Origin of the sequence: Pseudomonas sp. 10B238, assembly GCF_000970615.1 — a bacterium.
In the GTDB taxonomy this organism is placed as follows: domain Bacteria; phylum Pseudomonadota; class Gammaproteobacteria; order Pseudomonadales; family Pseudomonadaceae; genus Stutzerimonas.
Genome location: NZ_KQ033928.1, coordinates 227,260 through 284,930, shown reverse-complemented (window position 1 = coordinate 284,930; position 57,671 = coordinate 227,260). Strand labels below are relative to the sequence as shown.

Here is a 57,671-nt window from a genome sequence, read left to right as displayed (position 1 = left end):
CCAAGGCCAATGGAGTCATGCGTGAAGACGTAGAGTACACGCTGCTTCATCAGCGCCGACATGCGCACTGCGTTGCGCGCGTACTCCATGAACATCAGGAAGGTCGCGCCGTAGGGAATCAGGCCGCCGTGAAGGGCGACGCCGTTCATGATGGCGCTCATGCCGAACTCGCGCACGCCGTAGTACATGTAGTTGCCCGAGGCATCCTCGGCGACCACCGGCTTGCAGCCCTTCCACAGCGTCAGGTTGGAGCCGGCCAGATCCGCCGAGCCACCAAGCAGTTCCGGCAGCAGCGGGCCGAAAGCGTTCAGGCAGTTCTGGCTGGCCTTGCGGCTGGCAATGGTTTCGCCCTTGGTGGCAACTTCGCGAATGAACGCCGAAGCTTTCTCAGCGAAGTCTTCCGGCAGCTCGCCGGCCATGCGGCGCTTGAACTCGGCGGCCAGGGCCGGGAATTCGGTTTCATAGACAGCGAAGCGCTTGTTCCATTCGTTCTCGGCGTCCGCGCCCTTCTGCTTGGCATCCCACTCGGCGTAGATGTCAGCGGGGATTTCGAACGGGCCGTGCTTCCAGCCCAACGCCTCGCGGGTCAGGGCAATCTCGGCGTCGCCAAGCGCGGCGCCATGGGATTCTTCTTTGCCCTGCTTGTTCGGCGAGCCGAAGCCGATGATGGTCTTGCAGCAGATCAACGTCGGGCGGTCGCTCTTGCGCGCGGTTTCGAGGGCGATCTGGATTTCGTCGGCGTCATGGCCATTGACGTTACGAATGACCTGCCAGCCGTAGGACTCGAAGCGGCGCGGCGTGTCATCAGTGAACCAGCCATGGACTTCGCCATCAATGGAGATGCCGTTGTCATCGTAGAAGGCGATCAGCTTGTTCAGCGCCAGGGTGCCGGCCAGGGAGCAGACTTCGTGGGAAATCCCTTCCATCAGACAGCCATCGCCCATGAACACATAGGTGTGGTGATCGACGATGTCGTGGCCAGGACGATTGAACTGTGCGGCCATAACCTTCTCCGCCAAGGCGAAGCCCACGGCGTTGGCCAGGCCCTGACCCAGCGGACCGGTGGTGGTCTCGACGCCGGCGGTGTAGCCGAACTCGGGATGGCCCGGGGTTTTGCTGTGCAATTGCCGGAAGTTCTTCAGGTCGTCGATGGACAGGTCGTAACCGGTCAGGTGCAGCAACGAGTAGATCAGCATCGAGCCGTGGCCGTTGGACAACACGAAACGGTCGCGGTCCGCCCATAGAGGGTTGGTCGGGCTGTGCTTCATATGATCGCGCCAGAGAACCTCGGCGATGTCCGCCATGCCCATGGGGGCACCCGGGTGGCCGCTGTTGGCTTTCTGCACGGCATCCATGCTGAGGGCGCGGATGGCATTGGCTCGCTCACGACGGCTGGGCATCGCTGAATCTCCTGCGGGGTAGCTTCTGAAACGAAGGGGGCGGAAAAAGGCGGCCATTTTCCCCTACCGCGGGTGGCGGGGCAATGACTGAATAAGCGCCGCGGGGCCGCCAATGCCCTCTAATTAGTCGAGCAGCCTGACGCCACAGCTGCCGATGTCCGGCAAATGTTGCAGCAAATACTCCTTCATGCGCGTCAGCGTCAGGGGCGGCTCTCCCGCCGCCGGCCAGACCAGGTAATAGCTGTCGCCGGAGCGCACTGCCTGGTCGAACGGCAGCATCAGCGAGCCTTTGCGCAACTCGGCGTCGACCAGGGCCAGATCGCCAATCGAGATGCCATGCCCCTGTGCTGCTGCGGAAATCCCCAGCTCCAGCGTGTCGAACAGCTTGCCCTGCTGCCAGGCGACAGCCTCGACCCAACCGACACGTTGCAGCCAGCGGCGCCAGTCTCGGCAGTCGCGCGACGGGTGAATCAGCTCTGCATCAGCGAGGCGTGCAGCCGTCCAGGGTGATCCCCCCTGATAGTCCGGCGAACACACCGGCACCAGCCATTCATCGAACAACTTGATCCGGTTCCAGTCTGCCGGAAACCCGCCATGCCCCAGCAGGATGGCGCAATCGAAGGGTTCGTTGTGGAAGTCCACCGAATCGAGATCCATCCAGGCACTGGTCAGTTGCACGCGATCCTGCGGATGGGTGAGTTGGAAATTCTCCAGCGCACCGAGCAGCCAGCGCATGGTCAGGGTGGAAGGGGCTTTCAGCCGGAGCGCGTCCTGCTGGCGGTTAATGGCGATGCAGGCGTTTTCGATGGTACGAAAGCCGACCTTGAGTTCCTGTGCGAGCAGCCGTCCGGTGTCGGTCAGCGCCAATCGCGAACCGCGCCGCTCGAAAAGCGAGCAGCCGAGGCTTTCTTCCAGCGTCTTCACGTGCCGACTAACAGCACTCTGGGTGATGCACAGGCTTTCAGCGGCCTGTGTAAATGACCCGAAGCGTGCCGCGACCTCAAAGGCACGCAACGCGTAAAGCGGCGGCATGCGCAACGTCATGCCACCAGCCTCCGGCATGAGTAAAACTCATCGGAGATGGCCGTTTTTTCCATTTTGCAACCCTCCAGGGCCCACCAATACTCGCCGGCAATCGGGCCAGCCGTGCGCTGGCACCGACTCAATAAGAGGCCTCTGCCTTGTATAACGCTAGGGAAGGATGACATGCCCACTCGCGAGTTCGATCAACTTTTGTCTGCCAGTATTCGTCACGGGGGGCTCAGTCAGGCGCAGATAGCGGACATCCTTGATTTCAAGCTGTTCGGCAACGCCAAGGGTTTTGTTCTGTTGGAAGACACGGAAATCGGCCAAATCCCGCCGACGCCCGCCTCACGCACCGACCTTAACAAGATCGACGACCGCAGCGAGCGCCTGCTCTTGCAGGCCACGGCGCTGCTGGGAGAGCCGATCGGCTACGTGCAGGAATCGGGCGGTTGCATCGTCAACAACTTCTTCCCGCAGCAGACGCAGTCACGTGCCGCGACCTCTGACAGCTTCGACACCGAACTCGACCTTCACACCGAAAATGCCTTCCACGCCATCCAGCCGGACTACCTGCTGCTGCTCTGCCTGCGTCAGGATCCGGCTGCCGAGGCCGTCACCTACATCGCGTCGGCCGAGCGCATCCTCGAGCGACTTTCCTACGAAGACCAGGTGTTCTTTCTCAACGAGCCCTACAACTTTCTGTCCGACTACGGCCACAGCGAAAAGAACCAACGCATCGATATCAACAAGCATCAGACCGTGCTGTACGGCGACCCTGACGCCCCCTTTCTGCGCTTCGATCCGCAATTCATGGTCGCCTACAGCGATCGGGCTCAGCGCGCGCTGGACCGACTGCGCGCCGTTGCATGGGAAGTGGTCGAGCCAGTGCGCCTCACGCGCGGCGATCTGCTGATTATCGACAACCGTCGCACGGCACACGCACGCAGCCCCTTCACTGCCCGTTTCGATGGCAGCGATCGCTGGATGCAGCGCACCTTCGCCAGCTGCAACCTGCGCTTCTATACCGAAAAGCTGGGCAAGCAATCGCGCATCTTCGAACTGGTAACCGAGCTATGAACGCCACCTATCTCGCCTTTGCAGCCGCGGTCGCCTTGCTGATCGCCTCCCCTGGCCCGGTCGTCGCGCTGGTTATCGCCGACGCCCGACGCAGCTGGCCGGCCTGGACCATTCTCGGCGGTGTGCTTTCGGCGCAAATGCTGTTGATCGCTGCGCTGATGGTGATCTACCTGGCCCTGGACCTGAAACCGGTGATTCTCGAATGGGGCCAGGTGCTCGGCGGGCTCTACCTGATCTGGCTCGGTGCCGACGGCCTTTGCGGCGGCGGTGGAGAAGCTAAGGAGCTGCCGCGCCCGCAATCGCACTACTTCTGGCGGGCCATGGCGGTCGGACTGTCCAACCCCAAGGACATCCTATTCTTTCTCGCCTTTCTGCCAGGCTTCATTCTGCCGGCGCAACCCTTCGCGCCGCAGGCGCTGGCGCTGATCGCCATTTGGGCACTAGTCGATGTTTCGATTTTGATCACCTACAGCCTGGTGTCACGCCAGTTGTCGAGCAATGACCGCCTGCAGGGGCTACTCGATCTGCTGCCCAATTTCTTTCTACTGGCGCTGGGTCTGGTGTCCTGCGGCATGGGCGTCAACAGCCTGATCAGCTAAGGCGTCGCTTGTCCAATATCAAAACTTTTTGATATTGGCATTGCTGGACGAAAATCGACCGACTAGACTGCGCTGCCTATGAGCCTGCGCATTCCCCAGATATCTTTCGACGACAGCGATCAGCTCGCCGCCCTGTGCAAAGCCGGCGGCGATTCGCTGCGGCTGAACGTACTGCGCGCACTGGCCAGCGACTCGTTCGGCGTGCTCGAGCTGGCGCAGATTTTTGCCACCGGACAATCCGGCATCAGCCATCACCTCAAGGTACTGACCCAGGCCGGCCTGCTGGCGACGCGCCGAGAAGGCAATGCGATCTTCTATCGCCGCGCCCTGCCCCAGAGCGACAACCTTGGCGGCAGGCTGCATGCAGCCCTGCTCGAAGAGGTGGATCAGCTGAGCCTGCCGCTCGATGTGCAGGCGCGCATTGCCGCGGTGCATGCCCAGCGCAGTGCCGCCAGTGAAGACTTCTTCGCAAGGATGGCCGGTAGCTTCCAGGCGCGGCAGGACATGATCGCCGGCTTCCCGCAGTACCGCGACAGCGTGGTCGCATTGCTCGATGCGCTGAATCTTCCAGCCCAGGCAACAGCACTTGAAGTAGGCCCCGGCGACGGTAGCTTTCTGCCCGAACTGGCACATCGGTTCGCTCGAGTGCTCGCGGTGGACAACAGTGCGGCGATGCTCGAGCTGGCTCGCTCACGTTGCGAGCGGGATGCGCTGGAAAATGTCGAGTTGAAACTTGCCGACGCGTTGCAGGACGAATGTCCGTCAGCCGACTGCGTTGTGCTGAACATGGTTTTGCATCATCTGGCCGCGCCGGGTGAAGCACTCAAGCAACTTGCACGGCTGGTGAACATGGGCGGTAGCCTGCTGATCACCGAGCTGTGCAGCCACAACCAGAGTTGGGCCAGGGAGGCCTGCGGCGACCTCTGGTTGGGCTTCGAACAGGATGATCTGGCCCGTTGGGCCGATGCCGCGGGGCTCACGCCCGGCGAGAGCCTCTACATTGGCTTGAAGAACGGTTTTCAGATCCAGACCCGGTACTTTTCCCGGCTCGCCCCTGACAGCCGACTCACCCACCGGTAATTAGGAACCGATAGATGAGCGAATATTCGATTTTCACCTCCGAGTCCGTGTCCGAAGGGCACCCGGACAAGATTGCCGACCAGATTTCCGATGCGGTGCTGGACGCCATCATCGCCGAGGACAAGCATGCCCGCGTGGCCTGTGAGACGCTGGTCAAGACCGGCGTTGCGATCGTCGCTGGCGAAGTCACCACCAGCGCCTGGGTCGACCTTGAGCAGCTGGTACGCGACGTCATCATCGACATCGGCTACAACAGCTCGGAAGTCGGCTTCGATGGTGCCACCTGCGGCATCATCAACATCATCGGCAAGCAGTCGGTGGACATCGCCCAAGGCGTCGACCGCAGCAAGCCGGAAGACCAGGGCGCCGGCGATCAGGGCCTGATGTTCGGCTACGCCAGCAACGAAACCGACGTGCTGATGCCGGCTCCGATCCGCTTCTCCCACGCACTGGTCGAGCGCCAGGCTGAAGCGCGCAAGAACGGCCTGCTGCCGTGGCTGCGTCCGGACGCCAAGAGCCAGGTCACCTGCCGCTACGAAGGCGGCAAGGTGGTCGGCATCGACGCCATCGTGCTCTCCACCCAGCACAACCCGGAGGTCAAGCATTCGGACCTCAAGGAAGCGGTGATGGAGCTGATCGTCAAGCACGTGATCCCGGCCGAGCTGTTGCACAAGGACACCCAGTTCCATATCAACCCGACCGGCCAGTTCATCATCGGCGGCCCGGTGGGCGACTGCGGCCTGACTGGACGCAAGATCATCGTCGACACCTACGGCGGCATGGCCCGTCATGGCGGCGGCGCCTTCTCCGGCAAGGACCCGTCCAAGGTCGACCGTTCGGCTGCTTACGCTGGCCGCTACGTGGCGAAGAACATTGTCGCCGCCGGCTTGGCCGAGCGCTGTGAAATCCAGGTTTCCTACGCCATCGGCGTGGCCCAACCAACGTCGATCTCCATCAATACCTTCGGCACCAGCAAACTCAGCGACGAGAAGATCGTCGCTCTGGTCCGCGAGCATTTCGATCTGCGTCCGTACGCAATCACCACCATGCTCGACCTGCTGCACCCGATGTACAAAGCCACAGCAGCCTATGGTCACTTCGGCCGTACTCCAGTGGAAATGACGGTCGGTAACGACACCTTCACCGCCTTCACCTGGGAAAAGACCGACAAAGCCGACGCCCTGCGCGCCGCTGCCGGGCTCTGACCCGCCTCCAATCCGTAGGGTGGGCTTTAGCCCACCCCCGCGGAGCTGTCACCAACTCGGTGGGCTGAAGCGGAACGCCGCCCGGCCCACCCTACGAGACGGCCAAGCGCATGAAAAAGCCCCGCCAGCGAAAGCCGGACGGGGCTTTTTTACAGGTGCGACGGTTCTCTGCCACCCCGACAAGGCCGACGCCCCGCAGCACCGCTTCGGCTTCGGCCTCGACCCGCCCCAAACCGTAGGGTGGGCATCAGCCCACCAACACCGACCTGCCCCCAACACGGTGGGCTGAAGCCCACCCTACAAAACGGCCAGCGCACGGAGAAACCCGGCTAATTCTTCAGGCGATAACCCGTCTTGAAGATCCACCAGATCAGCACCAGACACAGCGCCAGGAAGCCCAGCGTCATGGCCAGGCTGATACCGACGTTAACGTCGGAAACCCCGTAGAAACTCCAGCGGAAGCCACTGATCAGGTAGACCACCGGGTTGAACAGCGTGACCTTCTGCCAGAGCGGCGGCAGCATTTCGATGGAATAGAAGCTGCCACCGAGAAAGGCCAAGGGCATGACGATCAGTGACGGCACGATCTGCAGCTTTTCCCAACCATCTGCCCAGATGCCGATGATGAAACCGAACAGGCAGAAGGTCACCGCGGTGAGCACCAGGAACAGCGCCATCACCCACGGATGCGCGATCTCGTAATCGACGAACAGCCGAGCGGTCAGCAGAATCACCAGGCCGAGAATGATGGACTTGGTCGCCGCGGCGCCGACATAGCCGATGACAATCTCCAGGTACGACACCGGCGCCGACAGCACCTCGTAGATGGTCCCTGAATAGCGCGGCATGTAGATGCCGAATGACGCATTGGAAATGCTCTCGGTAAGCAACGCCATCATGATCAGGCCGGGGATGATGAAGGCACCGTAAGGGATGCCGTGCATCGCCTCCATCCGCGAGCCGATGGCCGAACCGAACACCACGAAGTACAGCGACGTGGATATGACTGGCGTGGCGATACTCTGCAGCAGCGTGCGCCAGGTGCGCGCCAGCTCGAACAGGTAGATGGCACGGATTGCATGGAAATTCATGTGCGGCTGCCCTTTACCAAGCTGACGAAAATTTCTTCCAGCGAACTCTGGCTCGACTGCAGGTCCTTGAAGTCGATGCCGTGCTCGGCGAGCCGTCTGAGTAGCTCGGCGATGCCGGTGTCCTCGTGCTGGGCATCGAAGGTGAACACCAGGTGATTGCCCGAGTCGACCAGTTCGAGCGGATAGCTGGCCAGATCCGCCGGAATCTCGGCCAGCGGCCGTTGCAGATGCAGGGTCAGCTGCTTGGTGCCAAGCTTCTGCATCAGCGCTTTCTTGTCCTCGACCAGGATGATCTCGCCCTTGCTGATCACGCCAATGCGATCAGCCATCTCCTCGGCCTCTTCGATGTAGTGCGTAGTCAGGATGATGGTTACCCCGCGCTCACGCAGACGGCGGACCATCTCCCACATATCGCGGCGCAGCTCGACGTCAACGCCCGCCGTGGGCTCGTCGAGAAACAGAATGGTCGGTTCGTGGGACAGGGCCTTGGCGATCATCACGCGGCGCTTCATGCCGCCGGACAGCTCGATGATGCGCGCGCTCTTCTTGTCCCAAAGCGACAGGTCGCGCAGCAATTGCTCCAGGTAGGCGTCATCCGGCGCCTTGCCGAACAGTCCGCGGGAAAAGCGTACCGTCGCCCAGACACTCTCGAACCCTTCATTGAAGAGTTCTTGTGGCACCAGGCCGATCTTGGAACGTGCGGCGCGGTAGTCATCGATGATGTCGAAGCCATCGACCCGCACTCGACCGCTACCGGGATTAACGATCCCGCAGATGATGCTGATCAGCGTGGTTTTGCCTGCACCGTTGGGCCCGAGCAGGGCAAAGATCTCGCCCTTGTGGATCTCCAGATCGATCTGCTTGAGCGCTGGATGCCCCGACGCGTAGGTCTTGGTGAGGTGCTCGATGGTGATCACGGGTTGCACTGATGAATCACTCCGCAAAACATTTGGCTGGCGATTGTACGACGCAGTTAATTAGCTCACTAATCAATGCCGTTGATAACGATCATGCCCACCACTGCATCGCAAGCGCATGCTTCTCATGCTTCATCACAGCAGGGGGCACCGCCATGCAACGGATCAGACTGGCCTTAGTCACATTGTTCATCACCGTGACCCTTCTCTGGCTCGCTACTGCGGGCGGCATCACTGGGGGCTATCCCCGTTTCTGGCCGCTGCGCGCAGACATGGTTCACTACAGTGGCGCTCTTGCCATCAGCGCAATGAGCGTGGCGATCTACCTCGCCATCCGCCCCCAGTGGCTGGAGCGCCTGCTAGGTGGCCTGGACAAGAGCTATCGGCTGCATAAATGGCTGGGAATCGGCGTGTTGGTGGTATCAACTGTACATTGGGGCTGGGCGCAGATTCCGAAATGGCTGGTGGGGTTGGGCTGGCTCGCAGCCCCTGCCCGACGCGGCGCCGGCAAAGCCGAGGATGGCCTGCTCGGCTGGCTGCATGGGCAACGGGGGTTCGCTGAGGACATCGGCGAATGGGCCTTCTATGTCGCCGCGTTACTGATTGTTCTCGCACTGACAAAACAGTTCCCGTACCGCTGGTTCTTCAAAACCCATCGCTGGCTGGCACTGGTCTATCTGGTGCTGGCGGTACACAGCCTCCTGCTGATGCCACCCGCCTATTGGCCGTCACTACTGGGTGCGGTGATAGCCGTGCTGCTTATTGGCGGGACCTTTGCCGCTACTGTTTCGCTGCTGCGCCAGGTCGGACGCGCACATCAGGTTGTGGGCCGCATCGATGGCCTGAGCTACCACCCCGACAACCATGTTCTGCGTGTGGATGTGGCGCTGGAAGGGCCCTGGCCCGGTCACAAACCCGGACAATTCGCCTTTGCCAGCTTTGACCAACAGGAAGGACCACATCCCTTCAGTCTTTCCAGCGCCTGGCAGAACGACGGCAAGCTCTCCTTCTCGATCAAGGGGCTCGGGGACTACACCCGTCGCTTGCCGCAAACCCTGCACAACGGCGATGCGGTTACGGTAGAAGGCCCTTACGGCTGCTTTGATTTTAGCGGACACAAAGCGGGGCAAATCTGGGTAGCGGGCGGCATTGGAATCGCCCCGTTCATGAGCCGGCTACAGGCGCTGGCGGGCAGCAGCAAGGACAACACCATCGATCTGTTCTATTGCACCAGCGCACCGGACCAACGCTTCATCGCGCAGTTGAAAGCACTCGCTGCGTCCGCCCGGGTACGCCTGCACGTACAGGTGGCCAGGGAGCATGGTCGGCTCACGCCTGACCAGATCCGCCAAGAGGTGCCAGACTGGCTGCAGCGTGACGTCTGGTTCTGCGGACCTGCCCGCTTCGGCAGACAACTGCGCCAAGACCTGACCGAGCACGGCCTGCCAGCCAGCGATTTCCATCAGGAATTGTTCAACATGCGCTAGCGCACGGCCTCAGCTGACCCTGCGGAGCAGAATGGGCGACCCGAACGAGCAAGGATGCTCTATCAATGCAACGCCTCATCGCGCTCACTTTCTGCACCCTCTCCTCCCTGGCAACGGCCGATTGTCCCGACTGGCCAAACCGCCGTGCCGAAACCGAAATCGCAGCCTTGGCCAATCAAGTGACACAGTGGGACGACGCCTACCATCGGCGCGGTCTCTCGCTGGTCGACGACGAAATCTACGACCAGACCCGGCGGCGTCTGGAGCAATGGCAAGCCTGCTTTGCGACTGACAGCGCAGCAACAGCTGCAGACCCGCTCGACGGCAGCGACGGGCCCATTGCCCATCCAGTCGCTCAGACCGGCCTGGCCAAGCTTGCCGATGCCGAGGCGGTCAAGGGCTGGCTCACGGCCCGCTCGGATGTGTGGGTCCAACCGAAAGTCGATGGCGTCGCGGTAACGCTGCATTACCAACAGGGTTCACTGGTCCGGGTGGTGAGCCGCGGCGACGGCAGCCATGGACAGGACTGGACCGACCGCGCCCGGCAACTGCAGGCCATACCGCTGCAGCTGCCGATCAAAGAAGAATTGATCTTGCAGGGCGAGCTGTACTGGCGCGTGCAGGACCACGTGCAAGCGCAAGCCGGCAGTGCCGGGGCGCGCAGCAAGGTCACCGGAGCGATGGCGAGGTTGGTGCTGGATGAGGCGACCGCCGCACAGATCGGCCTGTTCATCTGGGACTGGCCCAACGGCCCGGCCGACATGCGATCTCGCCTCGCCGGCCTGGTGGCGATGGGATTCGATGAAAGCGCTGCGCTGACCGTGCCGCTGGAAACTGCGGAACAAGCTGGCCATTGGCGTGACCACTGGTTTCGCCATAGTCTTCCGTTCGCCAGTGATGGGATCGTGCTGCGCCAGGGTGAGCGCCCGGACGCCTCCCGCTGGCAGGCCCAGCCGCCGCACTGGGCAATTGCCTGGAAATATCCGCTGCGCACAGCCGTTACCCGGGTGCGCGAGGTGACATTCACCATCGGTCGCAGCGGCAGAATCACACCGGTACTGCAGCTGGAGCCGGTACAGCTCGATGACCGCCTTGTCAGCCGCGTCAGCCTCGGGTCCGTGAGGCGTTGGCAGCAGGCAGACGTACAACCTGACGATCAAGTCGCGATCGCCCTGGCCGGCCTGACCATTCCGCGCTTCGAGCGTGTCGTTTGGCGCATGCAGCAGCGGCGGGGGCGAGTCGAGGCGCCCGCACCCGGCGACTACCATTTTCTGAGTTGCTGGCAAGCCAGCCCTGGCTGCGAGCAGCAGTTCATCGCACGCCTTGTCTGGCTCAGCGGTAAGAAAGGGCTCGACCTTCCCCACCTGGGACCGGGGACTTGGCAGGCATTGGTGGATGCCAGGCTGGTCGATGACCTGCTTGACTGGCTGCACCTCGATCAGCGTCGTTTGCAACAAGTGCCAGGTATCGGCGAAGCCAGCGCCAGCACACTGGTCGCCAGTTTTCAGCTGGCACGCGCCCGTCCTCTCGCCAGTTGGCTACGGGCGCTCGGCGCGCCACCGGGTGCCGATGCAATCCCGGCCGACAGCTGGGACGACCTGGGAGCAATCTCCCAGACGCAATGGCAGGCGGCGCCCGGCATCGGGGCGAAACGCGCTAAGCAGCTTCGGACCTTCTTCACGGCGCCGGAAATCCTCCGACTGCGTCAGCAACTGCATGAGGTCGGCATTGCCGGATTCTGAGGGCACTTCACCGCTGGACTCCAGTCTTATGACATCACAACAACAAAAAGGACCTGTGCATGACCGGCCGGCACAATCCCTTCGCGTATTTGCTGATCTGTCTCTGTTGCAGTGTGCCAACGATAGCCATGGCAGAGACGGACGCAACCTGCAGCGAACCGCGCGAGCGCATCAGCCAGCAAATCAAGGACGCACGCCTGAAGGGCGATAGCAGCCTGCGCGCGTTACTGGAGGCTCAACTGCAACACCTGACCGAGCGCTGCAGCGGCGTGGTCCCGTTGCAACCCAACCATGCCGAGATCGAACGCGCGATGCGCCTGGCTACGACCCGTGAAGCGCAGCTGCGCGAGGCCTTGGGAACAGGCGATCCTCAGGTGATCGAAGTGAGCAAACGGCGCCTGGATCAGGCCCGTAAGGAGCTGGAAGCGGCCAAGCGCTGATCGGTGCGCCGCCTCGATCAGTAAGCGCGGAACTCCTTGTGGCACGCCTCGCAGGCGTCTTCTACCTGCTGAAACGCCGGCGCGACGCTTTCGGACGTCACCGGCGTCTGAGTGGTCGCGGCAACGAGCGCGGCAGTTCGGGCTTCTAGCTCTCGGGCCATCTGGTTAAATCGCGCCTGCTGCTGCCATACATCGTCGCGCGCATCGCTCTGCGCTTCCTTCACTTCCGGGTAATGCTGCCAGGGCTGACGGGATAGCTGATCCAGCTTCGCCGCTCCGCTGGTGAAGCCTTCTGGATCGAACGGCAAGCGACCGCGCAGCATGCCGCCCAGGTCCTCTTTGACGTCGAGCATCTGCTGATAGATCGCCTTGCGTTTGCCGAGCGGAGAGTTGGGATCGATACGATCACAGCCAGCCAACAACGCCAACACGGCGACCAGCGACACACTCAACGGCAACAGCTTCATGGTTCTACCACTCGGAAATACAACGGCCGGCGATTATCGCCCCTGCCGGCCGTATCACCAAACGTCACAAGCCTACTGCGACCATTCACCACCCGCGCTTTCACAGTCGACCTTGGCCTGGGCGTGGTCCGTTGCCTTGTAGTAGAAGGTGACGATGCGTGCCTGCTCGGGCACCGTGGTCGGCGCGGGCGTGCTGGTGGCCTGACTGCCAGTGGCGCGCTCGTTGGCCAGCGTCGCGGGCGTCAACGCGGCAGTACAGACGCCGAAGTGACCGGATGGGCAACTTTCGAGGATCTCCCGGCGAGAATTCTTCACCGCCTCGTTGTTTTGACAGACCCAGTCGATGTTGTTGTCTTGCATGCCCTCGTAGCGAAAACACTTTTCGGTCGCCACCGGCGGCGGCACTGCGCCGGAGGTTTCGGCGCTGACGTAGCAGGAATTGGCGGCAGCCGGCAGGCTCAGCCCGGCAGCAATGGCTAGCAGAACAGAACGAAACAAGAGGTTCATGTTGGCAGCTCCTGAAAGGATCACTCGCCCGGCGAGGTTCACCGAACCTTACCGTTCGACCCTTCAGTCCTTGGCTGAGTTCGCGATTCGCCTGGCACCATTTGCCTCGAAACCTAGTCCACTCTGCATTCGCCCATCGATGCCGCCCTGAGGACCCCATGCTCGAACTTTCGGCCATTTTCATCAGCCTCACCGCACTGCTCGCCTACCTCAACTACCGTTTCATCGGCTTGCCACCCACCATCGGCGTAATGGCCACGGCACTGGTTTTTTCGCTGCTGCTTCATGGTTTGACCATGCTGGGCCTGCCACTGTTGGAAGCGCAGATCGAAACCCTGGTTGGCCGGATCGACTTCAACCATCTGTTGATGGATGGAATGTTGTCGTTTCTGCTCTTTGCCGGCGCACTGCACATCAACCTGGCCGACTTGCGCGCCCGCCGTTGGGCGATCGGCCTGCTGGCCACCGTAGGCGTGCTGTTCTCCACTGCCGTGATCGGCTTCGGTAGCTGGTGGATCCTCGATCTGTTCGGCTTGCAGCCGCCGTTGATCTACTGCCTGCTGTTCGGCGCGCTGATCTCGCCGACCGATCCGATCGCCGTGCTCGGCATCATGCGCTCGGCCGGCGCGCCAAAAGCGCTGGAAACCACCATCGTCGGTGAGTCGCTGTTCAACGACGGGGTCGCAGTCGTGGTGTTCACCGTGCTTTTGGGCGTGCTCGCCCGCGGCGAAGCGCCCGGCGCGGGGGAAGCCATATGGTTGTTCGTCGAGGAAGCCGGAGGGGGCATCTTGCTCGGCGCTCTGCTTGGCGCATTGACCTTTGCCCTGCTCAAGAGCATCGACCAATACCAGGTGGAGGTCTTGCTGACCCTCGCGCTGGTGCTGGGCGGCTATACCCTGGCCACGCACCTGCACGTCTCCGGCCCCATCGCCATGGTGGTGGCCGGACTGATCATCGGTAACCAGGGGCGCCGGCATGCCATGTCGGATCACACCCGGGACAACCTCGATAACTTCTGGGAGCTACTCGACGAGATTCTCAACGCAGTGCTCTTCGTGCTGATCGGCATGGAGCTGGTGCTACTGCCATTCAGCGCGCAGTACCTGCTGATTGCGCTGTGCGTCACCCTCCTCATCCTTGGCACCCGCCTGGTGGCAGTCGGTCCGGCAGCCTTTCTGTTGCGCAAAATGGGCCGCGCACTGCCCAACGGCACCGTGCGCATCCTCACCTGGGGCGGGCTGCGAGGCGGAATTTCTGTCGCGCTGGTGCTGGCATTGCCGGCAAGCGACGAACGCAATCTGCTGCTGAATATCACCTATCTGGTGGTGCTGTTCTCGATCCTGGTCCAGGGACTGAGCATTGGCAGGCTGGTTCGGCGGATCTGCACGCGCGATACGGACCGCGCTCACTGATCCCTGGGTCAGCGCCAGGGCTAGGCCCTACCATGATCACGGCTATAAGCGTCTTTGCGCCAGCGGCTGCTCATCTGGAGAAAGCCAACCGCGTAGTGTCTGCGCGAAGTGCTCGAAGTCCTGAGAGGATCCAGAGCCACACGAGTCTTGCCTCCACTAGCTGCCCGCGGGCTCCAACCCTCCGAAGCGTTGACGTAAATCAATATCCGTCACTGCCGCATCGTTTTCCGGTGCCAACGCGTCGCTTCCAGAACACTCGCGAAGGATGGCATTCGTACCATCGGTTCCGTACTTGACCGCAAACCTTGCGCCCTGTCGCTAGGGCTGATCCGTGGAGCCCTGACAGACCCCGTGCATCAGGAATAGGCCTTGATGCAGCGCGCAATGCGGTCCTGTTTCAAATCGCTGACAGGCCCCGAAGCTTGATGGTCGGGGCGGAAGCCATGTCGGAGTGGGTCCTGCTGGTTGCGCAGAACCTATTAGACATCGCACAGGCCTGTCGCCTATCTGCGCACTTTTCGATAACCGTTAGGGAGCTAGGGTGAAAAAAATGAGAACAATCCAAGCCACGCTAAAGACGTTGCTCGCTGGTGCGGCAGCATCTGTCTTGATAATGAGCACGCATGCCCAGGCACTGACGTTGAAACTCGCTACAGACTCTGGCACCAAGGGTTCACCGGCGGGCGACGCCTTGAAAAAGTGGGGTGAGCTGATCGAGCAGAAGTCGGACGGCGAGATCAAAGCCAAGGTTTTCTACCAGAACGAGCTTGGCGGCCAGCAGGAAGTGTTTGATCTGCATGTCGCCGGTGACGTCGATCTGATGCTGAACTGGCCGATGACGTCTTACGACAAGCGCATCGGCGTTATCTACACACCCTACATGACGCTGTCCTGGGATGAAGCGCTCAAGGCCTACAGCCCTGGCGGCTGGGTCAATAACATGCTGGGCGGGATTTACAGCGATATTGGCCTGAAGTTCTTCGGCCCCTGGCCGGAAGGGTTCAACGGTGTCGCCTCCAAAGGCAAATATGCACTGAATATTGCCGATGCGAATGGCCTCAAAGTGCGCACCATGACCGTGTTCCCGGCACCACAGACCATGCAGGCGCTGGGTTACCAGACCGCCGCAATCGATTGGGGCGAGGTCTACACCGCGCTGCAGACCGGCGTGGTCGATGGTGAAGCCGGCAACGTCATCTACTGGGACTACGAGTACTTCCGCGATTCTCTGGATTACTACGTGCAGACCAAGCACTTCTTCATGACCGGCATTCTGTCCGCCAACCAGGACACCTGGGAAAACATGAGCGAAGAGGAGAAGAAGATCGTCAGCGACGCGGCTATCGAGATCATGAACGAGCAGTTCAAGGCTGCCAAACAGCAGGACGACTACTACATCGCCAAAGCTCAGGAAGCGGGCATGAAGTACTTCGAGCCCAACGAGGAGCAGATCCGCGAATTCGCCAAAGCCGCGCGCGAGAAGGTCTGGCCACAGATGGACAAGGAAGTGGGCCCAGAGATCATGGACACCATCCGCAAGAACGCCTCTCCGCTGTAATCAGCGAATTTCAGGCTTTAATCCACAGCCGGCCCGCTTTGCGGGCCGGCTTGTTCATACGCTGGAAGAAAAATGATCCGAGAATTCTTTTCCGGACTGGATAGAGGCGTGGGCTGGTTGTTAGAGGCCGCAGCGTTCGTTGCCAGTCTGCTGGTGGTTGGTCTGATGTTGTTTCTGGTGTTGGCCCGCTATGTGTTCGGCTGGTCCATGGTGGGATTGCTGGAGCTGATCATGCTGTTCGGCATGTGGCTTTATATGCTCGGGGGCACCATCGCCTGCCGGCGCAACGAGCATCTCAAGGTCGACTTCATCGAGTTGAAGATCACCGACCAGCGATTTCAGCTGATGCACAAGGCTCTGATCTCGCTGATTTCGTTCGTGATCTGCCTGTTCTTCGTGGTACTCGCCTACCGCATGCTGAGCTGGGGGCTTCGCCGTCCGCAATCGACCCCGGGAATGGGCATCCCGCTGTGGTTGCCCCAGGCATCCATCATGCTCGCGGCCATTGGTTGCAGCTGCTATTCGCTGAGGGACGTCATCGGCTCACTGGCCGGCATTAAACAGCTGGGCCAAAAGGAGCTTTGATATGGAAGGTTTTATTGCAATTGGCCTGTTGATACTGCTGATGATCATCGGTGTACCTGTCGCCTGGTCGTTCGCCGGCGTCTTGGCGTATCTGGTGTACGCCTACGATGCCAATCTGAACACCATGATGCTGCAGGGCTACCGCTCTCTCGACTCGGTAATTCTGATTGCGCTGCCGCTGTTCGTATTAACCGGCTACCTGATGCAGAGCGGAGGAATCGCCCGTCGGCTGGTCGATTTCATCGAAGTCATGATCGGCAAGCGCCGTGGCGGCATGGGCGCGTCGATGGTGATGGCATCCGGCATCTTTGGCGCCATCGCCGGTACGGCTACCGCTGCTGTCGCCTCGATCGGCACGATCATGATCGGCCCACTGGAGCAACGCGGTTACCCACGCAGTTACTCGGCCGCGCTGCTGGGCATTTCATCGCTGTTGGGCATTCTGATTCCACCCTCGATCACGATGATCTTGTTTGCAGTGGTAACCCGTCAGTCAGTGGCAGCCTGTTTTGCCGCCTCGGTTGGACCAGCGGTTCTACTGATCATTGGCTTGATCGCGGCCAACCGTTTCAGTGTCGGTCGCTTCTTTAATGAAGTCACGAGTGCCGCAGGCGACGGTATCGGGCAGCTTCCGGCTAAGGGCAAAGCAACCCTGCGCGCCATTCCGGCGCTGTCACTGCCCGTGATCATTCTCGGCGGCATCTACGGGGGCATATTCACGCCCACCGAAGCCGCAGCGGTGGCTGCGTTCGCGGCCATGTTCATCGGCTTTTTCGTCTACCGGGATCTCAACCTGGGCAGCTTTGCCCGCAGCGTGGTCTCCGCGGCCGAGACTACCGGCACGGTGATTCTCATCCTCCTGTTCAGCTTTATGATCGGGCGAATCCTGGCATCCGAGCGGATTCCGCAGGACCTGACCGAGCTGGTGACCCACCTGATTCAGAATCCATTGTTGATCCTGATCGCAGTGAACATCTTTCTGATCATCGCCGGCATGATCATGGACGATGTATCGGTCACGGTGGTGATTGCGCCTTTGTTCCTGCCTTTGATGGTCGAAAGCGGCGTGCATCCGGTTCATTTCGCTTCGATCGTCGCCTGCTCCGTCGTGATCGGCGCAAACAGCCCACCGGTCGCCCCAATCCTCTATATGGCGTGTCGAATCGGCAAAGTGTCTATCCACAAAACCGTAGCGCCAGCGCTGGCGCTGATGGCCTTCGTGGCGTTGCCCGTGATGATAGTCACGACCTTCGTACCGGAGCTCTCGCTTTTCCTGCCTCGTATACTGGGCTTCATCTGAGAACTTTCGAAGGCCAGTTGAAAAACAGTCCGACCGCCGGCCAGCTGGCCGGCGTGTTGATCGGTGGATCTGCGCCCGAGATACCAATCACGCTCGCTGATCAGCATTGCGCGCCGGGCTTGGGATCTTCTGCGGGCGCGGCTATAATCGCCGGGCTTCACACCGCCGGCACCGTTCGGCCGTGCCCGCCACCTGTCCGAGGGGCGCTGCAGCAGGCTTACCTTCAGGGGGTCTGTCAGGCTCGGATAGGGCGTTAACCATACGCATCAACGGCGCCCATTCGCACAAAACGAATGGAGAACTCTTCAATGAGCGCTGTCATGACGCCTGCAGGTTTCAACGATTTCAAGGTCGCCGACATTTCCCTGGCTGCCTGGGGTCGCCGCGAGATCATCATCGCCGAATCCGAAATGCCCGCCCTGATGGGCCTTCGCCACAAGTACGCTGACGAGCAGCCGCTAAAAGGCGCGAAGATCCTCGGCTGCATTCACATGACCATCCAGACCGCCGTACTGATCGAGACGCTGACCGCGCTCGGCGCCGAAGTACGCTGGTCCAGCTGCAACATTTTCTCCACTCAGGACCAGGCTGCTGCTGCCATCGCTGCTGCCGGCATCCCGGTATTCGCCTGGAAGGGCGAAACCGAGGAAGAGTACGAGTGGTGCATCGAGCAGACAATCCTCAAGGACGGCCAGCCGTGGGACGCCAACATGATCCTCGACGATGGCGGCGACCTCACCCAGATCCTGCACGACAAGTACCCACAGGTGCTCGAGCGCGTGCATGGCGTCACCGAGGAAACCACCACCGGCGTACACCGCCTGCAGGACATGCTGAAGAAAGGCACCCTGAAGATTCCGGCGATCAACGTGAACGACTCGGTCACCAAGAGCAAGAACGACAACAAGTACGGCTGCCGCCACAGCCTCAACGACGCCATCAAGCGCGCCACCGACCACCTGCTCTCCGGCAAGCAGGCACTGGTGATCGGCTATGGCGACGTGGGCAAGGGCTCGGCGCAGTCGCTGCGTCAGGAAGGCATGATCGTCAAGGTTTCGGAAGTCGACCCAATCTGCGCCATGCAGGCCTGCATGGACGGCTTCGAATTGGTCTCCCCGTACAAGGACGGCCTGAACGACGGCACCGATGCGAGCATCGACACCGCGCTGCTGGGCAAGATCGACCTGATCGTCACCACCACCGGCAATGCCAACGTGTGTGACGCTGGCATGCTCAAGGCGCTGAAAAAGCGCGCACTGGTCTGCAACATCGGTCACTTCGACAACGAGATCGATACCGCCTTCATGCGCAAGAACTGGGCGTGGGAAGAGGTCAAACCGCAGGTACACAAGATCCACCGCACCGGTGCCGGCAGCTTCGATGCGCAGAATGACGATTACCTGATCCTGCTGGCCGAAGGCCGTCTGGTGAACCTGGGCAACGCCACTGGCCACCCGAGCCGCATCATGGACGGCTCGTTTGCCAACCAGGTGCTGGCGCAGATCCACCTGTACAACGAGAAGTTCGCTGACCTGCCGGTCGCTGAAAGGACCCAGAACGTCACCGTGATGGTGCTGCCGAAGAAGCTCGACGAGGAAGTTGCAGCCGAAATGGTCAAGGGTTTCGGGGGCGTCATCACCCTCCTGACCCAAGGCCAGGCCGACTACATCGGCGTGGAAGTCGAAGGTCCGTTTAAGCCGGATAGCTACCGCTACTAATAACGGCCAGAGCCGCACCAGCGCTTTGCACGAGCCAGCTCGGTCAAGCGCGGTGTGGCTGATCGCCGAAAGGAATTGTCATGTCACAAACACGCAGCCATAGCTTCAGCTTCGAGTTCTTCCCGACCAAGACCGACGCCGGGCACGAAAAACTTCTGGCCACCGCCAGGCGCCTGGCCGAATACAAACCGGACTTCTTCTCCTGCACCTACGGTGCCGGCGGTTCGACGCGTGATCGCACCCTCAATACCGTGCTGCAGCTCGACGGCGAAGTGAAGGTCTCCACGGCGCCGCATCTGTCCTGCGTTGGCGACACCAAGGCTGAGTTGCGCGAACTGCTGAACATCTACAAGGACGCCGGGATCCAGCGCATCGTCGCCCTACGCGGCGACCTGCCCTCCGGCATGGGCATGGCCAGCGGCGAGCTGCGCTATGCCAATGAGCTGGTGGAATTCATTCGCGCCGAAACGGGCGATCATTTCCATATCGAAATCGCGGCTTATCCGGAGATGCATCCGCAGGCGCGCCATTTCGAAGATGACCTGGCCAATTTCGTGCGCAAGGCCAAGGCCGGTGCTGACAGCGCCATCACCCAGTACTTCTTCAACGCCGACTGCTACTTCTACTTCGTCGAGCGCGTGCGCAAGCTGGGCGTGGATACGCCGATCGTCCCGGGCATCATGCCGATCACCAACTACAGCAAGCTGGCGCGCTTCTCCGACGCCTGCGGTGCGGAAATTCCGCGCTGGGTGCGCAAGCAGCTGGAAGCCTACGGCGACGACATGGAGAGCATTCAGGCTTTCGGCACGCAAGTGATCACCGAGATGTGCGAGAAACTGCTCGCCGGTGGCGCGCCTGGGCTGCACTTCTACACCCTGAACCAGGCCGAACCCAGCCTGGCCGTCTGGGAAAACTTGAAGCTGGTTCGCTGAACTGCTCAGCCCCCTGCGAAACAGGGAGCTGGCCAATGAACCTGCGAACTGCCACACTGTCCTACCAATGCGGCGTTAACAGGCTCTGTTATACTCCGCGCTTCCGCCAGGCTTACGCCCGGATGTCGTTATCGTAGAGATGCGGCAGGACCGGACGGGATCGCACGCCAGTCGCGATTCGAGCCAGGCATGACCATCCCAGGGCAACGCCCTACACAAGACAGGATTACTCATGTCCTTTGCTTCCCTCGGTCTCTCCGAGGCTTTGGCCGGTGCCGTCGAGGCCGCCGGTTACACCCAGCCTACACCGGTGCAACAGCGGGCCATTCCCGCCGTGTTGCAAGGACGCGACCTGATGGTCGCTGCACAGACGGGAACCGGCAAGACCGGTGGCTTTGCCCTCCCCGTACTCGAAATTCTTTTCCCGGGCGGCCATCCTGACCGAGAGCACCGCCACGGTCCGCGCCAGCCGCGCGTACTGGTGCTGACGCCGACACGCGAGCTCGCCGCCCAGGTACACGATAGCTTCAAGCTGTACGCCCGCGACCTGCCGCTGAAAAGCGCGGTGATCTTCGGAGGCGTCGGCATGAACCCGCAGGTTCAAGCCATTGCGAAGGGCCTCGACGTGCTTGTCGCCTGCCCGGGCCGCTTGCTCGACTTGGCGAACCAGAAAGCCGTCGACCTTTCCCACGTGGAGATTCTGGTCCTCGACGAAGCCGACCGTATGCTCGACATGGGCTTTATCCATGACGTCAAGAAGGTCCTCGCCAAGCTGCCGACCAAGCGCCAGAACCTGCTGTTCTCGGCGACCTTTTCCAAGGACATCACCGACCTCGCCAGCAAGTTGCTGCACGAGCCGGAGAAAATCCAGGTCACACCGCCGAACACGACCGTCGAGCGTATCGAGCAGCGTGTTTTTCGTCTGCCATCCACGCACAAACGCGCCCTGCTGGCCCATCTGATCACCAAAGGCGCCTGGGAACAGGTCCTAGTGTTCACCCGCACCAAGCACGGTGCCAACCGCCTTGCCGAGTATCTCGTCAAGCACGGTCTGCCGGCAGTCGCGATTCACGGTAACAAGAGCCAGAACGCGCGTACCAAGGCGCTAGCGGATTTCAAGGCCAACCAGGTACGTATCCTGGTCGCCACCGATATCGCCGCGCGCGGGCTGGACATCGACCAGTTGCCTCACGTGGTCAACTTCGAGCTGCCGAACGTCGAGGAAGACTACGTTCACCGGATCGGGCGCACCGGTCGAGCTGGCCGCAGCGGTGAAGCGATTTCGCTGGTCGCACCTGACGAGGAAAAGCTGCTCAAGGGCATCGAGCGGATGACCAAGCAGAAGATTCCGGACGGCGATTTGCTGGGCTTCGACGCCAGCACCATCGAAGCGGAGAAGCCGGAAGTCCGTGAGCCACGCCAGCCACGTCCTGCTCGCAACAGTGAACGCAAACCTCGGGGCGAGCGCGCTGCCAAAACCACCGAAACTGCAGCCAGCGAGCCGAAAGCGGGTGACCGCAACCGTCGCGGACGCAACAAGCCGCGCAGTGCGCGTCCAGCGCAGGGCTCAGCAGAGCAGACAGCTGCAGCTCCGGTGAGCCGTCCGCCTCGCCTACCGAATGATCGCGCTCCGGACGAATTTCTTGATGACGAAGTCGATAACTTCGGCAACAGCGTCGACTATGTCAGTCCCTACCAGAACAAGCAGGGACGTGGCCGTCGTCCCGGCGCGCCGGCTCAACCGGCTCAACCGGCTAGCCAGCCACGTGCCGCGGCGGCCCCACGCAGCGGCGCTGCCAGTGCAGGCGCTCAAGGTAAAGGCAAGCGTCAAGGGCAGCCTGCACGTGGCGCGCAGCCACGCCGCAAGAACGAAGGGCGTCGGATCGACGGTGATAGCGGTGGTGCCCGCCGGGACGTTGCGGAGAAGCCGAAGGAAAAGCAGCCGGTCATCATCCACAAGGAGTCGAAACTGGACCGACTGCCCAGCATTGAGCAGTTGGAACAGCTGCCGACCAAGCCTCGCGGCGAGAAGCCGGCATTGCTGACCCGCAATCGCTGAAACGCAGCACGAATAAAAACGCCGCCCTCAAAGGCGGCGTTTTTGTTTGAGCGTTGGCTCGATAATCACACCATCGACCGACGGCAAGCGTCGCGAGACAGACTCAACCCGGCCCAGGGATAGCCTCGGCATTTGCATCCCAACCGCCGCCCAACGCCTTGAACAACTCGACTTCGCTGATCATCTGCGCCAGACGGTCACTGATGTACTGCTGCTGCACTTCGAACAGCTGACGCTGTGCGTCGAGCAACGTCAGGTAGCTGTCTACGCCCGTCCGGTATCGCCTCTCGGCGAGACGATAGTAGTCTTCGCTGGTCTCCAACAAGTCACGCTGAGCCTGCAACTGGCGAACATAGGTCGCCTGGGCCGCCAGCCCGTCCGCCACCTCACGGAACGCCGTCTGGATTGCCTGTTCATACTGAGCCACCTGGATGTTGCGGCTGATCTCGGCGTAGTCGAGGTTGGCACGCAGCTGCCCGGCATTGAAGATCGGCACACTGATACTCGGAGAAAAGTTCCAGTAGCTGGAACCACCATCGAACAGCCCGGACAGCTCACTGCTCGCGGTACCTACCGCGCCAGTGAGGCTGATACGCGGAAAGAACGCTGCCCTCGCCGCCCCGATATTCGCGTTGGCAGCGCGTAGCTGATATTCAGCTTGAATGATGTCCGGACGCTTATAGAGCAAGTCCGACGGCAGCCCCACCGGAACCGTGGCCAGCAGGTCGCGCTCCAGCCGACCACCGGCCGGCAAGTTCAACGGAACGCTCTGGCCAAGCAGCAGCGTGAGGGCGTTGCGATCTTGGGCAACCTGGCGGGTATAACGCTCGATCCCCACTCGTGCGGTATCGACCGCGCTGCGCGCCTGGCTCAACTCGAGCGCCGAGGCTACGCCGACATCGAAGCTGCGCCGAGTAAGTGAGAGGCTTTCCTCATAGGCGTTCAGCGTGTCACGACTCACCTGCAACAGAGCCTGATCGGCCTGCAAGGTCAGCCAGGCATTGGCAACGCTCGCGATCAGACTGATCCGGGTGCTCCGCTGTGCTGCCTCGGTAGCGAAATACTGCTGTAGCGCCTGTTCACGCAGACTACCCAGGCGCCCAAACAGGTCCAGTTCCCACGAGACACCGAGCGTCGCGCTGTACTGGCTGCTGATGGCACCGTCGCCGGTCTGGTTCAGATCTCCAGGCGTTCGGGTACGACTGCCGGCCGCATCGCCACTTACCAGCGGCAGCAGATCGGCCCGCTGGACACGGTAGAGCGCGCGATACGCATCGACATTCAGCGCCGCAACCCGAAGGTCGCGGTTGTTCTCCAGGGCCACGCGTATCAACTCACGCAGCGCGGGATCCCTGAAGAAGGCCTGCCACTCCATCTCCATCGGTCGCCCTTCTACCGCACTGGCAGAGCCGATGTAAGCCTCACCCTCGGGCCAGGTCTCGGGCGTTGGTGCGTCGGGGCGTTGGTAATCAGGCATTAACGAGCAACCGCTCAGCGCTGCCATCAGCGCCAGGCTCAGTACTGACTTGTTCATTGCGCCTCTCCGTTTTGCTCGTCGCTGACAGTCTTTTTGCGCTTACCCAGCGAAGACACCAGGACATAGAACAACGGCACCCAGAAGATCGCCAACAGCATGGCGCTGAGCATGCCGCCGATCACACCTGTACCGATCGCATGTTTGCTGCCGGCACCCGCCCCGCTGGAGATCGCTAGCGGAAGTACGCCAAGCATGAATGCCAGTGAGGTCATGATGATAGGACGTAAACGAATGCGGCAGGCTTCGATCGCCGCCTCGGTTAGTGTCATGCCTTGCTCGTGCAAGGTCTTGGCGAACTCGACGATCAGGATTGCGTTACGCGCCGACAAGCCTACGGTGGTCAGCAGACCGACCTGGAAGAAGACGTCATTCGACAACCCACGCCCCATGGTGAACGCCAGCGCGCCAACAATACCCAGCGGCACAACGAGCATGACCGAGAGTGGAACCGACCAACTTTCGTACAGGGCCGCAAGCGCGAGGAATACCACCAGCAGCGACAGGGCATACAGTGCCGGCGCCTGCGACCCCGACAAACGCTCTTCATAGGATTGGCCAGTCCATGAGAACCCAATGCCAGCCGGCAACTGCGCGGCGATCCGCTCGACCGAAGCCATAGCCTCGCCGGAGCTGTAGCCCGGTGCGGCTGCCCCCAGAATCTCCATTGCCGGCACGCCGTTGAAGCGAGTCAGCTTGGGCGGCCCATACGTCCACTCACCGGTGGCGAATGCGGTGAAGGGCACCATCTCGCCTGCAGCGTTGCGCACATACCATTTGCCAAGATCTTCCGGGTTCATCCGTGAAGTGGGTTCGCCCTGCATGTAGACGCGCTTGACCCGACCCCGATCGATGAAGTCATTGACGTAACTCGAGCCCCAGGCAATCGATAGGGAGTCGTTGATCGCGGCAAGGGAAACCTGAAGAGCACGCGCCTTTTCGTCGTCGATGATCAGGCGGTACTGCGGCTCGTCGCGCATCCCGTTGAAGCGAACGCCGGTGAGCGTCGGGTCCTCAGCGGCGAGCTGCATGAACTGGTCACGCGCCTTGCTTAGGGCTTCATGGCCGAGCCCGGCTTGGTCCTGCAGATATACGTCGAAACCGGTGGCGTTGCCCAACTCCATCACCGCAGGCGGCGCGAAGGCGAACACCATGGCATCGCGAAGACTGAAGAAGTACCCCTGGGCACGCTCAGCCAGCTCGAAGACACCCTGCCCGGGCTCGGTCCGTTCTTCCCATGGCTTGAGCATAATGAAGGCCATGCCTGAACTCTGGCCGCGGCCCGCGAAGTTGAAGCCGGTAATGGTGAACACCGATCTGACCGTCTCGCTTTCCTCGGTCAGCAGATAATCCCGCATCTGTTCGACAACCTCCTGGGTGCGGCTCGCGGTCGAACCGGCAGGCGTCTGCACCTGGGCGAACAGCACACCCTGATCTTCCTCGGGAAGAAAGGCAGTGGGAATGCGGGTGAACATCCAGATCATGATGCCGACAATGAGCAGATACATCAGCAGATAGGGCGCCTTGCGCCGCAACACAGCTTTCACACCACGCTCGTAGCGCAGGGTGCCGCGCTCGAAGGTGCGGTTGAACCAGCCGAAGAAACCGCGTTTGCCCTCATGATCGCCGCTATGCGGTTTGAGGATGGTGGCGCACAGCGCTGGCGTGAAAATCAGCGCGACCAGGACCGAGAGCACCATGGCCGAGACGATGGTTATGGAGAACTGACGATAAATAACCCCGGTAGAGCCACCGAAAAACGCCATCGGCAACAGTACAGCGGAAAGCACCACACCGATGCCTACCAGCGCGCCCTGGATCTGACCCATCGACTTGCGCGTCGCTTCCCGCGCCGAAAGCCCCTCCTCGCGCATCACCCGTTCGACGTTCTCCACCACCACGATGGCATCGTCCACCAGCAGACCGATGGCTAGAATCATGGCGAACATGGTGAGCGTGTTAATGCTGTATCCAAACGTCAGCAGGATCGCAAAGGTGCCAAGGATAACCACCGGCACAGCCAACGTCGGGATCAGCGTTGCCCGCAGGTTCTGCAGGAATAGGAACATCACCAGGAAGACCAGCACGAAGGCTTCGATCAAGGTATGCACTACGCCTTCGATGGAGGCCGAGATGACCGGTGTGGTGTCGTAGGGGTAAACCACCTCGACGCCAGGCGGGAAGAAAGGCTCCAGCTCGGAGATCGTCTGACGGACCGCTGTTGCGGTATCAAGCGCGTTGCCACCCGCCGCCAGGCGTATCCCCAAACCTGCTGCAGGCCGGCCGTTGTACTCGGCGCGAATTGCATAGCTTTCGGCGCCGAGCTCGACCTTGGCCACGTCACGCAGGCGCACCTGTGATCCATCGGCGTTAACCTTCAGCAAGATCTTCTCGAACTGCTCCGGCGTCTCCAGGCGGGTCTTGCCAATGATCGTGGCGTTGAGCTGCTGGGTTTCCACCGCCGGCAAACCACCAAGCTGACCGGATGAAACCTGGACGTTCTGCTCCTGGATCGCAGACCGGACGTCCACTGCGGTCAGTTGGTACTGCTGCAGTTTGGCCGGGTCTAACCAGATCCGCATCGCATACTGGGCGCCGAACACCTGGAAGTCACCGACACCAGGCGTACGCGAAATTGGATCCTGCACGTTAGCGACGATGTAGTTGGCCAGGTCGAAGTTGCTCTGTTGCCCGTCCTTGGACACCAGCGCCACCACCATCAGGAAGTTGCGCGCCGACTTCGACACACGTATGCCCTGCTGCTGAACTGCTTGGGGCAGCAGCGGCGTGGCGAGCTGGAGCTTGTTCTGTACCTGCACCTGCGCGATGTCAGGGTCGGTGCCCTGCTCGAACGTCACGTTGATCGTCATGCTGCCATCGGAGTTACTTTCCGATGAGATGTAACGCAGACCATCGAGGCCATTGAGCTGCTGCTCGATGACCTGGACGACGGTGTCCTGAACCGTTCGCGCCGAAGCGCCTGGGTAGCTGACCGAAATCGACACGTTCGGCGGTGCGATGCTCGGGTACTGGTTGACTGGCAGCTTGAGGACTGCCAACGCTCCGGCAAGCATCAGCACCAAGGCAATTACCCAGGCGAAGATGGGCCGGTCGATGAAGAACTTGGACATGTCTGGTTATCCCTCTTGGCCAGCGGCGGCTGCGCCAGCCTGGCCATTGCTCTGCCCGGCCTGCTTGACGTTTCCGGCTGGCTGCGCATTGACCTCGACACCTGGGCGAATGAACTGCAGCCCTTCGGTAATCACGCGATCACCTGGCTGCAAGCCTTCGCTCACCAGCCAGCGATTACCGACTGCACGCTCGGTCTTGATCTGGCGTAGTTCGACCTTGTTGTCGGCGCCTACAACCATCGCGGTCGGCTCACCACGAGCGTCACGGGTAACGCCCTGTTGAGGAACCAGCAATGCCTGCTCTCGAACACCAGCCGGCAAGCGCGCGTGAACGAACATGCCAGGCAGCAGCTCTTTCTCAGGATTCGGAAACTTGGCGCGGATGGTGACCGAACCCGTGCCTTCGTCCACGGACACTTCGGAGACTTCCAGCGTACCGTCATGCGGATATTCGGAGCCGTCAGGCAAGATCAGCCGGGCCTTGGCCGCGCTGTCCCCGGCCTGCTGCAGCCGGCCGCTTTCCAGGTCGCGCCGCAGGGCAATCAAGTCCTGCACCGGCTGGGTCACGTCGACATAGATCGGATCAAGCTGCTGGATGGTCGCCAACTCCTGCGCCTGGCCATTGCTGACCAGCGCCCCTTCGGTCACCGCGGAGCGGCCTATACGCCCGGAGATGGGCGCAAGTACTTTGGTATAGCGAACATCGATTTTCGCCCGTTCCAGCTCGGCCTGGGCCTGCAGAGACGCAGCCCGAGCCTCATCATGGGCTTGCTGGCTCACCGCCTGTTCCTTGACCAGCAGCGCATAGCGATCGGAGAGCGACTTGGCCGACGCCAGCCGCGCCTGAGCACTTTTCAGGGTGGCCTCGTATACGGCCGGATCGATCTGATAGAGCTGCTGACCCTTCTTTACTTCACTCCCTTCTGTGAACAGGCGCTTCTGAATGATGCCGCTGACCTGCGGCCGGACCTCGGCAACGCGGAAGGCTGTGGTTCGCCCCGGCAGCTCCGTTGTCAGTTCGAACGGCTCAGCTCCGAGTGTCACGATGCCAACCTGTGGGGCCGGCTTCCCCGCCGGCGCCGCCGCTTGTTCGTCCTGACAACCGCTGAGCACTGCTACGGCGACGAAAAGTGGAATCAGAACAGCACTGGCTGGTTTGATCAGCATCGGGAGTGACCTCATTGAACAAATGGCCCTAGAGCAGAACAGCCTGGGCAGACTCGAATGGCAGAATGCGGCGAATATACTTACATGCAGTAGTGTTTGTAAACAGGCGATTGCCTCTCCGACGGGCTATCGCGCTGATACCGATGTTGCCAAGCAACGCCTGCAAGATGCCTGTACGCGGCCCTGACCACCGCACAAAAAGCAGAACGCCGGCTTACGCCGGCGCCTGGTGACTATTGTCGATTACTGGCGGATGCCTTCGACCGAGATGATCAGATCGACTGACTGCGAAGCCGGTCCAAGATCCATTTTGATATCGAAGTCTTTCAACTTGAGCGTCGTCGTGCCTTCAAAGCCTGCACGGTAGCCGCCCCATGGGTCCTTGCCTTCACCGAGGAACTTGGCCGCAATGATCACCGGCTTGGTGACGCCGTTTAGGGTCAGATCGCCCGTGATATCTGCAGTACCGTCACCAGTCGGCTTGACCGAGGTGGACTCGAACGTCGCCGTTGGGTGCTCAGAGACGTTTAGGAAATCCTCGCTGCGCAGATGCTTGTCACGCTCGGCATGGTTGGAAAAGACGCTGTCCGTCTCCAGCGTTACCTTCACGCTGCTTGCTTCAGGCTTCGCGGCATCGAAGCTGAAGCTGCCGTCGAACTCCCTGAAGGAGCCCCAAAGCCAGCTATAACCCAGGTGGCTGATCTTGAAGTTAACGAAGGCGTGCTGGCCTTTGGTATCGATCGCGTAGTCAGCGGCAAACGCCTGGCCAGCAAGCATCATCGAGCCCAGGGCCAGTGCAGCGAAGCTTTTCTTCAACATGGAATACTCCTTTCGAGGTTTGTCAGGCATCGGCGCGTCCGAACATTCGTTTGAGCGTCGGATCGCGATCGATGAAATGGTGCTTCAGAGCCGCCAGGGCATGCAGACCGGAGAAAATCACCAGTCCCCAGGCGAGGTATTCGTGGATCAGTCCGGCTATGTCTTCCTGATCCGGAATCGAGGTGATCAGCGCAGGCACTTCGAACCAGCCGAACACGCTGATGCTGCGGCCGTCTGCCGTGGAAATGAGGTAGCCCGAAATCATCACTGCGAACAGCCCAAGGTAGAGCACGCCGTGACCCGCCTTGGTCGCCAACCGCGTCAATCGGCCGTGGCTAGCAAGTGGCGCTGGGCCGCTGCTAAGGAAGCGCCAGGTGACGCGCAGAATCATCAGGGCCAGCAAGAGCAAGCCGATACTTTTGTGGATGTCCGGCGCCGTGCGGTACCAGCTGCTGTAATAGGTCAGCCCGACCATCCAATAACCCAGCGCAAACAGGCCGACTACGGCAACCGCTACCAGCCAGTGCATCGTGATGCTGACCAGACCGTAGTTAGTGGAAGAGTTTCGCCATTGCATTGCTAAGTCCCGAACTGATTGACGCGCTTAGCCTAACGGCTAACAGATCGAAATGAATCGCATTTTTTCGTTTCAAAATATCGGCCCGGTAGATAGGTCCGCTTTCACTGAACGGACCGCCGCGCGGTTTCTGCTAGGCTGCGCCGATGTCTATACCAAGGAGCAACGATGAGCCTGAATGACAGCTGGATGCAGCGTGACCTGTCCGTGCTCTGGCACCCCTGCACTCAGATGAAAGATCACGAGCAGCTTCCTCTGATTCCGATCCGGCGCGGCGAGGGCGTGTGGCTTGAGGATTTCGATGGGAAACGCTATCTGGACGCCGTCAGCTCCTGGTGGGTCAATGTATTCGGACACGCCAACCCGCGCATCAACCAACGCATCAAAGACCAGCTCGATCAGCTCGAACACGTCATGCTTGCCGGCTTCAGCCACCAGCCGGTGGTCGAACTGTCGGAGCGGCTGGTCAACATCACGCCTGCCGGGCTCGATCGGGTGTTCTACACCGATAATGGATCGACCGGCATTGAAGTCGCGCTGAAGATGAGCTTCCACTACTGGCGCAATATCGGACGCCCAGGCAAGCAGCGGTTCGTCACCCTGACCAACAGCTACCACGGCGAAACGGTCGCAGCCATGTCGGTAGGCGATGTGGCGCTGTTCACCGACACCTATAAGCCGCTCTTGCTGGACACGTTTAAGGTACCGAGCCCGGATTGCTACCTGCGTCCAGACGGCGTGAGCTGGGAAGAGCATTCGCGCACCATGTTCGCCCATATGGAGCAAACCCTGGCCGAGCACCATGACGACATTGCGGCAGTGATCGTCGAGCCCCTGATCCAGGGTGCAGGCGGCATGCGCATGTACCACCCGATCTACCTCAAGCTGCTACGAGAGGCTTGTGACCGGTACGAGGTGCATCTCATCCATGATGAGATTGCGGTAGGCTTCGGCCGCACCGGCACCATGTTTGCCTGCGAGCAAGCCGGGATCACACCGGACTTCCTTTGTCTGTCAAAGGCATTGACCGGCGGCTACCTGCCCATGGCCGCTGTGCTGACTACCGACAAGCTGTACCAGGCGTTCTATGACGATTACTCGACCTTACGGGCTTTTCTTCATTCACACACCTATACCGGAAATCCCCTGGCCTGCGCGGCGGCGTTGGCCACCCTCGACATCTTCGAGCAAGACAACATCCTAGAGGCCAACAAAGTGTTGGCAGCCCGCATGGCCAAGGCCACTGCACACCTGAGCGATCACCCGAACGTGGCCGAGGTGCGCCAGACCGGCATGGCCGTTGCCATCGAGATGGTGCAGCACAAAGCCAGCAAAACTCCCTATCCCTGGCAAGAGCGCCGCGGCTTGAAGGTCTACCAGCACGCTCTGCAACGTGGCGCATTATTACGCCCGCTGGGCAGCGTGGTGTACTTCCTGCCGCCCTATACCATCACCGAGGAACAAATCGACTTTCTTGCCGAGGTTGCTACCGAAGGCATCGATATTGCGACACGCGCGGCAATCAGCGTTGCTCTGGCACCGGGCGCGCCCAGCACATTCCGCGATCCCGGCTAGCACCGACACAGGCTTTGGGCTTCAGGGTACACGGCCGACGCTATAAACTGCCGCCCCAACCTTCGACCGTAGCTTTCCGATGCGCATTTCCCGACTCTTCATCGACACGCCTCTCTCACTTGGTACATGCGAGCTACCGGAAGCTTCAGCGCATTACCTCAGCCGGGTTCTGCGACTGCCCGTCGGCGCTGGAGTGCAGCTGTTCGACGGCAGCGGCCAGGAGTTCTGCGGCGAACTGGTGGAGGTGAGCAAGAAGCATGTGAAGGTCCGACTGCATGAGCAGCGCCCAGGCTTGCCCGAATCAAAGCTGAAGATCCACCTGGGGCAAGGGCTGTCGCGCGGCGAGCGTATGGATTGGGCCATTCAGAAAGCGACCGAATTGGGCGCTGCGGAAATTACGCCAATCGTCAGCGAGCGCTGTGAAGTACGGTTGAATGACGAACGTGCCGATAAGCGCTTGGCGCACTGGCGCCAGATCGCCATAAGCGCATGCGAACAGTGTGGACGTTCGGTCGTTCCGACCATTCACCCACCAATGCCACTGCAGGATTGGCTGGGGCTGGACGCGGATCTGAAACTGGTCCTGCATCCGGTAGCTGAACCGCTATCCTCGCATCGACCACCAGCTACGTTAGCGTTTCTCATTGGCCCCGAAGGCGGCTTGAGTGACGCCGAGGTCCAGCTGGCGCGCAATGCAGGGTTTCAACCGGCCCGCCTCGGGCCACGAGTATTGCGCACAGAAACCGCCCCGGTGGTGGCACTTAGCATCGCGCAGCAACTCTGGGGTGATTTCCAGCCGGACGCCTGAGCGGAAAAACACGGCAGTTGACCTGACGACCGGCCCGACACGACCGGCATGTCCCGACTCAGATCAGGCCGGCGTCCGCCAGTTTCTGCTCCAGCGCGATAAGGTCCGGTATGCGCGCCTGGACATCGCCCAGGTTGACCGCATCCAACTCCAGGGGGGCCAACGGGACGTCCGAGCGTGCCAAATTTGGGTCAACCTTGACCGAGCGCGGGATACCCTGAACCAGCAAAGCAATGAACTTCACATGATCACGCCCACCCAGGGCATTTAGCACGGCTACGCGCGAACCGGCCCCGGTGCTGGGTTGACCGCCCGATGCCGCCTCGAACGACAGCAGCGGCAATGTCAGGTCTCGCCACGACACCTGCCCGAGGAACCAGGGCGGGGTGCCTTGCGCCGACTGCGGAGCGCGATAAGGAATAAGCTCGGCTAACGCGACGTTTGGCACTAGCAACATTCGGTCGGCTAAGGGGACCAGAAGCCCGGTTAGGCTGGCAGAGGTATCCTGAGTGATAGCGGCTTGACTCATAGGTTATCCAGTTGCAATGCCGCAACGGGCTGGCTGGCCTGTTGCGCAAAATGATTGACCAAGGCCTGAGCCAGCTCGCGAGGGTCACCACTGAGCGAGCTATAGCCACCCTCGCGGAGGCTGTCGGGCATGCTCGAGCAGACGCAAGAGTCGGCTCGTTGTGTCCAGACCCTGCCGCCCTGACGTAAAACATAGGCGGCTGCGGCATTGCCATCGCTGCCCATGCCGCTGAATGCGATAACACCGCAACGATCACCGAACTGCTGAGCCAGATTAAGCATCATCTGATCGATGGACGGACTATAGGGCTCGGGCCAGCTTCGCCCATGGAGCAGCATGGCGCCATCCTTGCCGAACCCCATCTCCTCGCTGATAGGCGCCACGACCACCTCACCGCAACGTATCGAGTCGTTTGCACGACTTTGATTAACGCTCCACTGACTGTGTCGCCCCACCGCTTGCGATAGGGCCGATTCGAAGCTTGCCTCGATATGCTGGGCGTAGACGAAGCCAACCGGCAGCCCCACCGGCAGCGCATCAAGAAAAGCCTTTACCGCCTCTGGCCCGCCCAGCGATGCCGCCAGTAGCCATACTTCGCGGGCAGGTTCCCCGGCGATCGAATCAGCCGCAGCCAGCAGCGTGCCAGGCAACGCCAGGCGGGTGGCACGTTCCGCTTCCCCACGCAACACCTCAAGACGTGGGCCCACAACTCGAGAAGGGTCGCCAACCAACCGCTTCAGCTTGCCAAACATGCGCCGTTCCCAGCGCGGATAATGTTCGGAGTGGCGCTCCGGCGCGTGCCCCTCGCCAAACAAAACCGGACAGCTGTCCCGCTCGAGCAAGGCATTGACCAGAGGGGAATCCTCGGTCTGCGCGAGATCAACCAGCCACAGGTCGGCTTGCGCTGCCACCAGGTCTGATTCCTCAATCCGCGCCGGGTCGCAGTTGAGCACGACGTTGTAACCATTGGCACTCAAGGCCTGCTGCAACACATGGCGCTGCAACGAAGTGTCTGCGATCACACCGATACGGGCGGGGCTGACTTCACTCATGACGCGGAACCAATTTCTGGATTGTCTCGAGTAGCAGCGATTCCTGATAAGGCTTTCCAAGGTACTCGTTCACACCGATGGCCATGGCCCTATCCCTGTGCTTTTCGCCGGTTCGCGAGGTAATCATGATGATGGGCAGATCCTTCAGATGCTCATCGTGTCGCACCAGCGTCGCTACTTCGAAACCGTCCATCCGCGGCATCTCGATATCCAGCAGGATGATGTCCGGCTTGCGCTCCTGCAGCTGCGTGATTGCGTCGACACCATCCTTGGCCGTCAGCACGTTCATTCCGTTCCGCTCTAGGAGGCGGCTGGTGACCTTGCGCACAGTCACCGAATCGTCAACGACCATCACCAGCGTTGGCCGATCAACTTCAATATCGGCCGGTTCGTCTTCGCCGAGCAGGCGCAATGGTTGCTGCTGGGTGAGCAAATGCGCATGCAGAACACGGATTGTCGCGAGCAGATCGAGGATCACAACAACTCGGCCATCGCCGAGGATGGTCGCACCGGAAATACCTGGCACAGTGGCAAATTGCGGCCCCAAGCCCTTCACCACAATTTCTCGGGAACCGGCGAGGCTATCGACCTGTACCGCCACACTGTGGTCATTCGAACGCACCAGGATTACCGGCAACGGCAGGCTTTGCCCGACCAGCTTTGGCCGCTGACCGTTGTTCAGCAGCTCGCCTAAGTAGCGCAACTCATAGGTCTGTCCCGCATACTCGAAGCGCGATGCACCTGGCTGGTAATAGGCTTCGAGTTCGAAAGGCGACACACGCACGATACCTTCGATCGTGTTCAGCGGAATCGCATAAAGATCCTCGCCGGAATACACCATCAGAGCCCGATTGACCGACACAGTGAATGGCAGGCGGATCAGGAAGCGTGTTCCTTTGCCAAGCGTAGACTCGATACTCATGGAGCCCCCGAGCTGCTTGACCTCGGAATGCACCACATCCATGCCGACGCCACGCCCGGATATCTGCGTCACTTGCTCGGCGGTCGAGAAACCGGCCTCGAGAATGAACTGCAGCACGTCATGGTCCGACAGTTCGATGCCGGGCTGCATCAAGCCGCGCTCGATCGCCTTGCGGCGAACGGCTTCAAGGTTGATGCCTGCACCGTCATCGCTCAAGGCCAGCACGATATCCCCGCCTTCACGGCTCAGGTCCAGGCGAATGTTGCCCTGCTCGGGCTTACCTGCTGCGACACGCTTGGCGCCGACCTCAATACCGTGGTCAACCGCGTTGCGCAGCATATGCTCCAATGGCGCAACGATGCGCTCGAGTACGCTGCGGTCCATCTCACCTGTCGCATTGCCCACCTGGAACTCGACCTGCTTGCCTAGCTCGCCAGCCACCTGACGAACGATCCGGCGCAAACGAGGCACCAGCCGATCGAAGGGAACCATGCGGGTGCGCATGAGGCCTTCCTGCAGCTCCGTGTTGACCCGCGCCTGCTGCAGCAGCAAGGTTTCCGCGTCGCGATTACGCGCGGCCAGGGTTTCCTTTAGATCCAGCAGGTCCGATGCCGACTCGAACAGTGCGCGTGACAGCTGCTGCAACTGCGAATGCCGGTCCATTTCCAGCGGATCGAAGTCGTCGTAGCCTGCACGCTCGGCCTCAGCCTGATAGCGGCTAAGGATCTGCGCCTGGGTTTCGGTGTCCAACCGTCGCAACTGATCGCGAACCCGCTCGATAGTGGCTTCCATCTCTCCCAAGGTGAAGCCAACGTCGCTGACCTGCTGCTCAACCCGACCGCGGAAAATTGATGTTTCGCCCGCCAGGTTGACCAATCCCTCCAAAAGGTCCGCAGGCACCTTGACCAGTTCCTGCGGTGCGCGGCGTGAAGCAGCATCCAGTGCAGCCTGTTCGGCGCGGCGGATGAATGGCAGAACCTTAGCCGGCGAGGTGCTGATCGGAGCCTGAGCACTGGCGGCCACAATAGGCGTTTCGAGCACGATGACGGACGAGCTTGTGTGCTCCGCCTGCGTATTTTCCTGCGGCTGTGAGTCTGTCTCCAGATCGGGCTCAGTTATCAGCCGCGAGCGCATCGACTCGACTTCTTTGAGCAATGCGTCATAGCTGCCCTGCACGTCCAGAAACAGGCTGTCAGTCCATGGACCGTCTTGCAGTTGCGCATCGCTGAGACGTTGCTCCAGGTCATGAGCCATGTCGCCCAGACGAACTTGAGCCGCCAGCCGCGCACCACCTTTCAGGGTATGGAGCACCCGCATCATGTCGGCCAGAGGCGCGACGCCATCCCCTGTGGCTTCCCAGCGCCCGAGAGCGGACTCCATTTCCTCCAGCAGCTCGTCCGCTTCTTCGACGAAAATATCGAGAATCTCGGCTTCGGCAGCGTCTTGGGCGGCATCCTGCGCTGCCTTCAACGCAACGCTGCTGGGCATGCTCAATTGCTCTTCAGGGTTCGCCCGAAAACGCTGAATGGTTGCGATCAGGTCTTGTCCGTCCGGCAGCTCACGGAAAGCGCGCACGGCATCGAGCATCGCCGCGAGGCGGTCATGGCATGTTTGCAAGAGGGCGAACAAGGTTGGACTGGCGCGGTAATGACCGGCGCACAGCCCCTCGTAGAGGTACTCCAATTCGTGGGCCAGATCACCGATCTCGCGTATGTCCGCCATCCGCGCACCGCCTTTCAGGGTGTGCAGATCCCGCTGCAACGCTTCGATCTCAAAACTATTGTCCACATCATCGATCCAGCGTTGAAGCGATGCTCCGGCGCGCTCGATGATGTCAAAGCCTTCCTCTAGAAATATCTCTACCAGCTCTGGATCGCGGTTTTCCCAGCTGCCTGCTCCTGCCTTGCCTGACTCGGCCGCCGGAGTCGGCTCCTTCGATTCGGCCGGTTTCGGCTCTTCGGGCAGCTCTACGACAACCTGCTCCACTGGCTGGACCAACGCTTCAAACGGGAGAGCGTCGCCCGATGCACGTTCGACCTCAGGTTCATCGGTGTCCGCATCATGCTCGAGCATGGGATCATCGGGCCCCTGCGCAGCTTTCAGTTGCTCTGAGTCATCAGCAGCGGACTCAGCCCTCTGCGGGTCCTCGTCGACCATTTGCATTTCGTCATCGGACGAAACAGCCGGGTCGAAGCTCGGTGCGATCCCATGCCGATAGGCGCGAATATGCTCGATTAGCCGCGCAGCGGGGTCCATTGGCTTGTGCGCCTGGAGCTGCTCAAGTTGAATAGCCAGCTGATCGTGGCTGCGTAGGAGCAGCGAGGCAAGATCATCCGTATGCACGTAGCGACCGTCTGAAAGCCCTTCATAGAGGGTTTCCAGCTCATGCGCGAGATCACCGATCGGCCGAATTTCAGCCATTCGCGCGCCGCCTTTGAGGGTATGCAGGTCACGCAGCAAGGCCGATAACGCCAACTGATTGGCTGGGTCTCCCAGCCAGCGTTCCAGCGCACCGCCAGCGCTCTCCAACAGATCGACCGCTTCGTCAAGAAAGATCTCGACCATTTCCTCGTCTAGCTCGTCCTGGCCCAACGAAGGCTCGGCGAGCCAGGCTTCGGCTTCGGCTTCGGCTTCGGCTTCGGCTTCGGCTTGAGGCTGTGTAGCACCGTCCATTGAGTCAAACGTAGCAGACGGCGCCATGGCGCTTTCTTCGCCCGGCTGCTCAAAGGTGAGCGGATCAATCGCTTCGGCCAGCAACTGTTCAAGCCGGCCCACCAGCTCCGGCTGTCCGGTCACCTGCAGACCGGCCGCCACCTGATCCATCATGCCAACCAGCGCCTCGTGAGCCTGTTCAACGTCATCGAAGAACCGTGCGCTGACTGCGAGACGACCTTCCTGCACAACCGCATACAGGTCGAGTAACACCTGACACAGCGTGTCGATTTGCGGAAGCTCGGCCATCTGAGCGCCGAGACCAAGCGTCGTCAACTCTTCCAACAACGCCGTTAGCTCCTGCCGCTCGGCAGGATGCTCGCGCCAGCTCTGCAAAAGCGCTTCGGCGTCGAGCAGGATGTTCATGCCCTCGGAGAGAAACATCGCAATCATGCCTGGATCGCGTGGCTCACCCTGTTCTGTATCACCACGCTCGCCAGCGTCCGCCAGCCGTGCCTGATGCAGCGCATGCACGCTGGCTATGAAATCTTCTGCTCCCTCGATCGTTGCCAGTGGCTCACGCTCAAGATTGTCCAGCCCTCGCCTGAGCAGCTGCTCTGCGGTATGTAACAGTTCGGCCTCAGCCAGATCCATCTGTATCAGGTTGGCCTTGAACTCCTTGACCATTCTTTCCAATGGTGTGGCGATCTCTGCCATCGGAAGGATTCCGGCCATGTGCGCGCTCCCCTTGAGGGTATGTAGCGCACGCTGTAAAGGGTCGGTAACTGGTTGCGGCAGACGTTGCGCGCAATCGGCGAGAAAGTCGACGAGCGTTGCAAGATGCGCCTCTGCCTCGTTGCGGAATATCTCCAGCAACTGCGGATCCAGCACTTCATCAATCACCTCTTCCTGGGCCGGCTGGTCAATCGCGACTCCGCCCTGAGGGTCAGGTTCAGGTGACTCCCCTTTGGCCAAGGCGTGAGCGTTGGCAGCCAACCGATCGACATCGTCGCGCTGGCGTTGTGCCTTCGCTGCAAACTCTTCGACCAGGGTTGGCATCAGAGCCACTACGTCACGTACCAGTTGCTTGACCGGCTCGCCTACGTCAATGCTGCGATCAAGGACCCGATTGAGCAGGTTTTCGACAGACCAGGCGAGTTCGCCAATGATCAACGCACGGACCATGCGCCCGCTGCCCTTGAGTGTATGGAAGGCGCGCCGCACCTCGCCGAGCGCCTCCTTGTCAGAGGGGTCTTCACACCAACGCGGCAGGTATTCGGTGATGGTTTCGAGAACCTCAGCGGCTTCCTCGATGAACACTTCGAGCAAGTCATCATCGACTGCCTCCTCATCTTCAGGCGGAGGCAGAAGGCTCGGCGGAACATCCCAAGCAGGGGGATTGACCGAGACGACAGGCGTAGCCATTACGTCCTCCATGGTCAGAGCCGGCTCGTCAGAAGCCGAATGAACCATGGGGCCGGGCAGCACGACTTCAGGCATATCGAGCGCAGCCATCTCGGCTTCGCTCCACTCCAGCTCGTAGCCCGGCGAATCATCGGCAGGCTGTCCTTCGGCAGCGTGCGACGCATCGTCCGCCTGCAAAGGCTCCAACTCGGTCAGTTCGAGAGTTTCGCCTGGCCAATCGAACGACTCGGTTTCCGCCAAAACATCGACGCCCAATGCTCCTTGGTTGGCCAGCTCGGTATCAACACTCGGGTGCTGCTCAGAAGGCGGTAAATCTGATCGTATCGAGGCCTGGTCTTGCATTTCGGCAGCCGGCTCGGGGGCCTCCGCGGGCTCGGAAGGCAGCACTTCGATGTCATCGAGCGGATCTGACGGCTCGACGCTCACCTCAGGGCTGGCTTCTCCCAACGCGCTAGAAGGCTGCTCACTGAGCGGATAGCCCAACGCCTGCAGACTTTCTTCAGCGACATCCAGAATCAGGTCGCCCTGCGAGCCGCAATCTTCGCTGAGACGCTCGAGGTAGTACTCGACGCTGGTTATTGCATCAGCCAGCGTATCCAGACTCTGCCAATCCGGGATCGCCTGCTTCGCAAGCAATTGCTCCTGGATGTAGCGGTTACAGGCATCCAGCAAGGCAGCAGCGCGGGCAAGGGGTACCATTGCGAGCCCGCCGCGGGACTGGGTAAGCAACTCCGGAACACGCGCCAGATGTTGATGATTCCATTGGGAGGCTATGAACTCGATAATCGCGTCTTTCGCCTGTTCCAGGCCTGTACGCGCCTCTCGGATAACCAGGCGATGGATCTGGCCGACGTCCGTGGTTGGGAGGTGACTCTCCTCGCCTCGATGCTCGGCTGCGGTGCCCCCAACCATGCCAGCGAGCGTCGCCTCGACGTACAGCAGGGCGCCTGCGACATCCATCAAAGCAGCGTCGTCAGGCTGCTGCTGCCCATTGGCCAAGGCTTCGACCAGGCTGATCTGCTCTAGAATGATCCGACGTGGTTGACCGAAACCGAGCACGGCGAGTGTATCGGCAATCTGCTTGAGCGGCGGCTGCAGCGCGCCAAGCTCAGTGAGTCCCAGACGGTCGCTGCGTACAAAGAGGTCCAGGCTGTCCTTGACCCGAACCAGCTCCTCACACAAAGCGGCCACAACCGAGCGCATGGCACCGCGGTCCGGCCCGGCCAGCTGAGCCCGCTCTTCGTCGACTAGCGTGCTGTCAGGCAACGCATCATCCAGACTGTACTCAGCTTTCAAGGCCTGGATGCGGGGCGACTGAGCCGGCGCCTTGGCGATATAGAACAGCAGATTCTTGGTCAGCTCGTCAGGGGCGGCCTGGTTGATGCCCTCTGCGCCCTGAGCGACCAGACGCTTCAGCTCTTTGTCTACCTGCCGTAACAGGTTCCGAACCGTGGTGCCATTAACGACAGCGCCACTGGCGAGCCCCTCAACCACGCCGGATGCGATCTGCCACAGCGCGCCCAACGGCGCATCCTTACAGAGCATTTCCAGACGCGCGAAGACTCGCGCCATATAGCTTAGGTTGGTAGGTAGATCCTGGTTGCGAATGACCCCTACCAACGCGACCTGCAACATCTGCCGTAGTTTTCGCAGCAAACTTGGCAGATCCTCGGTCTGTCGCTGCGCCAAAAACTCGCCCGACAGGGCCGGCGCCCGCGCGGACATGTTTGGCGAAAACAGGCTGGTTTCCGATAACAGCTTCTCGCCACGCGCCGCCCGAAGATCGTTAAGCAGCGGCAGCACGACCATGGGTAGATCGCGCCGAGCACTTTGGATACGATCCAGATAAACCGGCATCTGCAGAATCGCCTGCATGAGCACTTCAAGCGCTTCGGTCTGGCTGGCGACGCTTTCATCCAACAGCGCACGGGCAAGCTGCTCCATTTCCTCGGCAAGCAGTGCAGCGCCATAAAACTCAACCATCTGCAAGGTGCCGAGCACCTGATGCACGTAGGTCAGACAGAAGCGCATCCGCGTCGAGTCTTGCGGGTTTTCGACGAACGCTTCCAAGGCCTGCCGTGCCTGCTTCAGCGTTTCGGCAATTTCGCCTTTCACCCACTCCAGGGCGACATAATCGTGCCGATCACCCATAGCGACTCCGCTCATAAACATTTCCGGGTAAAGGCCAGAACCTGACTATCAGCCACCGGAACTAGCTCCGGGTGCTGCCAACCAACAACCTCGCCCGCACCGATAACCAGCAATCCTCCCGGCGCCAGGCGCTCGACAAGACGATTGAGGATTTCGCGGCGGCGCCAGCGACGGAAGTAAATCAACAGGTTCTGACAAAAAATGACGTCCACATCGGACATTGGCGAACTGGCCAGCTCCAGCACGTTAAGTCGGGCAAAGCACACCCTTGCTGCCAGGCTAGGCACTACTTGGAAACGATCACCCGCCAGTGGTTGGAAATACCGCTCGCGTAGGTCGGGGTCCAGCTGCTCGAGCCGACGAAGACCGTAAAGGCCCTCGCGCGAACGGCTTAACGCGCTGAGACTGATATCGGTTCCTATCACACCAAACTGTGTTTCGCCGCCGGCGCACTTGAGCGCCTCTGCGGTACAAATCGCCAACGAGTATGTTTCCTCGCCGCTTGCGCAACCAACGCTCCACAGCGACCAGGGCTGAGCAGCGCTTCGCGACTCGACACGCCCCTTTATGTAATCGGAAAGCACTGCAAACGACGGCGGGTGACGGAAAAAGCGAGTCTCCTGTACCGTCAGACGGTCCATGAGGGTGGACCATTCCACAGCCCCGCGGGGGCCGTCAGTGACCTGACGGAAATAACTCGCGTAGTCCTGCGCCCCGACTTCGCGCATTCGGCTGCTCAGATTGGTCTGAAGAAAGGCCCGACGCTGCTCGGTCACGACCATACCGGAGCGCTCTTCGAGCAGGGCCTGCCAGTCATTGAATTCCGCCGCCGACATATCAGCCAAGGGTCTCAGTGACCAATCAACACCTGGCTGCATGCCCTGCCCCTTATCCATGAACTTCCACAGCGGGCCATTTCAGGCCGCCGCGTTCTCCAATTCAGGCCTGATCCTGCGCTTCCGGCAGGGTAAAGCCGGATACCGAATGCCGCATTTCATTGGCCATCTTGGCGAGGTTACCAATGCTCCTCGCAGTAGCGGTGGTGCCCGAGGAGGTTTGCGAGGTAATTTCCTGAATGACGTTCATGGTGTTGGAAATATGACCAGCCGACGACGCCTGCTGGCGGGCCGCGTTGGAAATGTTCTGGATAAGCGCCGCGAGGCTCTTGGATACCTTTTCGATTTCCTCCAGAGCAACCCCGGCGTCCTGGGCCAGACGGGCACCTCGAACCACTTCGGATGTAGTCTGCTCCATCGAGATAACCGCTTCGTTCGTGTCGGTCTGAATCGTTTTCACCAGGGCTTCGATCTGCTTTGTTGCAGCAGAGGATCGCTCCGCAAGGCGTTGTACTTCGTCCGCAACTACCGCGAAGCCTCGACCGGCATCACCTGCCATGGAGGCCTGAATCGCAGCGTTCAACGCAAGGATGTTTGTCTGGTCGGCGATGTCGTTAATCAAACTAACGATATCCCCGATCTCCTGCGAGGACTCGCCGAGACGCTTGATTCGCTTGGAGGTGTCCTGAATCTGCTCCCGAATGTTATCCATGCCGGTGATGGTGTTATGCACCACCTCGTTGCCCTTGTTTGCGATCGCTACCGAGCGCTCAGCTACCGCCGAGGATTCGGCGGCGTTGGCCGATACCTGGTCAATCGACACCGCCATTTCGTTGATCGCCGCCGATGCACCGGCAATTTCCTGAGCCTGATGCTCGGATGCCTCGGCCAGATGCATCGCGGTCGCCTGGGTTTCCTGGGCCGCACCAGAGACCTGTACGGCGGTCTGGTTGATCGTTTCAACCAAGTCTCGCAACTGGTCAATGGAATAGTTGATCGAGTCGGCGATGGCGCCGGTGAAGTCTTCGGTAACCGTGGCAGCTACCGTCAGGTCACCGTCAGCCAGATCGCCGATTTCGTCGAGCAGACGCAAAATCGCTGTCTGGTTACGCTCGTTCTTTTCCGCGGTTTCGCTCAACCGACGACGTGTAACCTGGACCATGACCAGGCCGATCAACAGAATTGAAGCCAGTGCCAATGCACCAAGGACATAGCCAGCCAGTGTATTGACGTAACGGGCTTCGGCACGATTTTGAAGCCCTTGGGTCAGTTCGGACGTTTTGTCGAGCAGGGTCTGCGAGACTTCGAAAATACTGTTCGATGACTCACGCACCTGGAACAGTTCCGGTGAAGTTTCCAGGATTTCATCCACTGATCCGGACACGAACTGGAACAGCTCAGAGATTGCCGCCAGCCGATCCAATGCTTCGACGTCGCTCACCCGGGTGATCCCCATGGCTTCGTTGCCTTCGAGCATGGCGCTGAGGACGCGACCGAACAGGCTGGCGTCACGACCAAACATATCTGCAGCCTGCACTGAGTCCTGGTCGCCGGAAAGTACCTTGTTGACCGAGCCCAGAATACGTTCCGCGAGCAGCGACTGACGCTGCGCTACGGAAACCTGAGCGGCAGGGGCACCACTTTCGAGAAGGATGTCCACGACCTCCTCATACTCGACCTGAAGCTGGGGGATGGTTTCGGCCAGGGTCGCAGCAACCTGGTGCAAGGACAGTACGGTTTGTTCGCTGGCAAGGATCGCGTCAGTGTTTTGCCGCAGCGTATCCCAATCCTGCTGCACTGCCGCCACCTCAGACTGAAGCGACTCCGGCACCGCCGGCAGCCCAATGCGCTCATCACCGACGGAGAGATAGCTCCAACGCTCGCTGAAGTCATTGCGAGCATCTTTCAGCGAGTCGAATGCTTCGGCAGTACCAGTGGCCGCCTCAACCGCGTTCTTCGCAATACGCTGGGAGAGAACTCGCAGCTCACCTGCGTGTCCAACATATTCGTTATCGTAGTCGGCCTGTGTATTGATGTACGCAAAGTTCACGAACAGCAGCACCATCGACACGATCAGGAGGATAAACAGGCCAGCAATCAACGTATTGCTACGTACACCTGCCAACAATGCATTCGCGTTCATTTTTTTCATTTTTTCCGGCCCCCGCCTGGACCACCCGTACGTTTCCTTCCAAGAACCAAAAGGCCGGCATCACCCGACCCCACCTAAATCAATACGCCACGTCCAGGAATTTCTGGTGCGCGGCAAGCGCGTGCGGACTGAAGACCAGCCAGGGCTGCTCACGCTGAAAAACACCATGAATGAATGGTTGAATCGATGCCTCAACAGGAGGCAGCTGTTCGGAAAAAGCATCTACCGGAAAATGCTGCATGCCGAACACTTCATCGACCGTCAATCCCGCAAACACTTCCTGATGGTCCACCACCAGCACGCGCCGCTGCTTGCGTAGCGGCGATAACTCCAGTCCTAGATAGCCGCACAGATCCATGATAGGCAAAAGCCTGCCGCGGACGTTGGCAACCCCTTTCACCCAGGCTTTCACTCCGGGGAGCAGGGTATAGCGCGGCTCGTGGAGTATTTCGCCAACCTCCCCCATCGGGGCAACAAACAGTCGGCCACCCATCCGGAAACCTATACCTGCCCATGTCTGGACAGCTTCTTGCTGCGACGGCAATCCGGCAGCCAAAGCCCTACAACGGCTGTCGATCTCCAAGAGTCGCTGAAAAGGCGAAGGCGTATCCGACATGCTGGCAACTTCCTTTGTCCGAATCCCGAAATCGTCGATTAACCGGCAAGTACGGCGCTCAGGGTCTTCAGCAGTGTCGCTTCGTCCACAGGCTTGGTCAGGTAATCCTTGGCACCTTGACGCTTGCCCCAGACCTTATCGGTTTCCTGATCCTTGGTGGTCACAATGATCACCGGAATGTGACTGGTTTCAGCATCTTTGGTCAGCTGGCGAGTTGCCTGAAAACCGTTCAGGCCGGGCATTACGATATCCATCAAAACCGCGTCCGGTTTCTCCTGGCGCGCAAGCGCTACGCCATCGGCACCGTTTTCGGCCTTGAGCACGACGTGCCCATGCTTTTCCAGCATGGCTGTCAGCTTGTACATCTCGGTCGGCGAGTCATCAACAATCAGAACGCGAGCCATGGTTTCTCCGTAGGAAAGGCTTCAGCGGCACACAGGGCCGGACTTCAGGATACTTGCTCAACCGGTGAAAAATCCGGCACATGGGCCTTGATAGCACCGAGCAACTCTTCTTTGCTGAACGGTTTGGTGAGGTACTGGTCCGACCCCACGATCCGCCCCTTGGCCTTGTCAAACAAACCATCCTTCGAGGACAGCATGATCACCGGCGTGGACTTGAAAGAACTGTTGTTCTTGATCAGCGCGCAGGTCTGATAACCATCAAGCCTGGGCATCATGATATCGACGAAGATGATGCGCGGGTGACTATCCGCGATCTTGGCAAGCGCATCGAAGCCATCCACCGCCGTGATCACATCACAACCTACTTTCTTCAGTAGCGTTTCGGCAGTGCGACGAATCGTTTTCGAATCGTCGATCACCATGACCTTCAAGCCCTCGGAGTGCTGTTCCATTTCGCCCTACCATCGCCTCGGTGAGTCGTAGTTTATCGTTATGTCAGTGCGCCGGAGGCCCTGTCATCGATGGGCTGCACCCAATCGCCGGACCTTTTTAGCACACTCCTCAAATGCAAGCTATCTGCCGCCGGAGCAGCGGGATTTTCCTTGACCCAGCGCACAACCGCGGCCAATCTGCGTCGGTATTTCAAGCCTCTGCAGCCCCTGCTGCCACTCGTTGGAGACCACCACATGACTGTTCGCGTCGGGATCATCATGGACCCAATCGCGCAGATCGCATTCAAGAAAGACAGCTCCCTGGCCATGCTGCTGGCAGCCCAGGACCGCGGCTGGACGATCTATTACATGGAACAGCGCGATCTTTACCAGCTTGCCGGCGAGGCGCGGGCCCGCATGCGCCCGATCCAGGTCTTCAACGACCCCCAACGCTGGTACGAAACAGGGGAAGAGGTCGACGGCGCTCTTGCCGATCTCAATGTCATCCTGATGCGCAAGGACCCGCCCTTTAATAGCGAGTATGTCTATGCCACCTACCTGCTGGAGCTTGCCGAGCAGGCCGGCACGCTGGTGGTGAATAGTCCGCAGAGCCTGCGCGATTGCAACGAGAAATTCTTTGCTACCCAGTTTCCGCAATGCACCCCACCGACCCTTGTCAGTCGGCGGTCCGACATTCTGCGGGAGTTTGCTCGCGAGCAGCGTGACATCATTCTCAAACCGCTGGATGAAATGGGTGGCGCATCGATTTTCCGCCACCGCGAAGGCGACCCGAACCTTTCCGTGATTCTCGAAGTACTGACCGAGCATGGTAGTCGCCAGATTATGGCGCAGCGTTACATACCGGCCATCAGTGAGGGCGACAAGCGCATCCTGATGATTGACGGCGAGCCGGTGCCCTATTGCCTAGCGCGCATTCCGGCAGCGGGCGAAACACGGGGCAATCTTGCGGCCGGCGGACGCGGCGTCGCCCAGCCACTTTCTGAGCGTGATAAGGAGATCGCCGCGATTGTCGGGCCAGAGTTGCGCAAACGCGGGCTGCTTTTCGTCGGACTGGACGTGATCGGTGATTTCCTTACCGAGATCAACATTACCAGCCCGACCTGCATTCGTGAGATCGACAATGCGTTCGATACCCGCATCGGCGAGCGCCTGATGGACGCTATCGCTGCAAAATTGAGCAGACCCAACGTTTAGTGACAACGCGGTTGGCCTAGCCGACCGCCTCTCCACCGAACGCCTCCCTGTGTTTGGGGCGACCCATCTCCACGCCGACCCATCAAAGCTGCCGCCTGGTTCATAGACTTTTACGGTCACGCTGGGCAGACTGCGCGCACTTCAAGCCGACTGAAATGCGATGAACGCCGCTACACGCCAACCCTCTCTTGCCCCTACCGGTGTCCGTCCGGCAGACCGTCTCGGCTTTACGATATTTCTCGCAGCCGCGCTTCATGGTGCCCTCATTCTAGGGCTCGGCTTCACGCCCTCCGAACCAAAGCAGACCAGCAAATCGCTGGAAATCACCTTGTCCACGTTTAAAAGCGAAGACAAGCCAAAGGAAGCAGATTTCCTGGCTCAGGACAATCAGCAAGGCAGCGGCACGCTGGAGCATAAGGCCTCACCGAAAACGACCGAGCAAGCGCCGTTCCAGGACACTCAGGTGCGCAAGGTCTCGCCCGCTTCGTCGCCACCGCCTAGCAGCCCTAGCGAGGCGCCTAAGACAGCTGTAGCAACCCGCGCACCGCAGCCGGACAAGACACCGGCAAAACCACAAAAGAACAAGCCCCAGCCACAGGCGCAGCCGGCTCCCGTCTATGACAGTTCGCAGCTCAGCGCGGAAATCGCCAGCCTTGAAGCCGAACTCGCCCAACAGGTCGAGCAATACGCCAAGCGGCCTCGCGTCAGTCGTCAGAACAGCGCAGCCACCATGCGCGACATCAGCGCTTGGTACCGGGACGAATGGCGCAAGAAAGTCGAACGCATCGGCAATCTGAACTACCCCGACGAGGCGCGCCGTCAACGTATCTACGGCAGCCTGCGCATGCTGGTGGTCGTTGACCGAAACGGTGCGGTACAGGAGCTTCGAGTACTCGAATCTTCAGGCCAGCCGATGCTCGACCAGGCCGCTATGCGCATTGTCAGGCTTGCCGCACCTTTTGCCCCTTTTTCCGGTGAGCTGGCACAGAAATTCGATCAGGTCGAAATCATCAGAACCTGGCGGTTCGAGCGCGGCGACCGTCTGTCAAGCCGCTGAAAAGAGACGTCCGCGCCGCGTCGGGCACGTATCTAGCGCGGCTGCTTCACGGCCCAGCCCGTAACGCTTAAGCTAGCCCCCATGAACGCGACCTCGCCCAGCTACCTCAAGCATCACTTTCTGATCGCCATGCCGCATATGGCGGACCCCAATTTTGCCCAGACCTTGATCTATCTGGTGGAGCACAACCGGGACGGCGCGATGGGGCTTATTGTCAATCGCCCGAGCGGATTGAACCTGGCGGACATCCTTGAGCAACTCCGCCCGGATCAGCCAGGCGATGTCAGCAGCCAACATCTGACGATTTTTTCGGGCGGCCCGGTTCAGACCGATCGAGGTTTCGTGCTGCATCCGGCCGACGCCCAGTTTCAGGCAACGCTCGCTCTGGGTCCGCTCGGAGTGACCACGTCCCAGGACGTTCTCTTCGCCATCGCGGACGGCTACGGCCCCAAGCAGCATCTGATTGCCCTCGGCTATGCGGGCTGGGAACCTGGCCAACTGGAAGCGGAGCTGGCCGAAAACGCCTGGCTCAGCTGCCAGGCGCAGCCAGAGATTCTTTTCGACCTACCCTATGATCAGCGTTTGACTGCCGCTGCCGCATCGCTAGGGGTCGACCTTAGATTGCTCAGCAGCCAGGTCGGCCACGCATGAGCACGCTGCGTCTACTGCTCGGCTTCGACTACGGCACCAAGCAGATCGGCGTCGCCGTTGGACAGGCGATCACCGGTCAGGCACGCGAGCTCTGCGTGCTCAAGGCGCAAAATGGCGTACCCGACTGGTCACAAATCGAGGCACTGCTGCGTGAGTGGCAACCGGATGCACTAGTGGTCGGCCTACCTTTAAACATGGACGGCAGTGCCAGTGAGATGAGCGCTCGTGCTGAGAAGTTTGCCCGCCGCCTCAACGGTCGCTTCAACCTGCCAGTGCATACCCATGACGAGCGCCTCACGACATACGAAGCCAAAGGCGAGCGCCTGCGCGGCGGCCAGAGCGGCGGTTACCGTGAACGCCCTGTCGATGCGCTGGCCGCCGCTCTTTTACTCGAAGGCTGGCTGAGTGCCCAGCAAACCGCCTGAAGCGGTCCCAGGAGAAATCATGACCCTGCCCAACCCCGACCAGCTGCTCCCGGAAATGGCTTCCGCTCTGGACCGACACCTGAACAGCCGCGCCGTCAGCGAACCTCGCTTCATCGGCATCCGCACCGGCGGCGTCTGGGTCGCCCAGGCGCTGCTTGAACGGCGGAACAAGAACGAGGCGCTGGGGATTCTGGATGTCTCCTTCTACCGCGACGATTTCACCCAGAACGGTCTGCATCCCCAGGTCCGCCCCTCGGAGCTGCCTTTCGAAATCGAAGGGCAGCACCTGGTACTGGTCGATGATGTACTAATGAGCGGTCGCACCATTCGCGCCGCGCTCAACGAGCTGTTCGATTATGGTCGACCCGCCAGCGTCAGCCTGGTATGCCTGCTCGACCTCAACGCCCGCGAGCTGCCAATCCGGCCAGACGTAGTTGGCGCGACACTCTCGCTGGCTCCTGACCAACGGGTGAAATTGCTTGGCCCGACCCCGCTAACGCTCGAGCTCCAGACCCTCGCCTCCGCCAATTGAGACCCTCGCGATGACGCCAACCGACGCCAAGCGCCCGCTACAGCTGAACGATAATGGTCAGTTGCGCCATTTCCTCTCGCTGGATGGCCTGCCCCGTGCCCTGCTAACGGAAATCCTCGACACTGCCGATTCGTTCCTCGAGGTCGGCGCCAGAGCGGTAAAAAAGGTTCCGCTGTTGCGAGGCAAAACCGTTTGCAACGTATTCTTCGAAAACTCGACGCGAACGCGTACCACCTTCGAGCTGGCGGCCAAGCGGCTGTCGGCGGACGTGATCACCCTGAACGTCTCGACCTCCTCGACCAGTAAGGGCGAAACACTTACCGATACCCTGCGCAACCTCGAGGCGATGGCCGCCGACATGTTCGTCGTCCGTCACGCGGATTCCGGCGCCGCGCACTTCATTGCAGAACACGTCTGCCCGGATGTAGCGGTCATAAACGGCGGCGATGGGCGCCATGCGCACCCGACCCAGGGCATGCTCGACATGCTCACCATTCGCCGGCATAAGGGCGACTTCGAAAAGCTTTCAGTGGCCATCGTCGGCGACATCCTGCATTCGCGGGTAGCCCGCTCCAATATGCTCGCGCTGAAAACACTGGGCTGCCCGGACATACGTGTCATCGGCCCGAAGACACTGCTACCCGTCGGCCTGGAGCAGTATGGCGTGAGCGTCTACCACGACATGAACGAAGGCCTGCGCGACGTCGACGTGGTGATCATGCTGCGCCTGCAACGTGAACGCATGCAGGGCGGGCTGCTGCCCAGCGAAGGCGAGTTCTATCGGCTCTATGGCCTCACGACCCAGCGTATGGGATTGGCCAAGCCGGACGCCATCGTCATGCATCCCGGTCCGATCAACCGTGGCGTCGAGATCGAGTCCGCAGTGGCGGATGGTGCCCAGTCGGTCATTCTCAACCAGGTCACCTATGGCATCGCGATTCGAATGGCGGTGCTGTCCATGGCGATGAGCGGACAGACCGCACAACGCCAACTTGAACAGGAATATGCAGCCGAGGAGCAGAATTGATGCCTACCCACATCCTCGGTGCTCGCCTGATCGACCCGGCCAATGGGCGCGACGAAGTCACTGACATTTACTGCCAGGACGGCAAGATTGCTGCGTTCGGCCAAGCCCCTGCAGGCTTCAATGCCGCCCAGACCATTGACGCACGAGGCCTGGTCGCAGCGCCTGGCCTGGTCGACCTATCGGTAGCACTTCGTGAGCCTGGCTTCAGCCGCAAGGGCAGCATCGCCAGCGAAACGCTCGCGGCAACGGCCGGCGGCATCACCAGCCTGTGCTGCCCACCGCAGACCAAGCCTGTGCTGGACACTGCTGCAGTAGCTGAACTGATCCTCGATCGCGCCCGCGAGTCCGGTCATGCCAAGGTATTTCCGGTCGGCGCGTTGACACGCAATCTGGCCGGCGAGCAGCTATCGGAACTGGTCGCGCTACGAGACGCGGGCTGCGTCGCCTTCGGCAACGGCCTGGCCAACTTCACCAGCAATCGCAACCTGGGCCGAGCACTGGAATACGCAGCCACATTTGACCTCACGGTCGTCATCCATTCACAGGACAGCGATCTGGCCGAGGGTGGTCTGGCCCACGAAGGCCCGGCGGCGGCCTTTCTCGGCCTGGCCGGAATTCCCGAAACAGCGGAAACCATTGCCCTGGCGCGTAACCTGCTGCTGGTGGAGCAAGCCGGTGTGCGCGCGCACTTCAGCCAACTCACCACTGCCCGCGGCGCGCAGATGATTGCCGATGCTCAGGCTCGCGGCCTGCCAGTCACCGCTGATGTGGCGATGTATCAGCTGATCCTCACCGACGAAGCGCTGCACGGCTTTTCCAGTCTCTACCATGTACAGCCGCCTCTGCGCAGTGCCGCTGACCGTGAAGGCCTTCGCCAGGCGGTCAAGAGTGGCGTCATCTCGGTGATCTCGAGCCACCATCAACCGCATGAAGCCGACGCCAAGCAGGCCCCTTTCGGCGAGACCGAGGCGGGCATGAGCAGCGCCGAAATTCTCCTGCCTCTCGCACTGACGCTGGTCGAAGATGGCCTGCTGGATCTACCGACCCTGCTGGCTCGCCTGAGCAGCGGCCCGGCCACGGCGCTACGGCTCCCAGCCGGCCGGCTGTCGATTGGCGGAGCCGCGGATTTGGTCCTCTTCGACCCGAGCAGTTCGACCCTGGCCGGCGAGCGCTGGCACTCGAAAGGCCGGAATTGCCCGTTCATCGGGCATTGCCTGCCCGGGGCGGTGCGCTACACCCTGGTTGACGGACGAGTCGCCTTCCTCGGCTAGATCGCTCACCCAGCCGTTCGCAGCCGAGCAGGGCTGCGAACGGTCAGCGCACGATCAACGATCAATGCGTTTTTCCATATTCTGCATCGACACCTGGCTATTGAGCGTCCAGAAGTCATAAAGGATGCCGATGAAAAACAGCCCACCCGTGCAAAGATAGAGCAGCCCGGTAATCCACTTGCCCTGGTACATCCGGTGCACGCCGAATACACCCAGAAATGTCAGCAGAATCCAGGCGACGGTGTAGTCGATCGGGCCAGGCTGGAAGCGCAGGTCGGCTTCACGATCCATCGACGGGATCAGAAACAGGTCGATGATCCAACCGACGAAAAACAACCCGAGCGTGAAGAACCAGATGGTGCCGGTGATCGGCTTGCCGTAGTAGAAGCGGTGCGATCCTAGAAAGCCGAAAATCCACAGGAGATAGCCAATCAGGGTGCTATGGGTGTTTTGACGCATCTGAGCCTCGCTGTCCAATAGTGGAATTCCCTGAGCTTATCTGATTACCGCTAGATGCAGCGCCTGCCGAGCGGACATCATTCAACTGAGCCACCATGATACTGTATATACAACCAGCATCGTGGTGATTGTTATGCAGTTGATCGAGAAGCTCAGCGTCCTGGCCGACGCCGCAAAATACGACGTGTCTTGTGCCAGCAGCGGTGCGCCCAAACGCAGCTCGAAGGGACGCAGTGGGCTCGGCGCCACGGATGGCATGGGTATTTGTCACAGCTTTACCCCGGATGGTCGCTGTGTGGCGCTGCTGAAAATTCTGTTGACCAACTTTTGCCTGTACGACTGCCAGTATTGTGTCAACCGGCGTTCCAGCGATGTTCCGCGCGCACGCTTCACCCCAGAAGAAGTGGTGACGCTGACACTGGACTTCTACCGCCGCAACTGCATCAGCGGCCTGTTTCTCAGCTCAGGGATTATCCGCTCGGCTGACTACACCATGGAGCAGCTCAATCGCGTGGCCAAGCTGCTACGCGAAGAGCACGAGTTTCGCGGTTACATCCATCTGAAGACGATTCCAGATGCCGACCCGCAACTCATTGCAGAGGCGGGGCGTTACGCCGACCGCCTCAGCGTCAACATCGAACTTCCGACCGAGGCCAGCCTGATTCGCCTGGCGCCTGAAAAACAGGTAGTGACCATCAAGCAGGCGATGCACGCCATTCATGAGGGCGAGACCGAAGCGAAAGCGGAAAAGCGAGCGCCACGCTTCGCACCGGCAGGTCAGAGTACGCAGATGATCGTCGGCGCGGACGCCACCGATGACAGCACCATTCTGCATACAGCCCAATCACTGTATGGCGACTTCAGACTGCGTCGCGTCTATTACTCGGCATTCAGCCCCATTCCACACAGTCCGAAGACAGTACCCTTCGAAGCACCGCCGCTGCTGCGCGAGCATCGCCTATACCAGGCGGACTTCCTGATGCGCAGCTATGGCTTCAAGGCGGGCGAATTGTTGACGGGCCCGGGCAATCTGCCGCTGGACATCGATCCGAAGCTGGCATGGGCACTGTCCAATCGCGAGCATTTCCCGGTTGATCTGAATAGCGCCGAACCTGCATTGATAGCGCGCATCCCCGGCATCGGCATTCTCAGTGCCAAACGGCTGGTCGCCCTGCGCCGGCAGAAGCGAATCCGCTTCGAAGATCTGACCCGCCTTCGCTGCTCGTTGGAAAAAGCCAAACCCTTCGTCATCACTCAGGATTACCGCCCCAGCCTGGCCTACCGCGAATCGTCCGCCTTGCGCCAGCAGCTCAGCGAAGGCCCAGTGCAAATGGGGCTCTGGTAATGCTTCAGATTCGTTTCGACGGTCATTTCGATGGCTGGCGCGAGGCGGCTCGCGATTTGCTCCACCGCGGAATAGCCCCACATCACGTGGAATGGCTTGCTGGCGACGCGGCGGGTGGCTTGTTCGGCGGCCACGTTGCACCGGAGCCGATCGTGCCCAGCTCGCCGGTACGCATCCCTCGGCAGTTGCTCGCCGAAATGGAAAGTGCGGCGCGCTTTCGAACAGCTGACCGCTGGAGCCTGCTGTATCGCATCCTTTGGCGAGTCGCGAAGGGCGACCAGACGGCCAGGCTGGTTGGCGATGTCGACGGCAGCGAATTGCACGCGCGAATCAAGACAATCCGCCGCGAAATGCACCATCTGCACGCCTTTCTCCGGTTCAGCCCGATTACGTGCCCGAGCGGCCCCGACTACGCGGCCTGGTTCGAGCCGGCGCACGACATCCTGACCAGCGCCGCGCCGCACTTCGCCGAGCGGATGGGCCTGCATTCGTGGTTGATCGCGACACCGGATGATGCAGTGTTGTGGGACGGGAACATCATGCACTACGCCAATCCCTGTCCGGCCATCTGGCGCCAGTTGGCACAGACCGCCCAGGAGTCTGGCGCTGAGTTGTGGAAGACCTATTACGAAAGCACCTTCAACCCGGCGCGGATCAACCGCGACGTGCTGCAGAACAATCTGCCGGTGCGTTTCTGGAAAAACCTGCCGGAAGGGCCGCTGATCCCGCAACTGATGAGCCGTGCCCGGGCTGGAGCGCAACGTGACAGCCAGGCAGAGCGTGTCGCCACCCGTCCGGGCAAGCGCATAGAACGGCCCGGACAGGCATGATCAGCGGAAGCTGCGACCCGTATCGTCGTCGCTGACTTCCAGCGTCAGCCCCTGAGATACGCTGGTGAGATGTTCACCGTCGGTTTCCGAACCCAGCTTGATCATCAGCCGCAGATCGTTGGAGGAGTCGGCATGCGCCAGGGCGTCTTCGTAAGTGATTTCGCCTTGCACGTAGAGGCTGTACAGCGCCTGGTCGAAGGTTTGCATGCCAAGGTCGGTGGAGCGTTTCATCAGCGATTTGAGCTCGTGAACCTCTCCTTTACGGATCAGATCAGCTGCAAGGGGGGTATTGATCAGCACTTCGATCACCGCACGACGGCCTTTGCCATCGGGCGTCGGGATCAGCTGCTGAGCGACGATGGCTTTGAGGTTCAGCGACAGATCCATCCAGACCTGCTGATGCCGGTCGGCAGGAAAGAAGTTGATGATACGGTCCAGCGCCTGGTTGGCGTTGTTGGCGTGCAAAGTCGCCAGACAGAGGTGGCCGGTCTCGGCGAACGCCACCGCATAATCCATCGTCTCGCGGGTCCGCACCTCACCGATCAGGATCACGTCGGGCGCCTGCCGCAGGGTGTTCTTGAGGGCCACGTCGAAGGAATCGGTATCAATCCCGACCTCACGCTGGGTGACGATGCAGCTCTGGTGCTGATGGATGAACTCGATCGGGTCTTCGATGGAAATGATGTGACCGCTGGAGTTCTTGTTGCGGTATCCGATCATCGCGGCCAGCGAGGTGGACTTGCCGGTGCCGGTCGCGCCGACGAACAGCACCAGCCCGCGCTTGGTCATCGCCAGCTTCTTGAGCACCTCTGGCAGTTTCAAGTCTTCGAGCGTCGGAATGTTGGTCTCGATGCGACGCAATACCATGCCGGCGAGGTTGCGCTGATAGAAGGCACTGACTCGAAAGCGCCCAATGCCGCGCGCACTGATGGCGAAGTTGCATTCGTGGTTTTCGGTGAACTCGCGGCGCTGCTGCTCGTTCATCACGGCGTGTACCGTTTCGCGAGTCATCTCCGGCGACATTGGTGTCTTGTTCACCGGCAGGATCTTGCCGTTGACTTTCATCGACGGCGGCACGCCGGCCGTAATGAACAGGTCGGAACCGCCCTTTTCCACCATCAGGCGCAACAGTTTCTCGAATTCCATCGTCGTTCTCGTAGTCCGGCGTAGCCGATTTGTAGCGAAGCGGAAGGCCCAGCAGCATCACCAAGGCCTTGTAAAGAATCAGAAATTTTCCGGCTGCTTGGCCTTTTCCTTGGCGTTGTCGCGCGAAATGATCCCCTTGGCCAGCAACCCTTTCAGACACGAGTCCAAGGTTTGCATACCCAACGAGCCACCGGTCTGGATGGAGGAGTACATTTGCGCGACCTTGTCTTCACGGATCAGGTTTCGAATCGCAGGCGTGCCGATCATGATTTCGTGCGCTGCGACTCGACCGCCGCCAACCTTTTTCAACAGCGTCTGCGAGATTACCGCCTGCAGTGACTCCGACAGCATCGAGCGGACCATCGACTTTTCTTCCGCCGGGAAAACGTCCACGACCCGATCGATGGTCTTGGCGGCAGAGGTGGTGTGCAAAGTGCCGAACACCAGGTGACCGGTTTCCGCGGCAGTCAGTGCCAGGCGGATTGTCTCCAGGTCGCGCATTTCGCCCACCAGAATGATGTCCGGGTCTTCACGCAGCGCCGAACGCAGTGCTTCGGAGAAGCCGAGCGTGTCTCGATGCACTTCACGCTGGTTGACCAGACACTTCTTCGATTCATGAACGAATTCGATCGGGTCCTCGATGGTGAGGATGTGGTGGTACTTGGTGCTGTTCAGGTAGTCCAGCATCGCCGCCAGGGTGGTCGACTTGCCCGAACCGGTCGGCCCGGTCACCAGCACCAGCCCGCGAGGTACGTCGGTGATCTTGCGGAAGACCTCGCCCATTCCAAGGTCTTCCATGGTCAGCACCTTGGACGGAATGGTCCGGAATACTGCACCAGCGCCGCGGTTCTGGTTGAAGGCGTTGACCCGGAAACGCGCCACGCCCGGTACTTCGAACGAGAAGTCGGTCTCGAGAAACTCTTCGAAATCCTTTCGCTGCTTGTCATTCATGATGTCGTAGATCAGCGCGTGTACCTGCTTGTGGTCCATCGCTGGGAGGTTGATCCGGCGCACGTCGCCATCAACGCGGATCATCGGCGGCAAGCCGGAAGACAGGTGCAAATCCGACGCACCCTGCTTGGCACTGAAGGCCAGCAGCTCTGTGATATCCATGGGACTCCCCAATTACAAGCAAGCAGGTAGAATGCCGCGCAGACCCTAAGGTGGCAGGCGCAGGTAATGTCCACGATAGCGACGAATATTGCAAAGGTCGGAACGCGCATCCGTGAGGCGGCGCAAGCTGCAGGGCGTGATCCCGACGGAGTGCTCCTACTTGCGGTGAGCAAGACCCAACCGGCCGAGGCCATCCGTGAAGCCAGCGAAGCAGGCCTGCGCGATTTCGGTGAAAACTATCTACAGGAAGCGCTGGAGAAACAGGCCAAACTCGCCGACCTGCCATTGGTCTGGCATTTCATTGGCCCCATCCAGTCGAACAAGACCAAGCTGATCGCCGAGCATTTCGACTGGGTGCACTCGGTGGACCGCCTGAAAATCGCCCAACGTCTTTCGGATCAGCGTCCCGAGCACCTGGCTCCGTTGAACCTCTGCCTGCAGGTCAACGTCAGCGGTGAGGCCAGCAAGTCCGGCTGCGAGCCGCAAGATGTTCACGAACTGGCTCAGGCCATCTCCGCATTGCCCCATCTGCGTCTACGTGGCCTGATGGCGATACCCGAACCGACCGATGACCCAGCCGAGCAGCGCGCTGCCTTCGCCCGCCTGCGCCAGCTGCAAACCGAACTTCAGTTGAACCTGGACACTCTTTCCATGGGCATGAGCCAGGACCTCGAAGCTGCGATCGCCGAAGGGGCAACCTGGGTTCGGATCGGCACTGCCCTGTTCGGTGCCCGCGCTTATCCTTCGAAAGCAGCCGCAGACGCCCCACCGCATGAATAAAAGGAACCGTACTTTGAGCACTCCCCGTATCGCCTTCATCGGCGGCGGCAACATGGCCGCAAGCCTAATCGGCGGTCTACGCGCCCAGGGCACTGCCGCCTCCGCGATTTGTGCCAGTGATCCCGGCGCCGATAAACGCAGCGAACTCGAAGCAGCCCATGGCATCGACACTTTTGCCGACAACGCCCAGGCCATCGCAGGCGCAGACGTAGTCGTACTGGCGGTTAAGCCGCAGGTGATGCAAGCAGTCTGCCGTGATCTGGCCGCAAGCCTGCAAGCAAATCAGTTGGTTGTTTCGATCGCAGCGGGTATCGATTGCGCCAGTCTGCAGGCGTGGTTAGGTGAACAAACCCCGCGCGCGATCGTGCGCTGCATGCCTAATACCCCGTCCTTGCTGCGCCAGGGTGTGAGCGGGTTGTTCGCCAACGATCAAGTGA

The 57,671-nt window shown here is 60.6% G+C and carries 49 protein-coding genes and 1 riboswitch (2 of these 50 only partly in view); of the genes, 27 read left to right on the top strand and 22 right to left on the bottom strand.

Annotated features, from left to right (window positions below; translation table 11 throughout):
• Both tkt and RT21_RS03580 read right to left on the bottom strand, forming a co-directional pair.
• Positions 1 to 1,400, bottom strand: partial view of a transketolase gene (tkt, locus tag RT21_RS03585; protein WP_046161642.1) — the 5' portion only. 598 nt of this gene lie to the left of the window's left edge; only the first 1,400 of its 1,998 coding nucleotides appear in the window; it begins with the start codon at positions 1,398 to 1,400; its stop codon lies beyond the left edge, outside the window.
• A gap of 123 nt (positions 1,401 to 1,523) precedes the next feature.
• Entirely contained in the window at positions 1,524 to 2,444 is a 921-nt protein-coding gene (locus RT21_RS03580; protein WP_101152963.1) for a LysR substrate-binding domain-containing protein, read from the bottom strand.
• Positions 2,445 to 2,606: 162 nt separating this feature from the next.
• On the opposite strand from RT21_RS03580, the gene RT21_RS03575 reads away from it, so the two are divergent.
• The 4 genes from RT21_RS03575 to metK all read left to right on the top strand — a co-directional run bounded on the left by RT21_RS03575 (position 2,607) and on the right by metK (position 6,387).
• Entirely contained in the window at positions 2,607 to 3,503 is an 897-nt protein-coding gene (locus RT21_RS03575; protein WP_046161640.1) for a TauD/TfdA family dioxygenase, read from the top strand.
• Positions 3,500 to 4,102 (top strand): LysE family translocator, encoded by a 603-nt coding sequence (locus tag RT21_RS03570; RefSeq protein WP_046161639.1) that lies wholly within the window; start codon positions 3,500 to 3,502, stop codon positions 4,100 to 4,102. The genes RT21_RS03575 and RT21_RS03570 overlap by 4 nt, the downstream gene beginning before the upstream one ends.
• 78 nt (positions 4,103 to 4,180) lie before the next feature.
• On the top strand, positions 4,181 to 5,182 hold the full coding sequence (locus tag RT21_RS03565; protein WP_046161638.1) for an ArsR/SmtB family transcription factor: 1,002 nt from the start codon (positions 4,181 to 4,183) through the stop codon (positions 5,180 to 5,182).
• Between the two features lie 14 nt (positions 5,183 to 5,196).
• A complete protein-coding gene (gene metK, locus RT21_RS03560) occupies positions 5,197 to 6,387 on the top strand; it encodes a methionine adenosyltransferase (protein WP_046161637.1) in 1,191 nt (396 codons plus the stop codon).
• 329 nt (positions 6,388 to 6,716) lie between these two features.
• On the opposite strand, the gene RT21_RS03555 is transcribed toward metK, so the two are convergent.
• Together RT21_RS03555 and RT21_RS03550 are read right to left on the bottom strand one after the other, a co-directional pair.
• Positions 6,717 to 7,478: an ABC transporter permease gene (locus RT21_RS03555; protein WP_045423768.1), complete on the bottom strand. Its 762-nt coding sequence runs from the start codon at positions 7,476 to 7,478 to the stop codon at positions 6,717 to 6,719.
• Positions 7,475 to 8,404, bottom strand: a complete 930-nt coding sequence (locus tag RT21_RS03550) for an ABC transporter ATP-binding protein (RefSeq protein ID WP_046161636.1) — start codon at positions 8,402 to 8,404, stop codon at positions 7,475 to 7,477. Before RT21_RS03550 ends, RT21_RS03555 begins: the two co-directional genes overlap by 4 nt.
• 146 nt (positions 8,405 to 8,550) lie before the next feature.
• Between RT21_RS03550 and RT21_RS03545 the strand changes: the two genes are divergently transcribed.
• The 3 genes from RT21_RS03545 to RT21_RS03535 all read left to right on the top strand — a co-directional run bounded on the left by RT21_RS03545 (position 8,551) and on the right by RT21_RS03535 (position 12,064).
• On the top strand, positions 8,551 to 9,882 hold the full coding sequence (locus RT21_RS03545) for a ferredoxin reductase family protein (RefSeq protein ID WP_046161635.1): 1,332 nt from the start codon (positions 8,551 to 8,553) through the stop codon (positions 9,880 to 9,882).
• Between the two features lie 65 nt (positions 9,883 to 9,947).
• Positions 9,948 to 11,624, top strand: coding sequence for an NAD-dependent DNA ligase LigB (gene ligB, locus RT21_RS03540; RefSeq protein ID WP_046161634.1), 1,677 nt, complete (start codon positions 9,948 to 9,950; stop codon positions 11,622 to 11,624).
• 59 nt (positions 11,625 to 11,683) lie between these two features.
• Complete coding sequence (locus tag RT21_RS03535; protein ID WP_046161633.1) at positions 11,684 to 12,064, top strand: DUF1090 family protein; 381 nt, start codon at positions 11,684 to 11,686, stop codon at positions 12,062 to 12,064.
• Between the two features lie 17 nt (positions 12,065 to 12,081).
• On the opposite strand, the gene RT21_RS03530 is transcribed toward RT21_RS03535, so the two are convergent.
• Together RT21_RS03530 and RT21_RS03525 are read right to left on the bottom strand one after the other, a co-directional pair.
• Positions 12,082 to 12,531 (bottom strand): c-type cytochrome, encoded by a 450-nt coding sequence (locus RT21_RS03530; RefSeq protein ID WP_046161632.1) that lies wholly within the window; start codon positions 12,529 to 12,531, stop codon positions 12,082 to 12,084.
• Positions 12,532 to 12,603: 72 nt separating this feature from the next.
• Positions 12,604 to 13,038 (bottom strand): hypothetical protein, encoded by a 435-nt coding sequence (locus RT21_RS03525; RefSeq protein WP_045423760.1) that lies wholly within the window; start codon positions 13,036 to 13,038, stop codon positions 12,604 to 12,606.
• A gap of 158 nt (positions 13,039 to 13,196) precedes the next feature.
• On the opposite strand from RT21_RS03525, the gene RT21_RS03520 reads away from it, so the two are divergent.
• From RT21_RS03520 to RT21_RS03490, 7 genes are all read left to right on the top strand, one after another.
• Positions 13,197 to 14,450 (top strand): cation:proton antiporter, encoded by a 1,254-nt coding sequence (locus tag RT21_RS03520; protein WP_046161631.1) that lies wholly within the window; start codon positions 13,197 to 13,199, stop codon positions 14,448 to 14,450.
• 613 nt (positions 14,451 to 15,063) lie between these two features.
• A complete protein-coding gene (gene dctP, locus RT21_RS03515; RefSeq protein ID WP_200598787.1) occupies positions 15,064 to 16,008 on the top strand; it encodes a TRAP transporter substrate-binding protein DctP in 945 nt (314 codons plus the stop codon).
• A gap of 72 nt (positions 16,009 to 16,080) precedes the next feature.
• A complete protein-coding gene (locus RT21_RS03510) occupies positions 16,081 to 16,593 on the top strand; it encodes a TRAP transporter small permease (RefSeq protein ID WP_046161630.1) in 513 nt (170 codons plus the stop codon).
• A gap of 1 nt (position 16,594) precedes the next feature.
• Positions 16,595 to 17,893: a TRAP transporter large permease gene (locus RT21_RS03505; protein ID WP_046161629.1), complete on the top strand. Its 1,299-nt coding sequence runs from the start codon at positions 16,595 to 16,597 to the stop codon at positions 17,891 to 17,893.
• A gap of 192 nt (positions 17,894 to 18,085) precedes the next feature.
• Positions 18,086 to 18,178, top strand: a riboswitch (S-adenosyl-L-homocysteine riboswitch).
• A 23-nt stretch (positions 18,179 to 18,201) separates the two neighbouring features.
• Entirely contained in the window at positions 18,202 to 19,611 is a 1,410-nt protein-coding gene (gene ahcY, locus RT21_RS03500) for an adenosylhomocysteinase (RefSeq protein ID WP_046161628.1), read from the top strand.
• Positions 19,612 to 19,691: 80 nt separating this feature from the next.
• Complete coding sequence (metF, locus tag RT21_RS03495) at positions 19,692 to 20,543, top strand: methylenetetrahydrofolate reductase [NAD(P)H] (protein WP_046161627.1); 852 nt, start codon at positions 19,692 to 19,694, stop codon at positions 20,541 to 20,543.
• 232 nt (positions 20,544 to 20,775) lie between these two features.
• The gene (locus RT21_RS03490) at positions 20,776 to 22,602 is read left to right on the top strand and encodes an RNA helicase RhlE2 (RefSeq protein ID WP_046161626.1); all 1,827 of its coding nucleotides are present in this window, start codon (positions 20,776 to 20,778) and stop codon (positions 22,600 to 22,602) included.
• A gap of 103 nt (positions 22,603 to 22,705) precedes the next feature.
• Here RT21_RS03490 and adeC read toward each other — a convergent pair whose 3' ends face one another.
• The 5 genes from adeC to RT21_RS03465 form a co-directional block, all read right to left on the bottom strand.
• Complete coding sequence (gene adeC, locus RT21_RS03485; RefSeq protein ID WP_046161625.1) at positions 22,706 to 24,136, bottom strand: AdeC/AdeK/OprM family multidrug efflux complex outer membrane factor; 1,431 nt, start codon at positions 24,134 to 24,136, stop codon at positions 22,706 to 22,708.
• Positions 24,133 to 27,267: an efflux RND transporter permease subunit gene (locus RT21_RS03480; protein ID WP_046161624.1), complete on the bottom strand. Its 3,135-nt coding sequence runs from the start codon at positions 27,265 to 27,267 to the stop codon at positions 24,133 to 24,135. The genes adeC and RT21_RS03480 overlap by 4 nt, the downstream gene beginning before the upstream one ends.
• 6 nt (positions 27,268 to 27,273) lie before the next feature.
• The gene (locus tag RT21_RS03475) at positions 27,274 to 28,434 is read right to left on the bottom strand and encodes an efflux RND transporter periplasmic adaptor subunit (RefSeq protein WP_046161623.1); all 1,161 of its coding nucleotides are present in this window, start codon (positions 28,432 to 28,434) and stop codon (positions 27,274 to 27,276) included.
• Between the two features lie 243 nt (positions 28,435 to 28,677).
• Positions 28,678 to 29,253: a YceI family protein gene (locus RT21_RS03470; RefSeq protein WP_045423745.1), complete on the bottom strand. Its 576-nt coding sequence runs from the start codon at positions 29,251 to 29,253 to the stop codon at positions 28,678 to 28,680.
• Between the two features lie 22 nt (positions 29,254 to 29,275).
• The gene (locus tag RT21_RS03465) at positions 29,276 to 29,830 is read right to left on the bottom strand and encodes a cytochrome b (protein WP_045423743.1); all 555 of its coding nucleotides are present in this window, start codon (positions 29,828 to 29,830) and stop codon (positions 29,276 to 29,278) included.
• Positions 29,831 to 29,998: 168 nt separating this feature from the next.
• On the opposite strand from RT21_RS03465, the gene RT21_RS03460 reads away from it, so the two are divergent.
• Both RT21_RS03460 and RT21_RS03455 read left to right on the top strand, forming a co-directional pair.
• Positions 29,999 to 31,405: an adenosylmethionine--8-amino-7-oxononanoate transaminase gene (locus RT21_RS03460; RefSeq protein WP_046161622.1), complete on the top strand. Its 1,407-nt coding sequence runs from the start codon at positions 29,999 to 30,001 to the stop codon at positions 31,403 to 31,405.
• A 79-nt stretch (positions 31,406 to 31,484) separates the two neighbouring features.
• The gene (locus RT21_RS03455) at positions 31,485 to 32,213 is read left to right on the top strand and encodes a 16S rRNA (uracil(1498)-N(3))-methyltransferase (protein WP_046161621.1); all 729 of its coding nucleotides are present in this window, start codon (positions 31,485 to 31,487) and stop codon (positions 32,211 to 32,213) included.
• Positions 32,214 to 32,271: 58 nt separating this feature from the next.
• Here the strand turns inward: RT21_RS03455 and RT21_RS03450 are convergent, their stop codons facing one another.
• From RT21_RS03450 to pilG, 8 genes are all read right to left on the bottom strand, one after another.
• Complete coding sequence (locus RT21_RS03450; protein ID WP_046161620.1) at positions 32,272 to 32,742, bottom strand: chemotaxis protein CheW; 471 nt, start codon at positions 32,740 to 32,742, stop codon at positions 32,272 to 32,274.
• Entirely contained in the window at positions 32,739 to 33,794 is a 1,056-nt protein-coding gene (locus tag RT21_RS03445) for a chemotaxis protein CheB (RefSeq protein WP_046161619.1), read from the bottom strand. The genes RT21_RS03450 and RT21_RS03445 overlap by 4 nt, the downstream gene beginning before the upstream one ends.
• On the bottom strand, positions 33,787 to 40,944 hold the full coding sequence (locus RT21_RS03440) for an Hpt domain-containing protein (RefSeq protein WP_046161618.1): 7,158 nt from the start codon (positions 40,942 to 40,944) through the stop codon (positions 33,787 to 33,789). The genes RT21_RS03445 and RT21_RS03440 overlap by 8 nt, the downstream gene beginning before the upstream one ends.
• An 11-nt stretch (positions 40,945 to 40,955) precedes the next feature.
• Complete coding sequence (locus tag RT21_RS03435; RefSeq protein ID WP_046161835.1) at positions 40,956 to 41,822, bottom strand: CheR family methyltransferase; 867 nt, start codon at positions 41,820 to 41,822, stop codon at positions 40,956 to 40,958.
• Positions 41,823 to 41,883: 61 nt separating this feature from the next.
• Complete coding sequence (locus tag RT21_RS03430) at positions 41,884 to 43,932, bottom strand: methyl-accepting chemotaxis protein (RefSeq protein WP_046161617.1); 2,049 nt, start codon at positions 43,930 to 43,932, stop codon at positions 41,884 to 41,886.
• Positions 43,933 to 44,011: 79 nt separating this feature from the next.
• Positions 44,012 to 44,548, bottom strand: coding sequence for a chemotaxis protein CheW (locus tag RT21_RS03425; protein WP_045423728.1), 537 nt, complete (start codon positions 44,546 to 44,548; stop codon positions 44,012 to 44,014).
• A 38-nt stretch (positions 44,549 to 44,586) separates the two neighbouring features.
• Positions 44,587 to 44,952, bottom strand: coding sequence for a twitching motility response regulator PilH (gene pilH / locus RT21_RS03420; RefSeq protein WP_045163991.1), 366 nt, complete (start codon positions 44,950 to 44,952; stop codon positions 44,587 to 44,589).
• A 44-nt stretch (positions 44,953 to 44,996) separates the two neighbouring features.
• Positions 44,997 to 45,404: a twitching motility response regulator PilG gene (gene pilG, locus RT21_RS03415; RefSeq protein ID WP_045423724.1), complete on the bottom strand. Its 408-nt coding sequence runs from the start codon at positions 45,402 to 45,404 to the stop codon at positions 44,997 to 44,999.
• 234 nt (positions 45,405 to 45,638) lie between these two features.
• On the opposite strand from pilG, the gene gshB reads away from it, so the two are divergent.
• The 7 genes from gshB to RT21_RS03380 all read left to right on the top strand — a co-directional run bounded on the left by gshB (position 45,639) and on the right by RT21_RS03380 (position 51,561).
• Complete coding sequence (gene gshB / locus RT21_RS03410; RefSeq protein WP_046161616.1) at positions 45,639 to 46,598, top strand: glutathione synthase; 960 nt, start codon at positions 45,639 to 45,641, stop codon at positions 46,596 to 46,598.
• Positions 46,599 to 46,758: 160 nt separating this feature from the next.
• A complete protein-coding gene (locus RT21_RS03405) occupies positions 46,759 to 47,655 on the top strand; it encodes an energy transducer TonB (protein ID WP_046161615.1) in 897 nt (298 codons plus the stop codon).
• Positions 47,656 to 47,736: 81 nt separating this feature from the next.
• A complete protein-coding gene (locus RT21_RS03400; protein WP_045423718.1) occupies positions 47,737 to 48,306 on the top strand; it encodes a YqgE/AlgH family protein in 570 nt (189 codons plus the stop codon).
• Complete coding sequence (gene ruvX / locus RT21_RS03395) at positions 48,303 to 48,731, top strand: Holliday junction resolvase RuvX (RefSeq protein WP_046161614.1); 429 nt, start codon at positions 48,303 to 48,305, stop codon at positions 48,729 to 48,731. The genes RT21_RS03400 and ruvX overlap by 4 nt, the downstream gene beginning before the upstream one ends.
• Before the next feature lie 19 nt (positions 48,732 to 48,750).
• Positions 48,751 to 49,263, top strand: a complete 513-nt coding sequence (gene pyrR / locus RT21_RS03390; protein WP_046161613.1) for a bifunctional pyr operon transcriptional regulator/uracil phosphoribosyltransferase PyrR — start codon at positions 48,751 to 48,753, stop codon at positions 49,261 to 49,263.
• Between the two features lie 10 nt (positions 49,264 to 49,273).
• Positions 49,274 to 50,290: an aspartate carbamoyltransferase catalytic subunit gene (locus tag RT21_RS03385; protein ID WP_046161612.1), complete on the top strand. Its 1,017-nt coding sequence runs from the start codon at positions 49,274 to 49,276 to the stop codon at positions 50,288 to 50,290.
• Positions 50,290 to 51,561: a dihydroorotase gene (locus RT21_RS03380; protein ID WP_046161611.1), complete on the top strand. Its 1,272-nt coding sequence runs from the start codon at positions 50,290 to 50,292 to the stop codon at positions 51,559 to 51,561. Before RT21_RS03385 ends, RT21_RS03380 begins: the two co-directional genes overlap by 1 nt.
• Before the next feature lie 54 nt (positions 51,562 to 51,615).
• Here the strand turns inward: RT21_RS03380 and RT21_RS03375 are convergent, their stop codons facing one another.
• The gene (locus RT21_RS03375) at positions 51,616 to 52,020 is read right to left on the bottom strand and encodes an NINE protein (RefSeq protein ID WP_046161834.1); all 405 of its coding nucleotides are present in this window, start codon (positions 52,018 to 52,020) and stop codon (positions 51,616 to 51,618) included.
• 133 nt (positions 52,021 to 52,153) lie between these two features.
• Between RT21_RS03375 and RT21_RS03370 the strand changes: the two genes are divergently transcribed.
• The gene (locus RT21_RS03370; protein WP_045423707.1) at positions 52,154 to 53,365 is read left to right on the top strand and encodes a putative DNA modification/repair radical SAM protein; all 1,212 of its coding nucleotides are present in this window, start codon (positions 52,154 to 52,156) and stop codon (positions 53,363 to 53,365) included.
• The gene (locus tag RT21_RS03365; RefSeq protein WP_046161610.1) at positions 53,365 to 54,195 is read left to right on the top strand and encodes a TIGR03915 family putative DNA repair protein; all 831 of its coding nucleotides are present in this window, start codon (positions 53,365 to 53,367) and stop codon (positions 54,193 to 54,195) included. Before RT21_RS03370 ends, RT21_RS03365 begins: the two co-directional genes overlap by 1 nt.
• On the opposite strand, the gene RT21_RS03360 is transcribed toward RT21_RS03365, so the two are convergent.
• Positions 54,196 to 55,341: a PilT/PilU family type 4a pilus ATPase gene (locus RT21_RS03360; protein ID WP_046161609.1), complete on the bottom strand. Its 1,146-nt coding sequence runs from the start codon at positions 55,339 to 55,341 to the stop codon at positions 54,196 to 54,198.
• Between the two features lie 78 nt (positions 55,342 to 55,419).
• Positions 55,420 to 56,454, bottom strand: a complete 1,035-nt coding sequence (locus RT21_RS03355; protein ID WP_046161608.1) for a type IV pilus twitching motility protein PilT — start codon at positions 56,452 to 56,454, stop codon at positions 55,420 to 55,422.
• 66 nt (positions 56,455 to 56,520) lie between these two features.
• Here RT21_RS03355 and RT21_RS03350 point away from each other — a divergent pair, with 66 nt between their 5' ends.
• Both RT21_RS03350 and proC read left to right on the top strand, forming a co-directional pair.
• Positions 56,521 to 57,234, top strand: coding sequence for a YggS family pyridoxal phosphate-dependent enzyme (locus RT21_RS03350; RefSeq protein WP_046161607.1), 714 nt, complete (start codon positions 56,521 to 56,523; stop codon positions 57,232 to 57,234).
• A 13-nt stretch (positions 57,235 to 57,247) separates the two neighbouring features.
• Positions 57,248 to 57,671 carry the 5' portion of a pyrroline-5-carboxylate reductase gene (gene proC / locus RT21_RS03345; protein ID WP_046161606.1) on the top strand. It continues 404 nt past the right edge of the window, so the window shows 424 of its 828 coding nt (coding positions 1-424); its start codon is at positions 57,248 to 57,250; its stop codon lies off the right edge, out of view.

Bases quoted from the DNA above. Each gene is read 5' to 3' on its own strand.
- RT21_RS03475 (WP_046161623.1), bottom strand. From the start codon at position 28,434: ATGCTGATCAAACCAGCCAGTGCTGTTCTGATTCCACTTTTCGTCGCC.
- RT21_RS03525 (WP_045423760.1), bottom strand. From the start codon at position 13,038: ATGAACCTCTTGTTTCGTTCTGTTCTGCTAGCCATTGCTGCCGGGCTG.
- RT21_RS03405 (WP_046161615.1), top strand. From the start codon at position 46,759: ATGAACGCCGCTACACGCCAACCCTCTCTTGCCCCTACCGGTGTCCGT.
- RT21_RS03370 (WP_045423707.1), top strand. From the start codon at position 52,154: ATGCAGTTGATCGAGAAGCTCAGCGTCCTGGCCGACGCCGCAAAATAC.
- RT21_RS03460 (WP_046161622.1), top strand. From the start codon at position 29,999: ATGAGCCTGAATGACAGCTGGATGCAGCGTGACCTGTCCGTGCTCTGG.
- RT21_RS03570 (WP_046161639.1), top strand. From the start codon at position 3,500: ATGAACGCCACCTATCTCGCCTTTGCAGCCGCGGTCGCCTTGCTGATC.
- RT21_RS03575 (WP_046161640.1), top strand. From the start codon at position 2,607: ATGCCCACTCGCGAGTTCGATCAACTTTTGTCTGCCAGTATTCGTCAC.
- RT21_RS03470 (WP_045423745.1), bottom strand. From the start codon at position 29,253: ATGTTGAAGAAAAGCTTCGCTGCACTGGCCCTGGGCTCGATGATGCTT.
- metF (WP_046161627.1), top strand. From the start codon at position 19,692: ATGTCACAAACACGCAGCCATAGCTTCAGCTTCGAGTTCTTCCCGACC.
- RT21_RS03450 (WP_046161620.1), bottom strand. From the start codon at position 32,742: ATGAGTCAAGCCGCTATCACTCAGGATACCTCTGCCAGCCTAACCGGG.
- RT21_RS03545 (WP_046161635.1), top strand. From the start codon at position 8,551: ATGCAACGGATCAGACTGGCCTTAGTCACATTGTTCATCACCGTGACC.
- RT21_RS03380 (WP_046161611.1), top strand. From the start codon at position 50,290: ATGCCTACCCACATCCTCGGTGCTCGCCTGATCGACCCGGCCAATGGG.
- pilH (WP_045163991.1), bottom strand. From the start codon at position 44,952: ATGGCTCGCGTTCTGATTGTTGATGACTCGCCGACCGAGATGTACAAG.
- ahcY (WP_046161628.1), top strand. From the start codon at position 18,202: ATGAGCGCTGTCATGACGCCTGCAGGTTTCAACGATTTCAAGGTCGCC.
- dctP (WP_200598787.1), top strand. From the start codon at position 15,064: ATGAGCACGCATGCCCAGGCACTGACGTTGAAACTCGCTACAGACTCT.
- RT21_RS03435 (WP_046161835.1), bottom strand. From the start codon at position 41,822: ATGCAGCCAGGTGTTGATTGGTCACTGAGACCCTTGGCTGATATGTCG.
- pyrR (WP_046161613.1), top strand. From the start codon at position 48,751: ATGACCCTGCCCAACCCCGACCAGCTGCTCCCGGAAATGGCTTCCGCT.
- pilG (WP_045423724.1), bottom strand. From the start codon at position 45,404: ATGGAACAGCACTCCGAGGGCTTGAAGGTCATGGTGATCGACGATTCG.
- RT21_RS03505 (WP_046161629.1), top strand. From the start codon at position 16,595: ATGGAAGGTTTTATTGCAATTGGCCTGTTGATACTGCTGATGATCATC.
- RT21_RS03430 (WP_046161617.1), bottom strand. From the start codon at position 43,932: ATGAAAAAAATGAACGCGAATGCATTGTTGGCAGGTGTACGTAGCAAT.
- RT21_RS03530 (WP_046161632.1), bottom strand. From the start codon at position 12,531: ATGAAGCTGTTGCCGTTGAGTGTGTCGCTGGTCGCCGTGTTGGCGTTG.
- RT21_RS03580 (WP_101152963.1), bottom strand. From the start codon at position 2,444: ATGACGTTGCGCATGCCGCCGCTTTACGCGTTGCGTGCCTTTGAGGTC.
- RT21_RS03535 (WP_046161633.1), top strand. From the start codon at position 11,684: ATGACCGGCCGGCACAATCCCTTCGCGTATTTGCTGATCTGTCTCTGT.
- RT21_RS03445 (WP_046161619.1), bottom strand. From the start codon at position 33,794: ATGAGTGAAGTCAGCCCCGCCCGTATCGGTGTGATCGCAGACACTTCG.
- RT21_RS03490 (WP_046161626.1), top strand. From the start codon at position 20,776: ATGTCCTTTGCTTCCCTCGGTCTCTCCGAGGCTTTGGCCGGTGCCGTC.
- RT21_RS03355 (WP_046161608.1), bottom strand. From the start codon at position 56,454: ATGGATATCACAGAGCTGCTGGCCTTCAGTGCCAAGCAGGGTGCGTCG.
- ligB (WP_046161634.1), top strand. From the start codon at position 9,948: ATGCAACGCCTCATCGCGCTCACTTTCTGCACCCTCTCCTCCCTGGCA.
- RT21_RS03365 (WP_046161610.1), top strand. From the start codon at position 53,365: ATGCTTCAGATTCGTTTCGACGGTCATTTCGATGGCTGGCGCGAGGCG.
- RT21_RS03455 (WP_046161621.1), top strand. From the start codon at position 31,485: ATGCGCATTTCCCGACTCTTCATCGACACGCCTCTCTCACTTGGTACA.
- RT21_RS03425 (WP_045423728.1), bottom strand. From the start codon at position 44,548: ATGTCGGATACGCCTTCGCCTTTTCAGCGACTCTTGGAGATCGACAGC.
- RT21_RS03510 (WP_046161630.1), top strand. From the start codon at position 16,081: ATGATCCGAGAATTCTTTTCCGGACTGGATAGAGGCGTGGGCTGGTTG.
- RT21_RS03555 (WP_045423768.1), bottom strand. From the start codon at position 7,478: ATGAATTTCCATGCAATCCGTGCCATCTACCTGTTCGAGCTGGCGCGC.
- RT21_RS03350 (WP_046161607.1), top strand. From the start codon at position 56,521: ATGTCCACGATAGCGACGAATATTGCAAAGGTCGGAACGCGCATCCGT.
- gshB (WP_046161616.1), top strand. From the start codon at position 45,639: ATGACTGTTCGCGTCGGGATCATCATGGACCCAATCGCGCAGATCGCA.
- metK (WP_046161637.1), top strand. From the start codon at position 5,197: ATGAGCGAATATTCGATTTTCACCTCCGAGTCCGTGTCCGAAGGGCAC.
- RT21_RS03375 (WP_046161834.1), bottom strand. From the start codon at position 52,020: ATGCGTCAAAACACCCATAGCACCCTGATTGGCTATCTCCTGTGGATT.
- RT21_RS03465 (WP_045423743.1), bottom strand. From the start codon at position 29,830: ATGCAATGGCGAAACTCTTCCACTAACTACGGTCTGGTCAGCATCACG.
- RT21_RS03520 (WP_046161631.1), top strand. From the start codon at position 13,197: ATGCTCGAACTTTCGGCCATTTTCATCAGCCTCACCGCACTGCTCGCC.
- adeC (WP_046161625.1), bottom strand. From the start codon at position 24,136: ATGAACAAGTCAGTACTGAGCCTGGCGCTGATGGCAGCGCTGAGCGGT.
- RT21_RS03385 (WP_046161612.1), top strand. From the start codon at position 49,274: ATGACGCCAACCGACGCCAAGCGCCCGCTACAGCTGAACGATAATGGT.
- ruvX (WP_046161614.1), top strand. From the start codon at position 48,303: ATGAGCACGCTGCGTCTACTGCTCGGCTTCGACTACGGCACCAAGCAG.
- RT21_RS03565 (WP_046161638.1), top strand. From the start codon at position 4,181: ATGAGCCTGCGCATTCCCCAGATATCTTTCGACGACAGCGATCAGCTC.
- RT21_RS03400 (WP_045423718.1), top strand. From the start codon at position 47,737: ATGAACGCGACCTCGCCCAGCTACCTCAAGCATCACTTTCTGATCGCC.
- RT21_RS03440 (WP_046161618.1), bottom strand. From the start codon at position 40,944: ATGGGTGATCGGCACGATTATGTCGCCCTGGAGTGGGTGAAAGGCGAA.
- RT21_RS03480 (WP_046161624.1), bottom strand. From the start codon at position 27,267: ATGTCCAAGTTCTTCATCGACCGGCCCATCTTCGCCTGGGTAATTGCC.
- RT21_RS03360 (WP_046161609.1), bottom strand. From the start codon at position 55,341: ATGGAATTCGAGAAACTGTTGCGCCTGATGGTGGAAAAGGGCGGTTCC.